Genomic DNA, 56,174 nt, shown 5'->3' with positions numbered 1-56,174 from the left:
ACCTGCCGGAGGCGGCGGCGCTGGGCGCGGTCCCGTGCGAGCACGTGCTGCTCACCGGCGGCCATGGGGAAGGCGACATGGTCGTCAACCGCTGGCTGCGCGGCGGCGTGGAGCAGCGCGCCTGGCGCCTGCCGCGCCTGCCGCACGCTTACCACGGCAGCGGCTGCACGCTGGCCGCCGCCATCGCGGCGCGCCTGGCCCTGGGCGACCCGATGGCGCAGGCGCTCGGGCGTGCCCAGGATTACTGCCACCAAACGCTGGCGCAGGCCTTCCGGATCGCGCCCGGACAGCGCATCCCGCGCCGCATCCTGCAAGCCCACCGAAACCATTGAAAGGATGACCCTTGGACAAGCATTTCATGCGGGGACTCTACCTCGTCACCCCGGACTGGGACGACACCGAACGCCTGCTCGCGGTCACCGACATCGCCTTGAGCGCCGGCGCTTCCCTGGTGCAGTACCGCCACAAGAACGCCAGCCCCGCCCTGCGCGAAGAGCAGGGCGCGGCCTTGCTGGCGCTGTGCCGCAGCCATGGCCGGCCGCTGGTGATCAACGATCACGTCGACCTGTGCCGCGAGCTCGACGCCGACGGCGTGCACGTCGGCGGCACGGATGTGTCGGTGGCGCAGGCGCGCGCCCTGCTGGGACCGGGCAAGATCGTCGGCGCCTCCTGCTACGGCGAGCTGAAGCTGGCCGAGGCGGCCGGGCAGGCCGGCGCCAGTTACGTGGCCTTCGGCGGCTTCTACCCTTCGCCGGTCAAGAAATACAGCTTCGTCACCCCGCCCGAACTGGTCGAGGTCTGGCGTGACCGCGTGTCCCTGCCGATGGTGGTGATCGGCGGCATGACCCCGTCGAACGCGGCGCCGCTGGTGCGGCGCGGCGCGTCGATGGTGGCGGCGATCACGAGCGTGTACGGGGCGGCCGACCCGGCGGCGGCGGTACGCGATTTCTGCGCGCTGTTCCGGCAGGCCTGAACTTACAATAGCAGCGTTGCCACTCACGTCGCCCCGACCATGCGAGCGCTGCGCCTGCTCATCCATACCCGCCGCCACCCGTCGGCCGTCCTGCTGCTGGTGCAGTTGCTCGGCATGCTGCTGTATCCCTTCATCGAGAAGGAGCCGGCCGGGCACACGGCCTTCAACGTGTTCGGCATCATCGTGCTGTCGCTGACGATCCGCATGGTGCGGCGCACCCCGGGCGAGACGCGGATCAGCGTGGCACTGGCGGTGCCGATCGTGATCCTGCTGGCGCTGCAGACCTTCTACGACCTGCGCAGCACGTTGCTGCCCTGGTCCTCGGCGCTGGAAGCGTTGTTCTACTTCTATGCCGCCGGCAGCCTGATCGCCTACATGATGGAAGACCGCCGGGCGACCACCGACGAACTGTTCGCCGCGGCCGCCACCTTCACGCTGCTGGCCTGGGCGTTCACGCACCTCTTCCTCATGGTGCAGGAGCTGCAGCCAGGCACCTTTGCCGCTGCCGTCAACGGCGACGGGCCGCGTTCCTGGAGCGAACTGAATTACCTGAGCTTCGCGCTGCTGTCGAGCACCGGCATCGGCGACGTGATTCCGCTTACCGTCCATGCGCGCGCCCTGTGCAGCGTCGAGATGCTGGTCGGCCTGATGTACCTCGCGGCCGTGGTGGCGCGCCTGATCGGCTTCACTACCCAGGGCAGGATCAGCCGGCGCGGTCAGGATTCACAGCGCGAACCCTGGGACGAGGACTAGCTCCCTGCTTTCTCCTCAGCTGCTCCGCGGCCGGTGTCGATAGCGACGGCGAAGACGCTGGCTGGCCCTGCCTGCTGGATTTCAATGCCAGTAGTCGGCATGCCGCCGCCGTAGTCGCGTGAGGTCCGGCGGGAAATCCAGTGCGCGCTCGGACCGGGCCATGGCGAGGGCGGCTTGATGCAGGGCCGCGGCACGCATGTGCGCACTGCCGCAACGACCAAGTTCGCCCAGCACGCGCTGCAGGCGCACCGCTACCTCGACGAGACCCGCGCCGTCGCGTGCGATGGCCGGGAAGGCATCCTCGAACATGTCGTCGACGGGGAGCACAGGTGCGGCGACCCGGTCGTACTCGGGATCGGCCGGCTCGGCAGCTCGGTCCCACTCGGCAAACAGCCGGTGCAGCGAACCCAGGATACCGATGGCCGTGCCCGGATCATTGATGCCGGGGGACAAGGCGCGGCAGGCGATCTCGGACAGCACGACCAGGCCGAAACGCGGGTCGTCGTCGAACTGGCGCAGGGGGCCGATGATGAAGGCTTCGCGCAGGCGCGCCGCCTCGATCGGTCCGCTGTCGGGCCCGTCGGGCAGCACATAGCCGAGCGGACGCGAAGGAACGATCATTGCGCCGGGAAGGACGGCCAGCGTGATGTTCAGCTTGCATTTGGCGGCGTAGCGCTGCAAGGCGTTCATGTGGATGCGTTGCAGGTAGCCGCTTTGGTCGGCGTGAAAGGCCAGGCCGCGGGGCGGACCAGCAGCGGCGATGCCGCCCAGGCAAGGGCGGCGCTTGCGCTCTGCCAGGGCCGTTGCGGTGGCCTGCTCGACCTTGTCGATGACGGCGCCCAGCCGGCCGAGCCGCGCGATACTGTCGACCCAGCGCACGAAGACCACGATGACCACGACCAGGGCCGACAAGGTCAGCACGAACAGGGTAAAGCGGCCGGCCTTGCCGAAATAGTCGTTGGTCGTCGCGCTGAGCGCCACGATGGCGAAAATGAAGGCGCCGACGAACATCGACAGCGCATTCTGGGAAACTTCGTCCGCCACCACCAATGGAAAGGCGCGCGCAGTGGCCGATTGCCCGGTCGAGGCGTAGGCCGACACCATCGAGGCAACCGCGAAGGTGGCCACCCCGAGCATGCTTGCGGCAATGATCTTGAGCAGGTCGACGATGGACCCCTGCGCGATTTCAGGCACCTTCCAATCGATCGGAATGGCGTCGGCGACATGCGCCAGCAGCACGCCGGCAATCGACAGGACACAGGCGATCAGCGGCTTGACCCACAAGCGCTCGCGCAGGCGGTTCAACAGGAATTGCAACTGTTCTCGCATAGGTCGGCAATCGGAGAGGACAGGACAAAGCGTAAACGGATTTGGCCCCGCGGTCGGTTCGCTCGGGAACATATTCCCGGACACGCTGCCAGACATATGCATCGAAAGCGCCTCCTGCGGATTGACCATATGCGGGCGAGCATGCGATATTGCTTTTCTTGCCACTTCCATGAAAGCACATTGCATGCGCCTTCACACGACCAAGCTCGTATCCGCTCTCGTATTCGCGTTCGCCGCAGCCGGCTGCGCCCAGATTTCCACCAACACCGCCACCATTTCGCCGGAAGCGCTACGCACCCACGTGCAATACCTTTCCTCGGACGAGCTGGAAGGCCGCGGCACGCCCTCGCGCGGACAGGACCTCGCCACCGACTACATCGCGGCCCAGTTCCGCAAGGCCGGCCTGCAGCCGGCCGGTGACGACGGCTACTTCCAGACCGCGACCTGGCAGTACGCCGAGCGCAAGGCGGACGACGTGAGCCTGACCGTGCTTGCCGGCGGCGGCAGCATCGCGGTCCCGCGCGGCGGCGCGACCGGCAACTTCCTCGACCCGGTTACGCTCGCGAACGCGCCGGCGGTGTTCATGAGCTGGAAGGATGCGCTGGAGAACAGCGAAGCCGCCAACGGCAAGGTGCTGGTGGTGCCGGCCGCGCCGGTGCCGCGCGCCGCGCGCCAGTTGCAGGAAAAACTCAAGAGCAAGCCGCTGCTCGTCGTCATGATCGACCGCGAGCGCCGTCATGGCGCCGGCACCGGCGGCTGGCTGATCGATCCGGAACAAGCCCCCCCGAAGGACGGTGTGCCTGTGCTGGTGCTGCATGCGGCCGATGCCGCGGCGGCGCTGGAGAAAGGCGGCGCAAGCGTGAGCGCGCGGGTCGCGGCCCCGAGCATCCGCCCGGTCAAGCTGCGCAACGTGGTCGGCGTGCTGCGCGGTTCCGATCCGGTGCTGAAGAACACCTACGTCCTGATGACGGCGCACCACGACCACGTCGGCATTCGCGACGGCGAGGTCTACAACGGCGCCAACGACGACGCCAGCGGCGTGGTATCGCTGATCGAAGCGGCCAAGGTGCTGGCCGCGCGCAAGGAACGTCCGCGCCGCAGCATCGTGTTCATGACCTTCTTCGGCGAGGAACTCGGCATGCTGGGCTCGAAGTACTATGCGCGCCACCCGGTGTTCCCGCTGAAGGACACGGTGGTGAACATCAACCTCGAGCAGACCGGCCGCACCGACGACAGCGAAGGCAGGCAGCTCAATTCGATCGCCATGACCGGCTACGATTTCTCGACCCTCGGCGACATGCTCAAGAAATCCGCCGAGCGCACCGGCATCCGCCTGTGGAAGCATGCGGCCTTCAGCGACGCCTTCTTCTCGCGCGCCGACAACCAGTCGCTGGCCGACGCCGGCGTGCCGGCGCACACCCTGTCGGTGGCCTACGGCTTCTCGGACTACCACGGCAAGGACGACACCTGGGACAAGCTCGACTACGACAACATGGCGCGCGTCACGCGCATGCTGACCGAAGGCGTGTACGACATCGCCAATGCGACCGAGCGCCCGACCTGGACGGCGGCGCCGAAGGCGGCCAACTACGCCGCCAAGGGACGCGCGCTCACTGCCGGCGAGCCGGCCGCCAAGTGAGCGGGGGCGCAGTCCTGGTGCGGCGCCTGCGGCCGCAGGAATGGCAGGCCTACCGCGCGATCCGCCTGCGCGCGCTGGCCGATGCGCCCGATGCCTTCGGCAGCACGCTGGCCAGGGAAGAGGGGTTGCCGGACGACACCTGGGCGGCGCGGGTGGCGAAATCCGCGGTCTCCGGCATCGACTGCGCGCTGGTGGCGGAGCAGGGCGGCGCGTTCGTGGGCCTGCTGTGGGCCAAGGTGGACGCCCAGGACGCCGGCCGGGTGAACCTGTTCCAGATGTGGGTGGCGCCGGAGTCGCGCGGTCGCGGCGTGGCGGCGGCCATGCTGGATGAGGCGCTCGGATGGGCGAGAAGGCGCGGGAGCCGGGTCGTGCACCTGGGCGTGAACAATGCGAACGCGGGCGCGCTCGGGTTGTACGAGCGCGCGGGTTTCAAGGCGATCGGCGAACCCTACCCGATGCGCGAAGGCGCGCCGCACATGGAACAGGAAATGCGCCTGCTTCTGGACGGCGCAGCATAAAAAATGGGACGCCCGCAGGCGTCCCATTTTCATTGCAGCGCCAGGGCTTAGTTACCGCAGCCCAGCGAAGCGATGCGGTCGCGGGCGGCCTTGGCCTGCACCAGGCCGAAGCCGTACTTGGTGTCGCGGCCGGCAGTGCCCAGGTCGAGCGCGCTCTTGGTCAGCGAGGCGCGCATCTGCGCGGCAGTGCAGGTCGGGAAGTAGCTCCACACCAGGGCGGCGACGGCCGACACGTGCGGGGTCGCCATCGAGGTGCCGTCGAAGTAGGCGTAGTTGCTGGTCTTGATGCCGACGGTCGCGCTCTGGCCCAGCTGCAGCTTCATCGCGGCGCCATCGGTATCGGTCGCGGTGACCGACGGGATGTTGGTCACGGTGGTGCCCAGCGTGCCGCCGAAGGCGCCCGCCGCGTTGTTGTACACCACGGCGCCGACGCCGCCGCTGTTCTGGCAGTTCGAGACCTTGGTGGCGAAGTCCACGGTGCCGCGCTGGATCAGGCAGACCTTGCCGGAGACGGCGGTGTTGACCTTGTCGCCGATGCCGAAGTCGGCCAGCGGTGCGGTGGCGGTCTTGACCGGCGAGCCTTCCATCGCCCCCGGCGCGTAGGCGGTGCCGCCGACGCTCAGGACGGCTTCCTGGCCGGTGCCCATCGGCACGGTCGACAGGACGCTCACGCCCGGGCCGGCCAGTTCGACGCTGCTGTTGTATTGCGAGAAGCTCGCCCATTGCTTGTTCTCGTCGACCGCGCCGACCATGATCACGCTCGAGTAGCCGGCCGGGTAGGACACCACGGTGTTGCCGTCGTTGCCGGCCGCGGCCAGGCTCAGCACACCTTTCGAATAGAGGCTGTCGAAGGCCTTCTGCTCGGTGGTGCTCTTGCGGCCGCCGCCCAGCGACATGCTGATGACGTTGGCGCCGGCGGCGCCGCACTTGTTGGCGGCCGAGGCCAGGGTCGAGGAATAGGCCCAGCCGCTGGCGCCGAACACCTTCACGATGTGCAGCTTGAGCTGCTTGTTGGCGGCCACGCCGACCACGCCGGTGCCGGCGTTGTTGATGGCGGCGATGGTGCCGGCCACGTGGGTGCCGTGGCTGTTCTCGTCGGTGTACCACCAGCCGGTGCCGGCGTCGTATTCGCCGGTAGCCGGATTGCCCGACAGGTCTTCGTGGCTGCGGTCGTAGCCCGAATCGATGATGCAGACCTTGCGGTTGGCGGCATTCGCGTCGCTCAGCAGGTCGGCCTGCACCTGCTTGATGCCGTACGGTACCAGTTGGCCCGACGCATACGGAGTGCCGGTCGACGGCGAGGTGAGCGCGAACGGCTTGCGGATCACGTCTTCTTCGATGTATTCGACGTTGGGGTTGTTCTCCAGTCCTTTCAGCGCGACTGCCGGGACCTCGATGGCCATGGCGTTCATGCCGAAGATGTCGTGCTTGACCGAACCCTTGGCTGCGGCGACTGCCGACTTCACCTTGGCGGCGGCGCCCGGCTTGAAGGCGACGATGACGCGGGTGGTGTCGGGAGCCGCGGCCTGTGCGTTGCCGAGCACGCCAGCAGCGACCAGGGCTGCCAGGCAAACGCGAAGGGAGGATGCGCGAGTGTTTTTGTCTACCATGAATCTTCTCCGTTTGAAAACAAGTTATGTCGCCTTGGCTCTGTAGGCCTCGTGCGCTTTTTGTGCCACCTCATGGGCGGTAAAAATAGTGTATTTCAAAAACTTGTATATATGCATACCGAATTCAACTGTGCGCAGGAAACACTTGATCAGGCACAGCACGCTACCGATTGTCCATACACGCCGTCTGTACAGCGTGTTATCGTTGTTCCCAAATACCTGCAAAAAGCGCATCGTCCGATCCTCTGTCCGTGCAAACGCAGAGGCGCGCCACACGCCTGCCGACTCCTTGTTATCATTTCAAACTTTACGGCGTTGCAATCCGGCGGCGTCCACGCTCGGTTAGGAAGGAAAACATGAAGACCAAGGCTGCAGTTGCATGGAAGGCGGGCCACCCGCTCACGATCGAAGAAGTCGAACTCGAAGGCCCGAAGGCCGGCGAGGTGCTGGTCGAGGTCAAGGCGACCGGCATCTGCCACACCGACTACTACACGCTGTCCGGCGCCGATCCGGAAGGCCTGTTCCCGGCCATCCTCGGCCATGAAGGCGCGGGCGTGGTGGTCGACGTCGGCCCGGGCGTCACGAGCCTGCGCAAGGACGACCACGTCATTCCGCTGTACACCCCGGAATGCCGCCAGTGCAAGTTCTGCCTGTCGCAGAAAACCAACCTGTGCCAGGCGATCCGCTCCACCCAGGGCCGCGGCCTGATGCCCGACGCGACCTCGCGCTTCTCGCTCGACGGCAAGCCGCTGTACCACTACATGGGCACCTCGACCTTCTCGAACTACATCGTGGTGCCGGAGATCGCGCTGGCCAAGGTACGTTCGGACGCGCCCTTCGACAAGATCTGCTACATCGGCTGCGGCGTCACCACCGGCATCGGCGCCGTGATCTTCACCGCCAAGGTGGAGGCGGGCGCGAACGTGGTCGTGTTCGGCCTGGGCGGCATCGGCCTGAACGTGATCCAGGCGGCCAAGATGGTCGGCGCCGACAAGATCATCGGTGTGGACCTGAACCCGGAACGCGAAGCCATGGCGCGCAAGTTCGGCATGACCCACTTCATCAATCCGACCAAGGTCGAGAACGTGGTCGACGCCATCGTCCAGCTGACGGATGGCGGCGCCGACTACAGCTTCGAGTGCGTGGGCAACGTCACCACCATGCGCCAGGCGCTGGAGTGCTGCCACAAGGGCTGGGGCCAGTCGATCATCATCGGCGTGGCGGCGGCCGGCCAGGAGATCTCGACCCGTCCGTTCCAGCTGGTCACGGGCCGCGTGTGGAAGGGCTCCGCCTTCGGCGGCGCGCGCGGCCGCACCGACGTGCCGAAGATCGTCGACTGGTACATGGAAAACAAGATCAACATCGACGACCTGATCACCCACCACCTGCCGCTCGAACGCATCAACGAAGGCTTCGACCTGATGAAGTCGGGCGAGTCGATCCGCTCCGTCGTGGTCTACTGATCCTCTCCGCACAGCGGCCTCCGGGCCGCTTTTTTCATCCTGTCCCGCCATTCCGGCCGCCTGTCGCAGCAGGCTGGCCCTCGTCCCAACCCACACTTAATCTAACCGGGGTCAGGTCTGACATTCGGACACGAACTCGAGCATGACTTGGTTGTATTGCTCAGGCCGTGTCCAAATGTCAGACCTGACCCCCAAGAGGATTGATCGAAGTAGAAAAAAAGTTCTAGACAATTTTATCTAGAACTTTTAATCTAGTTGTTAACGATGAGGGAGCACACCCGATGAACGAGTTGTTCGGTACGGCGGCAAGCAGCCTGGCCTGGGCGCTGATCGATTTCCTGTGGCAGGGACTGCTGGTCGGCTGGGTGGCGGCCTTGCTGCTGGCGCTGATGCGCAAGGCGCGGCCGCAGGCGCGCTACCTGGTGGCTTGCGGCGCGCTGCTGCTGTGCGCGGCATTGCCGCTGGCCGGGATGCTCATGCGCATGGCCGAGGCGGATGCCGGGGCGGCCAGTTCCGCGCTGCCCGTGGCGGCCGCGAATACGGTGGCCGCCGCCGTGTCGGCGTTGCCAATGACCGCCATCGATGCCGGCAGGTTCGCCGGATGGGAGCCCGCCCTGCAGGAACGACTGCCCCTGGTGCTGCTGTTCTGGGCGCTGGGCGCCGGCCTGCTGGCCCTGCGCATGGCGCTCGGGCTGGCCTGGGTGCGGCGGCGGACCCGGGCGGGGCAGTACCGGCCGGACCCCGCATGGCAGGCGCGGCTCGACGAGTTGGCGCGCCGGATGGGCATTGCCCGCCGCGTCACGCTCGGCCTGGTCCATGACCTGGCCAGCCCGGTGACGGCCGGCTGGTGGCGCCCGGTGGTGCTGGTGCCGGCGTCGCTGGTGTCGGGCATGCCGCCGCAGCTGCTGGAAGCGCTGCTGGCGCACGAACTGGCCCACGTGCGCCGTTGCGATTACGTAGTGAACTTGATCCAGAGCGCGATCGAGATCCTGCTGTTCTACCACCCGGCCGTGTGGTGGCTGTCGAAGCGGATCCGTGAAGAGCGTGAACAGATTGCAGATGATGTAGCCGCAAGCACGCTCGGCGAACCGCGGCGCCTGGCACTTGCATTGTCCGAGCTGGACCTGTTCCAGTCCACCCCGCAACTTGCCCCAGCAGCACATGGAGGAAAGCTTATGTCCCGCATCAAACGCCTGGTTCGTCCCGAAGCCGAACCGCTGAACTGGAAGCTGGCGCTTCCGATCCTGGGCCTGGCCGCCTGCGCCGCCTTCTATTCCTGGTCCGCGCCGGTGCATGCCGCCGCCGCATCCGCGCCTGAACCGGCGGCGCGCCGCGTCGTCAAGCCCGGCGCCGAGCCGCCCTACGCCGTGGTGCGCGCCGGCGACAGGGGCATGAGCATGAGCGGCAGCAGCGACGACTGGGATGAGGTCAAGCAGGCCAGGGAGCGCATCGGCGGGAACTTCCTGTGGTTCCGCGAAGGCGGCCAGGCCTTCTACATCCAGGACCCCGGCATGCTGGCCCGGGTCGATGCCGCCTGGGCGCCGGTCGACAAGCTGAGCGCGCGGATGGACGAGTACGGCAAGGAGATGGATGTGCACAGCAAGAAGATGGATGCGCTCGGCAAGGAAATGGACATTGCGGCGCGCGGCTTCAAGCCGGACGAGGACAAGCTGCGCCCCGTCGAGAAGCGCATGGAAGCGCTGGGCGAAGAGATGGAGAAGCTCGGCAAGCAGCTGGGCGCGACCGACAGCGTCAAGGAGCGCGATCGCATCCAGAAGCGCATGAGCGAAGTCGGCAGGGAGCTCGGGGCCGCCGGCAACGAGATCGGCCAGTTGCACGACGGACCGGGCATGCGCCAGGCGCAGGAATCGATGGAGGCGATCGGCCGCCGCATGAGCGAGGCCGGCAAGCCGATGGAGGCGATCGGCAAGAAGATGGGCGCGCTTGGCAAGGAAATGGAGCGCGAGAGCAAGGCGGCGGACAAGACGGTGCGCGCGCTGATCCGCGAGGCGCGCGAGAAAGGTCTGGCGAAGCCGGTGCCGCAGGCGGGCTGAGCCCGCTTGCGGGGCAGCCGGGCTGGCCGCGCAAAAGCAAAACGGCCTGCCGCGTCGCGCGGCAGGCCGTTTTTTACCAACTGGTCAAAAGCTGGCAGGGCGTGATCTTACTGTTGCGCGATCTTGCCGCGCCATGCGCCGGTTTCCGAGCCGCGCTTCTCCAGCAGTTCCTTGAAGTTCTGCAGGTTGCCGCGCAGTTCCATGCGCACGGCGCCCATGGCGTCGCCGACGGACTCGATGGCGTTTTCCGGCTCGTAGTCCATCTGGACCATGACGCGGCAGCAGTTATCCGAGATCTTGTGGAAAGTGGCGACACCACCGTTCTTCACGCCGGTGACGCTGCGCCATGCGATGCGCTTGTCCGGGATCTGCTCGGTGATTTCGACATCCCACTCCTTCTCTTCGCCGGCCACGTTGGCGCGCCAGTGCAGGTGCTTGTCGTCGAGTTGGCGGATTTCCTTGACGCTCTTCATGAACTGCGGGAAGTCCTCGAACTGGGTCCACTGGTTGTATGCAGTCTTGACCGGGACGTTGATCTCGATCGACTCCGACACCGACGAACTGGCGCCATAGCCGCTGCGGTTCTGTTTCAGTTTTTTGGACAGCATCATGCCACCGACGGCAAGTGCGGCAACGGTAACTACGCGGTTCAGCATAAGAATTCTCCTTTGAGCTGGAAGCTGCTCGCACCCATGACATGTTGGCCCGAAACGGGGTGCGAGACTCGGGGCTTCGTGAACGACATGGTCTGACGGGCCACGCGATTTGTCGCGAATCTCTATTTAAAATAAGCGAAAAGACAATTGGGCGGCGCGCGAAACGATGGGCCGCTTATACTGATGAGCCGGTTGTTGGCTGCCAGAAAGGAGACCAGATGACTTTGCAAGGAGGATGTTTCTGCGGTGCAGTTCGCTACACGGTGAGCGGCGAAGTGTTCAACAGCACGCTGTGCCACTGCAGCGACTGCCGCCGGATTTCCGGGGCGCCGGCACTGGCCTGGTTCAGCGCGCGCCGGGCCGACTTCCGCTTCACCAAAGGCGAGCCGCAGCGCTTCGCCTCGAGCGAGCACGTCCTGCGCGGCTTTTGCCCGCAATGCGGCACGACGCTCACTTTCGAAGACGCCCGCTGGCCGGAAGAACTGGACATCGCCAGCGCCAGCCTCACCGATCCTGAACAGGTGCCGCCAGGCGACCACACCTTCGTGCGCAGTCGCCTGAGCTGGATGCAACTGCGCGACGGCCTGCCCGAATACCCGAGCACGCGTTCGGCCGGGAAATAGCCTGCCGCGCTAGCGCCGCCGGATGCTGCCGTCGCTGATCTGGGCCTGCGTGTGCACCAGGTTGGCCTCGAAGGACTGCATCTGCAATCCGATCGCCGTCATGTCGATTCCCGCCCCTTCGATGCGTGGGAACAGCGCGCTTTCCTCTTCCTGGATGTGGGCCGAGACGGCGCTGATCAGTTCGCGCATCAAGTCGTCGCTGTGGGCGTCGTCGAGCGACATGCCGTCCAGGGTCGCCAGCAGGTCGTCCACGTGCAGGTGGTCCTGCTCGAAGCGGCCGACCAGGGACGGGTCGATGCTGCGCACCGCCGGATAGAAGATCGATTCCTCCAGCCGCGAGTGCATGTGCAGGGCCTGCAGGATCTGCGTCCCGGCCTGCTTCTTGACCTCCGGGCTGTCGCTGTCGAGATACCTGTCGGCCAGCGCGCGCACCATGTCGTGGTCGCGTATCAGGGCCTTGACCGGTTGGTCGACCGGAAACGCGCCTGCTTCTTTGTCGGTTGCCATACCATCCTCCTGTCGTGTTCGCTCATTGGCGACGGCGTCCTGCCGCCGCCGTGGCCTTTCAGGCTAGTACAGGCAAGAGATAAAACAAGGATGGCGTGGCTGCCGCGGCACGACTGGATGGGCATACAGTAATCACGGCGTTATAATGGCCGGATGCAGAATCTCCTCCATAACCTCAATCCTGAACAGCTCGCCGCCGTCACCCTGCCGTCGCAGAGCGCGCTGATCCTGGCCGGCGCCGGTTCCGGCAAGACGCGCGTGCTGACGACCCGCATCGCCTGGCTGATCCAGACCGGGCAGGTGTCGCCCGCCGGCATCATGGCGGTGACTTTCACCAACAAGGCGGCCAAGGAGATGCTGACCCGCCTGTCCTCCATGCTGCCGATTAATACGCGCGGCATGTGGATCGGCACCTTCCACGGCCTGTGCAACCGCCTGCTGCGCACCCACTACAAGGATGCCGCGCTGCCGCAAGCCTTCCAGATCCTCGATTCGCAAGACCAGCTCTCGCTCATCAAGCGCATGCTGAAGGCGGCCAACGTGGACGATGAAAAATACCCGGCCAAGGCGCTGATGTACTTCATCAACAATGCCAAGGAGCAGGGCCTGCGCGCCAATCGCCTGGAACCGAACGACCCGATCGAGCGCCGCATGATCGAGCTCTACGAACTGTACGAGGGCCAGTGCCAGCGCGAGGGCGTGGTCGATTTCGCCGAGCTGCTGCTGCGCTCGTACGAGCTGCTGGCCAGGAACGGCCCGCTGCGCCACCACTACCAGATGCGCTTCCGCCACATCCTGGTCGACGAGTTCCAGGATACCAACGACCTGCAGTACAACCTGCTCAAACTGCTGGCAGGACACGACGAGGAGGGCGGCGGCGCCATCTTCGCCGTAGGCGACGACGACCAGAGCATCTATGCCTTCCGCGGCGCCAACGTCGGCAACATGCAGGCCTTCGAGCGCGAATTCCGCGTCAAGAACCTGATCAAGCTGGAGCAGAACTACCGCTCCTTCGGCCACATCCTCGACAGCGCCAACTACCTGATCGCCAACAACACCAAGCGCTTAGGTAAAAACCTGCGCACCGACGCGGGGCAGGGCGAGCAGGTGCGCGTGTACGAAGCGTCCAGCGACCTCGAGGAAGCCCAGTGGATCATCGAGGAAGCCAAGAGCCTCATGAACGAGGGCATGCCGCGCAGCGAGATCGCGATCCTGTACCGCTCCAACGCGCAGAGCCGCGTGATCGAGCACGCGCTGTTCGCGGCCGGCCTGCCCTACACCGTGTACGGCGGCCTGCGCTACTTCCAGCGCGCCGAGGTCAAGCACGCCATCGCCTACCTGCAGCTGATGGACAACCCGCACAACGATTCGGCTTTCCTGCGCGTGGTGAACTTCCCCACGCGCGGCATCGGCGCGCGCTCGATCGAGCAGCTGCAGATGGCGGCCGACACCTACGGCATCTCGCTGTACGCGGCGGTGCCCTACATGACGGGCAAGGCCGGCAGCGCGCTCGGCGCTTTTGTGAAGCTGGTCGAGTCTGCGCGTTTCGAGACCCAGCAGCTGCCGCTGCCGGAACTGGTGAGCGTGGTGCTGGAGCGCAGCGGCCTGTTGCTGCACTACCAGAACGAAAAAGAGGGCGCCGACCGCATCGAGAACCTGGAGCAGATGGTCAACGCCGCCACCCAGTTCGTGCAGGAAGAAGGCTTCGGCCAGGGCGCCCCGGCCCACCTCGGCCCGCAGGCGCTGCCCCAGATCGGCGAAGCCATCGTCAACCAGGACGGCATCGAGATCCTCGATTCGGATGCCCCGCTGGCCAGCGTGATGTCGCCGCTATCGGCCTTCCTCACCCACGCCTCGCTGGAAGCGGGCGACGCCCAGGCCCAGGCCGGGCAGGACGCGCTGCAGCTCATGACCGTGCACTCGGCCAAGGGCCTGGAATTCGACGCCGTGTTCATCACCGGTCTGGAAGAAGGCCTGTTCCCGCACGAGAGCAGCGCGCGCGAACTCGATGGCGTCGACGAGGAACGGCGCCTGATGTACGTGGCGATCACGCGCGCGCGCAAGCGTTTGTACATGAGCTTCACCCAGCAGCGCATGCTGCACGGCCAGACGCGCTTCAACATGAAGTCGCGCTTCTTCGACGAACTGCCGGAAGAATCGATCAAGTGGCTGTCGCCGCGCGTCCAAACGAATTGGTTCGCCGGGCGTAAATCGACCACGGCCTGGGACGATGCGGCTTTCCGCGACGGCTCCGACAACAAGATCGCGCAGCAGATCACCCAGAAGTCCGGCAACGGCTCGGGCTGGCGCGTGGGGGAAAGCGTTTCCCACGCCAAGTTCGGCGAGGGGGTGATCGTGAACATCGAGGGCGGGGCGGGCGCGGCGCGCGCCCAGATCAACTTTGGCGCGGCGGGGATGAAGGTGCTGGACCTGTCGATTGCGAAGCTGGAGCGGGTCGGCCGCTAAACGCTCGATTGCATCATTCTCTGCGTTTGCCTATAAACCGTCATTCCCGCGAAGGCGGGAATCCAGGTTTGCCAGCGTTTTGATAACTCACACAGAAATTGGGTTCCCGCCTGCGCGGGAACGACGTGCTGGGGCTATTTGCTCAGATTGACGCCGCCGGTCGGGGCTGCACCATCCACCGGCTTGCCGAAAATCTGCCTGAATCCCACGTACATCGCGCACTGCAGCAGCAGGATGAACAGGAAGATCAGCCACATGATCACCACGCGCGTCATGTTCGAGGCGCCCAGCAGCAGGGTGATCACCATGCAGATGCCGAAGAAAATCGCGAACCAGGCCAGCAGCAGCACGATGAACACGCGCGCGCTGCGCACCACGGCGAAGAAGCTGTAGAACACCGCTTTACCGGCCGTCATCTTCTGCCAGTAGGTGAGCGGGGCGGCGAAGCACAGCGACATCAAGACCGCCACGTCCAGCCCGAAAATCATGAACATCGCCAGCACGTCCGAGCCCGCCACCTGCGGCTGGCCGCCCTCGCGTCCCTGGCGCGCCACCTGTTCCCAGAAGCCCGGATCGACAGCGAAGCGCGTGATCACGGCCATCAGGAGCGACACCGCCAGGTAGATCAGGCCGACCTTGCACAAATCCTTCACCACCGGCTGGCGGAAGCCCGTCAGCAGCACGCCGGGCGTGACCCGCTCGCCGTTCTCGATCATCAGGCAGGCCTTCATGAAGGCCATCGAGAACGAAGGGATCAGGACCACCGCGATCATGGGCCCCAGCAGGGGCACGGCGCTGATGCCGATGCTGATCAGGATGTTCGCGAACAGCAGCGTGGTCAGCGCGGCCGGTTGTTGGCGGAACAGGCCGGCGCCTTGCTTGAGCCAGTGCCAGCCGGTGATTGCAGGAAGTGAGTTCATGTGGGCAGGTCGGGCGCGCCGCGTTCGATGCGGGCACGCAGGATGCGTTCGAAGTGGGTGGGGTCGTGGGGCGTGAGCAGTTCTGCCGCACGCGGAATATGCAGGTCGTACAGGCGCGACAGCCAGAAGCGCAGGGCGCCGGCGCGCAGCATCGGCAGCCACGCAGCCTGTTCTTCGGGCGTGAACGGGCGTACGGCGTGGTAGGCGTCCAGCAGGGCGCGCACGCGTGCTTCGTCCAGCACGCCCGTGGCGAGGTCGACGCACCAGTCGTTGACGGTCACGGCGACGTCGAACAGCCAGGTGTCGACGCCGGCAAAGTAGAAGTCGAAGCAGCCGGTCAGGCGCTCGCCTTCGAACATCACGTTATTGCGGAACAGGTCGGCGTGCACCGGGCCGCGGGTCAATGCCGCGTAGGTGCCGGTCGCGGCGAAGTCGGCTTGGTATCGCACTTCATTGCGCAGCAGTTCGGCCTCAAGCGTTGACACCAGCGGCAGTACGGTGGGCGCGGTCGCCGTGATCCAGTCCAGGCCGCGCAGGTTGGGCTGGTGCAGGGCGAAGTCGCGCCCGGCCAGGTGCATGCGCGCCAGCATGGCGCCGACCTCGGCGCAATGCGCCGGCTGCGGATCGAGCTGCGAGGCGCCGCTCAGGCGGCTGACGATGATGGCCGGCTTGCCCTGCAGGGCGACCACCAGTTCGCCGTCGATGGTCGGCACCGGCGCCGGCACTGGAATGCCGCGCTCGGCAAGGTGGCGCATCAGCTGCACGTAGAAGGGCAGTTGCGCGAAGCTGAGGTTTTCGAAAATGGTCAGCACGAATTCCCCACGCTCGGTGGTGAGGAAGAAATTGCTGTTTTCGATGCCGGAGGAAATGCCCTGGAGCGCGAGGGCGTCGCCGAGGGGGAACTGCTTGATCCACTGGGAAAGGTCGTCCAGCGAGACCGCGGTAAAAACTGCCATGAGCTAGCAACAAAGGTGAGGGTCGGCTGCAGCCGTCGAAGCCGGCTGCGGCGTCAGGATTATTTTTTCTCGACGGGTTCCAGTGGCGGCGGCGGCGGCGCATCGGCGCGTGCGGGCACGCCCGCCTTGGCCGGCGCCGGCGAGGGGGCCGCGTTGGCCGGATTGGCCTCCTGCTTCTTCGGATTGCCAAAGTCGAATTCCATGACCTGCCATTGTGGGGCGCGGATCGCGCCGCTCTGGGCGTCGCCGGGTTGGGCGTTGCCGGGCGGGTTGTGCGGCTTCATGATGTAACGGCTCTTGCCGCTTTGCACTTCCACTTCGGTGACCTGCCCGCTGTTGTCCCGCTTTTCGGTAATGCGGGTACGTTCTTTCGGCGGAATGGTGGTGGCCGGCACATCGCTGCCCGGTTCGATGCGCTCGAGCTGCGGCGGCGTCTGGGCCGGGCGCTGTTGGGCGGGAGCCTGCTGCTGCGATTGCGCCGCGGCCAGGCCGGCGTGCGCGATGAGGCACAGCGTCAGGAGTTTCAGGCGGGAAGATGTGCGCAACATGATGGTCACCTTGTATCGTTTGGTTCATTGTAACAAACAGACACGCTTCCCTGTGAAAAGTGTGCAGAGACCGTTCCGCCGTGCCCGCCATCTCTTGTGCGGCGGCCCAGCCGATTCTGCGATAATGCCGGACACTTTGGCGCGGTCGCGCCGGCCTTATTTTGAGATGTCGCCCTATGGAAAATACCCTGCTGCTCGTTGACGGCTCCAGCTACCTCTACCGCGCCTACCACGCGCTGCCCGACCTGCGCAGCCCGGACGGTTTCCCGACCGGCGCCATGCACGGGATGGTCAACATGCTGCGCCGCCTGCGCGCCGACTACCCGGCGGCCTACATCGCCTGCGTGTTCGACGCCAAGGGCAAGACCTTCCGCGACGAGCTCTACCCGGAATACAAGGCCACCCGCGCCTCGATGCCGGAAGACCTGGGCAAGCAGATCGAACCGATCCACGAGGTGGTGCGCCACCTCGGCTGGCCGATCCTGACGGTCGAGGGCGTCGAGGCCGACGACGTGATCGGCACCCTGGCCGTGCAGGCCGCCGCGCGCGGCATGAAGACCATCATCTCGACCGGCGACAAGGACCTGGCCCAGCTGGTCAACGACAAGGTCATGCTCGTCAATACGATGAGCAACGAGAAGCTCGACGAGGCCGGCGTGCTGGCGAAATTCGGCGTGGCGCCGAACCGCATCATCGACTACCTGACCCTGATCGGCGACACCGTCGACAACGTGCCGGGCGTGAACAAGTGCGGTCCCAAGACGGCGCTGAAGTGGCTGACCCTGCACGGCTCGCTCGACGGCGTGATCGAGAACGCCCATGCCATCGGCGGCGCGGTCGGCGAGAACCTGCGCGCCGCCCTCGAGTGGCTGCCGAAGGGCCGTGAGCTGATCACCGTGAAGACCGACTGCGACCTGGTCAAGCACGTGGTCTCCTTCGAGGAAACCCTGGTCGGCCGTCCCGAGGACGCCGAAGCCCTGCGCGACTTCTTCCAGCGCTACGGATTCAAGACCATGCTGCGCGACCTGGGCGGGGCGCCCCGTGCCGACGGCGCGGTGGCGCCGGCGCGTGGCGCGGGCCCGGGCGGCGCCGCGCTCAATTCGCCCGAGGGGGCCACCGGCAGCTTGCCGGGCATGGCCATCATCAAGGGCGAATACGAGACCGTGCTCACCGACGAGCAGCTGGACAAATGGCTGGCGCTGATCGACGCCGCCGAGCTGACCTCGGTCGACACCGAGACCACCTCGCTCGACCCGATGAGCGCGCAGATGGTCGGCATCTCGCTCTCGGTCGAAGCGGGCAAGGGCGCCTACATCCCGGTGGCGCACCGCTATGCCGGCGCGCCCGATCAGCTGAATCGCGAGCACGTGCTCGAACGCATGCGTTCCTGGCTGGAGGATCCGGCCAAGCCCAAGCTGGGCCAGAACCTGAAGTACGACATGCACATCTTCGAGAACCACGGCATCAAGCTCAAGGGGATCGTGCACGACACCCTGCTGCAGTCCTACGTGTTCGAATCGCACAAGCCGCACGACATGGACACCATGGCGATGCGCCACCTCGGCTACACCACCATTCCTTTCGTCGATGTGTGCGGCAAGGGCGCCAACATGATCTGCTTCGACCAGGTCGAGTTGGGCCGCGCCACCGAATACGCGGGCGAGGATTCCGACATCACGCTGCGCCTGCACCAGACCATGCTGCCCCACGTCGAGAGCGACGCGGGATTGACGCGCATCTACCGCGAGATCGAGATGCCGACCATGGAGGTGCTGCAGAAGATCGAGCGCAACGGCGTGCTGATCGACGCCGAGCTGCTGGCGGTGCAGTCGGGCGAGCTGGGCGCACGCATGATGGAGCTGGAGCAGCAGGCCTATGAGCTGGCCGGCGGCCCCTTCAACCTCGGCTCGCCCAAGCAGATCGGCGAGATCTTCTTCGGCAAGCTCGGCCTGCCGGTGATCAAGAAGACCGCCACCGGCGCGCCGTCCACCGACGAAGAGGTGCTGCAGAAGCTGGCGGAGGACTACCCGCTGCCGAAGATCCTGCTGGAACACCGCGGCATGTCCAAGCTCAAGTCGACCTATACCGACAAGCTGCCCAAGATGGTCAACCCGCAGACCGGCCGCGTGCACACCAATTACGCGCAGGCGGTGGCCATCACCGGCCGCCTGTCCTCGAACGAGCCGAACCTGCAGAACATCCCGGTGCGCAACGCGGAAGGGCGCCGCATCCGCGAAGCCTTCATCGCACCACAGGGGAGCGTGATCGTCTCGGCCGACTATTCGCAGATCGAGTTGCGCATCATGGCGCACATCTCGGGCGACCCGGCCATGCTGAAGGCCTTCGCGGAAGGCGAGGACATCCACCGCGCCACCGCCGCCGAGATCTTCGGCATCGCCCCTGGCGACGTGCAGAGCGAACAACGCCGCTACGCCAAGGTGATCAACTTCGGCTTGATCTACGGCATGAGCGCCTTCGGCCTGGCCCAGAACCTGGGCATCGAGCGCGGCGCGGCCTCCAACTACATCGAGCGCTATTTCGCGCGCTTCGCCGGCGTGAAGCAGTACATGGACGAAACCCGCCTGCAGGCCAAGGCGCGCGGGTATGTGGAGACCGTGTTCGGGCGCCGCCTGTGGCTCCCCGAGATCAACTCGCCGAACGGCCCGCGCCGCGCCGGCGCCGAACGCGCGGCGATCAACGCGCCGATGCAGGGCACGGCGGCCGACCTGATCAAGCTGGCCATGATCGCGGTGCAGGGCTGGCTGGAAGCCGAGAAGCTGGGCACCCGCATGATCATGCAGGTGCACGACGAACTGGTGCTCGAGGTGCCGGAAGCCGAGCTGGAACTGGTGCGCGTGAAACTGCCCGAGCTGATGGCGGGCGTGGCCACGCTGAAGGTGCCGCTGGTGGCGGAGACCGGCGTGGGACCGAACTGGGAGCGAGCTCACTGAGCTTGCGCTAACCAAGGATCGACATATGCAAGAACGAAAACTGGGCCGTACCGGCGCAAGCGTCTCTGAAATCGGTTTCGGCGCCTGGGCCATCGGCGGCGCCTGGGGCGACGTCAGCATGGAAGACGCCAAGGCGGCATTGCATGCGGCCCTGGACCAAGGGTGCAACTTCATCGACACCGCCGACGTGTACGGCGATGGCCGCTCGGAACAGATCATCGCGGAGGTGCTGGCTGAGCGCGGCGGCGAACGCCCGTTCGTCGCGACCAAGGCCGGCCGCCGCCTGGCTCCCCATGTCGCCGAAGGCTATACCAAGGCGAACCTGAACGACTTCGTGGAGCGCTCGCTGCGCAATCTGCGGGTGGATTGCCTGGACCTGGTGCAGCTGCATTGCCCGCCGCCTGCCGTCTACTACCGGCCCGAAGTCTTCGGGGCGATGGACGAGCTGGTTGCCGAGGGCAAGATCCGGCATTACGGCGTCTCCGTCGAAAAGGTGGAAGAGGCGCTGAAGGCCATCGAATACCCGAACGTGGCGACCGTCCAGATCATCTACAACATCTTCCGCCAGCGTCCCGCCACGCTGTTCTTCGAGCAAGCGAAGAAGCGGGATATCGGCGTGATCGTGCGGGTGCCGCTGGCATCGGGACTCCTGACCGGCAAGATGAGCGCCGACACCCCATTCGCCGCCGACGACCACCGCGCCTTCAACCGCAATGGCGAGGCATTCGACAAGGGGGAGACCTTCGCCGGCGTTCCCTACCCGTTGGCGTTGGAAGCGGTGGAACACATCCGCAAGCTGGTCCCCGGCGGCGCGTCGATGGCGCAGTTCGCCCTGCGCTGGATCCTGATGGAAGAGGGCGTCAGCACCGTGATCCCGGGCGCCAGGAACGCCACGCAGGCAAGGTCGAACACCGAAGCGGCCGCGCTTGCGCCGCTCGCGCCGGAAGTCATGTCTGAACTGCGTGCACTCTACCGCGAGATGATCGCGCCGCATATCCACCATCTCTGGTAGCGCACATCGGACCGGCCGGCTGCTGGCGCTGTCCGTGGCGCTCCTGCTCGCTGCGAGTCCCCGAGCGACGTGTTGCCGCCTCCGTTGATCGAATACAAGCCCTGAGCGAAGCCGACGTCGAGCAATTCATCAGTTATTCTCAATGAAGCTTTACTCCTACTATTTTGAAGAGGTCGTTTTCAAGTTCTCCCTCGATAGGAGCCAGGAAACATATAGCACTCAATGGTTGCCGGGCGAGGACTTTCCTCCTTTGCCACCCCGTCAGGCAATTGCTCAGTCAAAGATCACGCTCGCCAGGATGTTAGCGTCTTACCCGTGGGCGGAACCTGCGTTCGACGCTTGTGCTTTGAAGAAAGCACGTGATGGCGATGGAGAGTGGTGGTATTACCTGATCAGTTGGATGGTCTGGCCGCCTGAATGTGATGGCGGCGACCGTGGCCAGATCACCGTGCCCGTCTTGCTGAGTGGAGAAAGTCCCCCGTACCAGGTCTTCAGTTGGGATGAGCGCATGGCTGCCTGGAAGTCGTGACACTTCCTTTTAGGTCAAGCGCCCCTGTCGGCGCGCCCGCCGCTCCGGTATCATGCGGGGATGAATCAGATTTCCTTCCAACCGTTCGTGATTGGCGTTGCCGGCGGCAGCGGCAGCGGCAAGTCGACGGTGACCCAACAAGTACTGGCCTCGTTCGGCGCCGAGGTGGTGTCGGTGGTGATGCAGGACGATTACTACCGCGACCAGTCCGACCTCACCCCCGAAGTGCGCCGCAAGCAGAATTACGACCACCCGGACGCCTTCGACTGGCCGCTGCTGGTCGAGCACGTCCGCGCCTTGCGCAATGGCGAAACGATCGAGATGCCGGTCTACGACTTCACGATCGACAACCGCTCCAACCAGACCATCACCGTCAAGCCGGCCCCGGTCATCGTGATCGAAGGCCTGTTCGCCCTGTACGACGCCGACCTGCGCGACATGATGTCGCTGAAGATCTTCGTCGATACCGCGGCCGACGTGCGCTTCATCCGCCGCATGCAGCGGGATATCGCCGAACGCGGCCGCACGACGGAAAGCATCGTCAACCAGTACCTGGAAACGGTGCGCCCGATGCACAAGCAGTTCATCGAGCCGACCAAACGCAACGCCGACGTCATCCTGCCCCACGGCGCCAATGGCCCGGCGGTCGACGTGATCACCACCAAGGTGGCGAGCGTCATCGGCCAGCTCAAGCGCCGTTCGACCGACCGCTGACAGGCCTCGGCCGTGGCGTGCCGGCCACCCAAGTCCTGCACATCTGTAAAGACTGTAAGCAACTGTTTCAAACCACGTAACAGTTACTTTTTGGAATGCTAGGATTCTTTCAAGCCTGCTGTCGGCAGATCAAGAAAGGTAATCCATGTTCCCCACTTCATCCCGCCTCGTCCTCGCCGGCGCCACCGCCTTGAGCGCCGCCGTCCTGTCCGCCTGTGGCGGCGGTGGCGGCAGCGATGCTCCGCCTGCCACCCCGGTCAGCACCCTCGGCACCCTGGCGGTGTCGATGACCGACGCCCCGGCCTGCGGCTTCGACGCCGTCAACGTCACCGTCAGCAAAGTGCGCGTGCACCGCAGCGAAGGCGCGTCGGAGCTGGATACTGGCTGGACCGACATCACCCTGAACCCGGCGAAGAGAATCAACCTGCTGAACCTGACCAACGGCGTGCTCGAAGCGCTTGGCCAGACCTCGCTCGAAGCGGGGCGCTACACCCAGTTGCGCCTGGTCCTGGACGGCAATGGCAACACCGTGGTGCCGAGCGCCGGCAAGACCGAGCAGCCGCTCGAGACCCCGAGCGCCATCCAGGGTGGCATCAAATTGGTCGGGAACTTCGAGGTGACGGCCGGCCAGAAGACCGACGTCGTGCTCGACTTCGACGCCTGCAAGTCGGTGCTCAGCCGCGGCAAGGGCGGCTATGCGCTCAAACCGGTGGTGAAAGTGGTGCCGGCGACCCTGAACGGCATCACCGGCTATGTCAGCACCGCGCTGCTGGGCCGCAGCGTACAGGTGTCGGCGCAGCAGAACGGCCAGATCGTCAGCGCCACCACGCCGAACCCGGCGACCGGCGAGTTCTTCCTCTCGCGCCTGGCGCCGGGCAGCTACGAGGTGGTCATCACCGCCGACGACAGCGCGGCCAGCGTGGTGGCCGGCGTGCCGGTGGCATCGAGCAGCAGCACCACGGTCCTGAGCACATCGAGCGCGCCGATCCTGCTCGCACCAAGCGTCACCGGTTCGATCGGCGGCACCGTGACCACGACGCCGGCCAGCCTTGATGCCGCCTACGTCTCGGCCAAGCAGCGCTTCGCGGCCGGTCCCGCCGTCACGATCAAGTACCAGGGGGCCGACCTGGCCAGCGGCGCCTACACGATCGCCAGGCTGCCGGTAGCGGCGCCGCAGTTCGCGGCCTATACCAGCACGCTGCCGCTGGCCTTCAGCGCCAGCAGCGCCGCGCCAGCCGGCAAGTACCGCGTGGAGGCGGCCGCCGCCGGCTACGCGACGAAGTCGGTCGACGACGTCGATATCGGCAGCGCCAACCGCTCGAACGTGAACTTCCTGCTCACCCGCTGACTGCTCATCAGTGAAACGTGCGCCCCTCCGGACTTTGCTAAGATAGCAAGCCTGTCCAACACAACCGGAGGGGCCACATGAAAGATCTCATTCGCGATGCCGAAAGCCTGCTGTCCGCCAGTTCGTTCAGCGAGGGTGTCGACCGCCGCGTCTTCCTGAAAGCCGCCGCGGGCGGCGGATTCGCCGTCGCCGCGCTGCCGGTGGTGGCGCAGACCCAGATCCAGACCGATACCTCCGGCCTGGACGCGGCCGACCACATCATCGTCATCGATGGCCAGGACGTGCCGGTCTACCGCGCCCAGCCCAAGGACCGCAGCAACCTGCCGGTGGTGCTGGTCATCTCCGAGATCTTCGGCGTCCACGAGCACATCAAGGACGTGGTGCGCCGCTTCGCCAAGGCCGGCTACCTGGCCGTGGCCCCGGACCTGTTCGTGCGCCAGGGCGACGCCACCAAGACCCCGATGCCCGACCTGATGAAGAACATCATCGGCAAGGTCCCGGACGCGCAGGTCATGAGCGACCTCGACACCATCGTCCGCTGGACCAGGCAGCGCGGCGGGAACACCGACAAGCTGGGCATCACCGGGTTCTGCTGGGGCGGGCGCATCACCTGGCTGTACGCGGCGCACAACCCGAACGTCAAGGCCGGCGTGGCCTGGTATGGCCGCCTGGTGGGCGATACCAATCCGCTGCAGCCGAAGCACCCGATCGACGTCGCCCAGAACCTGAAGGTGCCGGTGCTCGGCCTGTACGGCGCCAAGGACAACGGCATCCCGCTGGACTCGGTGGAACGCATGCGCAAGGCGCTCGACGCCGGCAACAGCCGCTCGATGATCCACGTGTACCCGAACTCGGGCCACGCCTTCCACGCCGACTACCGCCCCAGCTACAACGCCGCCGACGCCAGGGACGGCTGGGCCAAGGCGCTGGACTGGTTCTCGAAACACGGCGTGGCCTGATCTGCACGGAGCGCGGCCGGGCAGGGTAAAATGCCCGGCTTGCCGCTCCGCACCAGAACAAGAGGCTTTAAATCGACCCCGTCCTGACTTCCATCCTGCTGGCGACCGTGATCGCCGGCGTCGCCAGCATCACCGGCGCTGCCGTGTTTTCGTTCGCGCTGCTGTCGAAGGTGGTAGAGCGGATGGTCAGCCTATCGGTCGGCATCATGCTGGCCACCTCCCTGCTGCACGCGCTGCCGGAAGCCTTCGAGTCCGGCGCCGATGCGCGCAGCCTGTTCGCCACGCTGCTGGGCGGCCTGCTGGCCTTCTTCGTGCTGGAAAAGCTGGCGATCCTGCGCCACTCGCACCACCACGAAGGCGACGGCCACCACCACGCCCACGGCCATGACGCCCACCAGGCCGGCAAGTCCGGCTGGATGATCCTGCTGGGCGACGCGATGCACAACTTCACCGACGGCATCCTGATCGCCGCGGCCTTCCTCGCCAACCCGGAACTGGGCATCGTCACCGCGCTGGCCATCGTCGCCCACGAGATCCCGCAGGAGATCGGCGACTTCATCGTGCTGCTCAACGCCGGCTTCTCGCGCCTGCGCGCCTACGTCTTCAACCTGCTGTGCAGCCTGATGGCGGTGGCGGGCGGCCTGATCGGCTACTTCACGCTGGACCAGGCCAGCGGCCTGATTCCCTACGTGCTGGTGTTCGCGTCCTCGGGCTTCATCTACATCGCGGTGAGCGACCTGATGCCGCAAATGCAGCGCCGCGCCACGGTGCGCGAGTCGGTGCCGCAGGTGACGCTGATCGCGCTCGGCGTGGCGATCGTGGTGATGCTCAACCACGGTTCCTGAGCGGACTCCCTTCCGAAACGCTTCCACCCGCCGCGCGCGCCGGCCGGACAGGGTATGCGTTCGCCTATTGCGTCGCTAATGATAATGACTTATCATTACCGCAGAATTCAACGGAGGAATCCCTGTATGCCCACTTCGACCTTCCCACGCACGCCGCTCGCGCTGGCAATCCTGTTCGCCTTCGGCGCCCCGCTGGCCCAAGCCCAGACCGACAGCCGCCTGCAGGCCGACCCCGATACCGTGCCAACCGTGGTGGTCTCCGCCAGCGCCCTCGGCGTGGTGAGCGACGACATGATCACGCCGGCGACTTCGCTCGGCGGCGGTGAACTGGTGCGCGTGCGCGAGTCGACCCTGGGCGAGACCCTGGCCAACCAGCCGGGCATCAACTCGAGCCACTTCGGCGCCGGCGCCAGCCGTCCGGTCATCCGCGGCATGGACGGCCCGCGCGTGAAGATCCTGTCGGACGGCGCGGAAGTGCAGGACGCCTCCACCATCAGCCCCGACCACGCGGTCGGTTTCGAACCCGTCCTGGCCGAGCGCATCGAAGTGCTGCGCGGCCCGTCGGCGCTGGCCTACGGTGGCGGCGCGGTGGGCGGCGTGGTCAACATCCTGGACCGCAAGATCCCGACCCGGGTGCCCGAGAAGGGCGTCGAAGGCAGCCTTGAAGTGCGCGCCAACTCCATGGCGCGCGAGAAGACCGGCGCTTTCGAGGTCACCGGCGGCAGCGGCAACTTCGCCGTCCATGCCGAAGGCGTCAAGCGCGACGCCGGCGAATACCGCGTCGGCAAGGGCTGGGAAGGCGGCAAGCGCGTGCCCGGCAGCTACAAGGACACCGAGAGCGGCACCGTGGGCCTGTCCTGGGTGGGTGAGCGCGGCTACCTGGGCGCGGCCTACACCAAGGAGCGCACCGAGTACGGCATCCCCGGCCACAACCACGAATTCGAAAGCTGCCATCCGCACGGCGACCACCTGCACTGCGGCGGCCACGACGGCCACGATGATCACGATGATCACGCGGACCACGACCACGAGCATGGCCACGAGGAGGTGCCGGTCGTGAAGCTGGACAGCGACCGCTGGGACCTGCGCGGCGAATACCGCAACCCGCTGCCGGGCTTCGCCAAGGCGCGCCTGCGCGCTTCGTTCACCGACTACCGCCACGACGAGCTCGAAGAGGGCGTGGTCGCCACCAGCTTCATGAACCGCGCGCACGACGCCCGCGTCGAGCTGGAACACAAGCCGGTCGCGGGCTGGCGCGGCGTCGTCGGCCTGCAAACCACGCGCCGCGACTTCAAAACCGAAGGCGACGAGGCCTACGTGCCGCCGACCGTCACGAAGAAGCACGCCGTGTTCGTCACCGAGGAATACAAGCTGGACAACTGGCGCTTCGAGGCCGGCGCCCGCCACGAGTGGCAGGACATCCGCGTCGACAGCGCCCGGTTCGACAATGCGCGCGATACCGACGCACGGGGCACCTCGGTGGCGCTGGGCGCGGTCTGGAAGTTCCAGCCCCAGTATTCGCTGCGCGCCGGCATTGCACGCAGCCACCGCCTGCCGACCTCGGAAGAACTGTATGCGGGCGGCGTGCACCTGGCCACCGCGACCTACGAGATCGGCAACCAGAACCTGGGCAAGGAAACCTCGAACAACATCGACCTCACCCTGCGCAAGTTCGAGGGAAATACGACCTTCTCGCTGAGCGCCTTCCGCAACCGCGTCGACAACTACATCTACGCGCACACGCTGGACAACCACGAAGGCTTCCAGCTGGTCGAGTATGCCCAGCGCGACGCCATCTTCACCGGCCTGGAAGGGGAACTGCGCCACAAGTTCTCGAAGATCGTGGAGGGCACGCTGTTCGGCGACTATGTGCGTGCCCGCTTCGACGCTAGCAGCGAGGGAAGTCGCAACATCCCGCGCATCCCGGCGCACCGCATCGGCGTGCGCCTGAATGCGGACTGGCAGGCCTGGCACGGCATGGCCGAACTGGTGCGCGTCGGCAAGCAGGACAAGGTCGCGCAATTCGAAGGGACGACCGGCGGCCATACCATGCTGAACCTCGGCACCCACTACACCACGCGCATCGGCGGCGTGCCGGCCCAGCTCTACGCCCGCATCAACAACCTGACGAACGAACTGGCCTTCAGCCATACCTCTTTCATCAAGGAAGCGGCGCCGCTGCCTGGCCGTAACATCACCGCCGGACTGCGCTTTATTTTCTAAATGAGCTTCTGATGAAGACCCTGATGAGGTATGCCGACTACGCCGGCATGGCGGCGTCGGCCCTGTGCCTGGCGCATTGCCTGGCGATGCCGCTCCTGATCGCCGCGTTTCCGCTGCTGGGCCTGGGTGGGGCGCACCATGCGCTGCACGATGCCTTGCTGCTGGCGGTGACGGCGCCGGTGCTGCTGGCGTTGGTGCCGGGCTACCTCAAGCACCGCGATCCGGTCGCCTTGATGCTGGGACTGGTGGGGCTGGGCGCCTTCCTGCTGGCGGTGTTCGTGGTCGGGCCGCGCTTGGGCGAGGTGGCGGAGACGGTGGCGGCGGTGCTGAGCAGCGTGCTGCTGCTGGGGGCGCACTGGCGCAACCACCGCTATTGCAAGGATTGCCGTTCGTAGGGTGGGCAGGTTTCCTGCCCACGCGGTGATAGTTAGCAGCAAGATCGCCGAGCACGAGAGCGGAGCCGATAGCAATCACCGCGTGGGGTGATCTGGTCCAGTGGACCAGATCACGAGCCGCCCACCCTACGAACGGCAAGAACTGCAAAGGCCGTACAGCGTCAGCTCGTGCGACTCCAGCACGAAGCCCTCCGGCGTCAGTTTCTGCATGTCCCCCGGGCAGGCGTGCACCTCGTACACCTTGTCGCACGAACGGCAATGGAAGTGGTGATGGTGCCCGTGCCCGGCGATCTCGTAGCGGTCGCCCCCGCCCGGCAATGACACCGTGGTGATCTCGCCCGCTTCCAGCATCGACTTGATGTTGCGGTAGATGGTCGCCATGCCGATGCCCGGCACCACGGCCTGGGCCTGCTCGAGGATTTCCTGCGGCGCGAGCGGACGTCCGGCATCCTCCATGCACTGGTGGATGGCCTTGCGCTGGCGCGTATTGCGTTGTTCCATGGCGACGTACTCTTACTTCTTCGCGCGCAGCGATTCGAGTTCGGCGCGCAGGGCGCTGCGCTCGGCATAGGACTTGTCCAGCTGCGCGCGCAGGGTCTTCACTTCGTTCTCGAAGTTGTCGCGCGCGGTGGTGGCGCCCACCAGCTCCATCTCGGCGGCCAGGCGCGCGTCCGATTCGCTGGCCTGGGCCGCGACGTTGCGCTCGAGTTGGGCGCGCAGGTCGGCCAGCTGGCGGTCCTTGCCGTCGATCGCCAGCTGGTCCTTGGCCTTGCTCACCAGCGCCTCGGTGGCGACCTGGCGCGCATCGCGCAGCTCCGCGCTCAAGCGCTCGATCTCGGCCTGGTGTTCGCTGGAGGCCGCCAATGCCTGGTCGCGCGCGGCTTCCAGGCTGGCGCCCGTCTCGCGCAGGGCGGTCGCGTCGGCTTCTGCTGCGGCCAGCGCCTCGCGCACCGGCGCGGCGGTCTGTTCGGCGACCTGCTGCACCCAGCCGCTCAGGGCGGCGGCGACCGCTTCGGGAATCTCCAGCGCCGGAGCGCCTGCGTTCATCTTGTCTTCGTTCGACATTGCTGCGTGATCTTTCGTTGATGCTTTTATCATCAGGATGGCTCCTGGCTCCTGGCTCAAGCCTCGCCTTTGGCAACAGGGCGGCCGGTATCGTTCTTGCCGTCGCCCACCCATTCGCTCCACGACCCCGGATACAGCGCCGCCCCCGGCATGCCGGCCACTTCCAGCGCCAGCAGGTTGTGGCAGGCGGTAACGCCCGAGCCGCACTGCATGATGGCCCGCGCCGGATCCTCGACCAGCGGCGCGAATTCACCCCGCAGCGTCTCGGCGTCCTTGAAGCGGCCATCGGGCTGCAGGTTGTCCTTGAAGAAGCGGTTGCGGGCGCCGGGGATGTGACCGCCGACCGGGTCGATGGTCTCGTTCTCGCCGCGGAAGCGGTCGCTTGCTCGTGCGTCGATGACGATGCGTTCGCCTTTGTCGACGTTTTCCATGACGTCGGCCACGGTCACGGTCGGCACGAAAGGCGCGCGTACCGTGATGGAGCCGCGCGGCTTCGATACCGCCCCGGTCGTGAGCGGCTGCCCGAGCGACTGCCATGCCGCCATGCCGCCGTCCAGCACCGCCACCGCTTCGTGGCCGAGCCAGCGCAGCAGCCACCACAGGCGCGCGGCGAACATGCCGCCGTGGGCGTCGTAGGCCACGACTTGGGAGTCGTCATTGATACCCCAGCCGCGCAGGGTGTCGATCAGCGCTTCTTTTTCCGGCAGCGGATGGCGGCCGCGGAACACGCCGTCCGGGCCGCGCTTGGCGCCCGACAGCTGGGTTTCGATGTCGCCGAAGACCGCGCCCGGCAGGTGTCCGATGCCATAGCCCTCGCGGCCGGCGGACAGGTTCATCAGGTCATGGCGGCAATCGACCACCACCCAGCCGGGACTGTCGATGTGCGCGGCCAGGTCTTGCGCGGAAATCAAGGTATTGTACATGGTGCTCCTCAGCTCAGTTCTCAGCTCGGCTCTCAGGTTTCGCTGGCGATCGGATCGGTGTCCTTGACCACGGCGCCCTTGGCCGTGCTGCGTGTATTGTAGAACGTCGCGGCGATGCCGGATGCAAGGATCACGCCGATGCCCAGCCAGACATGCCAGTCGAAGGTGTCGCTCCACAGGGCCAGGCCCCACAGGCTGGAAAACACGATGCCGGTGTACTGCAGGTTGGCCACCACCAGCACCTTGCCGACGCGGTAGGCGCGCGTCATCGCGATCTGGGCCAGCAGGCCGAACAGGCCGACCGCCAGCAGCAGGGCGCCGCTGTACAGGGTGTGGCTCTGGAACACGGCGCCGGGTCCGGCCCCGCTGTCGCCCGCCAGCGTGCCCAGCAGCCCGGCCACGGTGGTGCTGAGCGAAAAGTAGAACACCACGCGGTATTCCGGTTCGCCCATCTGGCCGAGCCTGCGCACCTGCATGTAGGCCGCCGCCGAGATCAGCGACGACGCGATGCCGGCCAGGCCGCCGATCCACTGGTTGGTCTCGATCGCCGGCTGCAGCACCAGGGTCACGCCGAAGAAGCTCATGGCGATCGCCAGCACCAGCGGCCACTCGGGCAGCTTGGTGCCGTGCCACCAGCCGTGCGCGAACATCCAGGCCGCGATCCAGATCGGCGCCATGTAGTTGAGGGTGACGGCCGTGGCCAGCGGCAGGCGGGAAATGGCGAAGAACCACAGCCACAGCGAGACGACGCCGACGACGCTGCGCCAGACGTGGGCTGCTACGAAGGGAGTCTTGAAGGTGCCGCCCTGGTGGCGCACCGCCACCAGCAGCACCAGCGTGCCGATGAGGCCGCGGTACATCAGGAGTTCGGAGGTGGAGTAGAACTCGGAAGCCAGCTTCACGCCCGCGCCCATGGCGGCGAACGCGAAGCTGGCGAACAGCATCCAGAGTGAAGCCATCAGAGATCGAGCTTACTTCGGTACCATTCGTGGAAGTGCTGCATCCCGTCTTCCATCGGCGACTGGTAGGGGCCCACCTCGTTGACGCCGCGCTCCATCAGGATCTTGCGGCCGGCATCCATGCGCAGCGCGATCTCGTCGTCCTCGACCGCGGTTTCCATGTAGGCGGCGCGCTCGGCTTCCACGAACTCGCGCTCGAACAGCACGAACTCTTCCGGGTAGTAGAACTCGACCACGTTGCGGGTCTTCTGCGGGCCGATCGGCCACAGCGTCGACACCACCAGCACGTTCGGATACCACTCGACCATGATGTTCGGGTACAGGGTCAGCCAGATGGCGCCGTACTTCGGCGGCTGGCCGTTGTTGAACTTCAGGACCTGCTCCTGCCATTTCTTGTAGGCCGGCGAACCCGCCTTCTGCAGCGCGCGGTTCACGCCCACGGTCTGGACGCTGTAGTCGCGGCCGAATTCCCACTTCAGGTCGTCGCAAGACACGAAATTGCCCAGGCCCGGGTGGAAGGGCTCGACGTGGTAATCCTCCAGGTAGACCTCGATGAAAGTCTTCCAGTTGTAGTCGCACTCGTGGATCTCGACGTGGTCGAACATGTAGCCGCTGAAGTCGAGGTCCTTGGTAACCTCCATGTTCTTCAGCTTGTCCATGACGTCATAGCCGTTCTGCTCGAACAGCAGGCCGTTCCAGTTCTGCAGCGGCGTCTTCGACAGGTTCAGGCAGGGCGTCTCCGGGAAGTGCGGAGCACCGATCAGCTGACCCTTCAGGTCGTAGGTCCAGCGGTGCAGCGGGCACACGATGGTGTTCGCATTGCCGCGGCCATTGAACATCAGCGCCTGGCGGTGGCGGCAGACGTTGGACAGCACTTCGATGCCGCCCGCGTTGCGGACCAGCATGCGGCCTTCGTTTTCGGATGCAAGTGTCGCGAAATCGCCTACCTCAGGCACCATCAATTCGTGGCCGACGTAGCGTGGGCCCTTGTGAAACAGCGCTTGCAGCTCGCGCTGCATCAGCGTATTGTCAAAGTAGACATTTACCGGAAGCTGAGCGCACGAGCGCGCCAGCTTGGCGTGGGTAGCCAGATCGGACATCCCAACCCCCCTTTAATCAAGTACCACCAAAGAAGAGAAAGAATCCAAAGACCAGTATCTTGGAATGAGGATTACGGTATTTCGGACAGAACCGAAGATTATACCTCGGAAACAGACTCAGGAGTCAGGGCCCATCGCGTGGCAGAGGCGAAACCGCGCAAATAAGTTGTTGAATAATCACGGGTTTCATAGGAAGGAAGCGCCAGGGTAGTAAAATGTTACAAATAGACAAGTTGCGCTCGATGCAATGTGCGCCCCTTGAGGGGAAGGATTGGACTAAAATACGCGATTAGACTGTCCCATGGCGCACCCTTGCGCCGTCCCCCTACAGAATAGCTATGGCAAATATGACAAACGGCGCGCCGCCGGAATCCTTCGAAGGCGCGATGGCCGAGCTGGCCCAGCTCGTGTCGCAGATGGAGTCCGGCCAGCTTCCGCTGGAAGCCTCGGTGGCCGCCTATGCGCGCGGTTCCGAGCTGGTGAAGTATTGCGCGGCCCAGCTGGAAAAGGTCGAGTCCCAGGTCAAGGTGCTCGAAGGCGACATGCTCAAGCCATTCTCGGCCGAAGGCGAGGGCGAGCAATGACGCAGCCGTTCCAGGACTGGATGCAGCAGGTGCAGCAGGACGTCGAGCATGCGCTCGAAGCCTTCCTGCCCGCCGCCACCGCCATCCCGCACAAGCTGCACGAAGCGATGCGCTACACCACGCTGGGCGGCGGCAAGCGGATCCGCCCGCTGCTGGCCTACGGCAGCGGCGCCCTGTTCGGGGGCGACCCGGACGCGCTGGCGCGCGTGGCCAGTGCCGTCGAGATGATCCACGTGTACTCGCTGGTGCACGATGACATGCCATGCATGGACGACGACGACCTGCGCCGCGGCAAGCCGACGGTGCACGTCGCCTACGACGAAGCGACCGCGCTGCTGGTCGGCGACACGCTGCAGGCCCAGGCCTTCGAGACCCTGGCCGGCATCGATACCTTGCCGCCTGCGCGCCTGGTCACCATGCTGCGCCTGCTGGCCGAAGCGGCCGGCTCCGCCGGCATGTGCGGCGGCCAGGCGATCGACCTTGACAGCGTCGGCCTGGCGCTTCAGCGCGAGGAACTGGAGCGCATGCACCAGCTCAAAACCGGGGCCATGCTGCGCGTCTCGGTGATCCTGGGCGCACTGTGCGGCAAGGATTTGTCGGCCACCGAACTGGAAGCACTGAAAGCCTATTCCAAGGCGATCGGCCTGGCCTTCCAGGTGGTGGACGACGTGCTGGATGCAACGGCCGATTCGGCCACGCTGGGCAAGACCGCGGGCAAGGACGCGGCCGACAACAAGCCGACCTATGTGTCGATCCTTGGGCTGGACCAATCGAAGGAACTGGCCGAGCAACTGCGGCGTGAAGCGCACGATGCGCTGGCGCCATTCGGAGAACAAGCACTGCGGCTGCGCGAACTCGCGGACCTCATCGTGCAGCGGAAGGCATAAATGAACCTGCTAGAGACCATCAACGACCCCGCGGACCTGCGCAAGCTGCCGCGCACGCAACTGACCCCGCTTGCCACCGAACTGCGCCAGTTCCTGCTCGACTCGGTGTCCAAGACCGGCGGCCACCTGTCCTCGAACCTGGGCACGGTGGAACTGACCATCGCGCTGCACTACGTCTACAACACCCCGCACGACCGCATCGTGTGGGACGTGGGCCACCAGACCTATTCGCACAAGATCCTCACCGGGCGTCGCGGGCGCATGTCCAGCCTGCGCCAGCTGAACGGCCTGTCGGGCTTCCCGAAGCGCGACGAGAGCATCTACGACACCTTCGGCACCGCGCATTCGTCGACCTCGATCTCGGCCGCGCTTGGCATGGCCCAGGCGGCCAAGCTGAAGGGCGAAGACCGCCACGCGATCGCGGTGATCGGCGACGGCTCCATGACCGCCGGCATGGCCTTCGAGGCCCTGAACAACGCGGGCGTCGAGGAAGACTGCAACCTGCTGGTGGTCCTGAACGACAACGACATGTCGATCTCGCCGCCGGTGGGCGCGCTCAACCGCTACCTGGCGCGTTTGATGTCCGGCCAGTTCTACGCCGCCGCCAAGAACGTGGGCAAGAGCGTGCTGCCGGGCCCGGTGCTGGACCTGGCGCGCAAGCTCGAGGAACATGCCAAGGGCATGGTGGTTCCAGCCACCATGTTCGAAGAGTTCGGCTTCAACTACATCGGCCCGATCGACGGCCACGACCTGGATTCCCTGATCCCGACCCTGGAGAACATCAAGAAGCTCAAGGGCCCGCAGTTCCTGCACGTGGTGACGAAAAAAGGGCAGGGCTACAAGCTGGCCGAGGCCGAGCCGATCCTGTACCACGGCACCGGCAAGTTCAATCCGCTGGAGGGCATCAAGCCGGCCGGCGCGCCGAGCAAGATCACCTATACCGAAGTGTTCGGCAACTGGCTGTGCGACATGGCGGCGGCCGACACGCGCCTGGTCGGCATCACGCCGGCGATGCGCGAAGGCTCGGGCATGGTGCGCTTCCACCAGCAGTACCCGGAGCGCTACTTCGACGTCGGCATCGCCGAGCAGCATTCGGTGACCTTCGGCGCCGGCATGGCCACGGAAGGCTTGAAGCCGGTGGTGGCGATCTACTCGACCTTCCTGCAGCGCGGCTACGACCAGCTGATCCACGACGTGGCCCTGCAGAACCTGGACGTGACCTTCGCGCTCGACCGCGCGGGCCTGGTGGGCGCCGACGGCGCCACCCACGCCGGCAACTACGACCTGGCCTACCTGCGCTGCATCCCGAACATGGTCGTGATGGCCGCATCGGACGAGAACGAATGCCGCCAGATGCTGACCACCGCCTACCACTACCCGGGCCCGGCCGCGGTGCGCTATCCGCGCGGCGCCGGCGTCGGCGCGGCAATCCAGGAAGAACTGACTTCGATCGAGATCGGCAAGGGTATAGTGCGCCGCGAAGGCAAGGGCATCGCGATCCTGGCCTTCGGTTCGATGGTGGCGCCGAGTATCGCCGCCGGCGAAGAGCTGAACGCCACGGTGGCCAACATGCGCTTCGTCAAGCCGCTCGACGTGGAACTGCTCAAGCGCCTGGCCAAGGAGCACGACTACCTGGTGACGGTGGAAGAGGGCTGCGTGATGGGCGGCGCGGGCAGCGCGGTGATGGAAGCGCTGGCGGCGGAAGGGATCGCCAAGCCGGTGCTGAACCTGGGCTTGCCGGACAAGTTCATCGACCAGGGCGATCCTGCTGCGCTGCTGGCTTCCGTTGGGCTGGATGCCAAGGGCATTGCGGCGTCGATTCGCCAGCGTTTCGCTGCCGGCGAACCGCGCCTGGTCGTCAACAACACCTGATTCACGTAGGGTGGGCGGCTATGCCGCCCACGCGGTCAACTAGCACTTATTCTGCCGCTAGGGCTGCTTTACTGTTAACTATCACCGCGTGGGCGGGAAACCCGCCCACCCTACGAACCCCCAAACAGTGCCTCCGCCCTCTGGAACAAAATCCACGAGGTCGCAATGTACTTGTCCCCGCTCCGCGACACATGCCCCTTGTGGGTATGCGTGAATCCCGCCGGCGCGATGATCAGGCGCCCCTTGCGCGCCTCGACCTTGCGCCCCTGGTACAGGAACTCCGTCTCCCCGCCATCGGCGACCTCGTTGAGATAAAACTGCCACAGCAGCACCCGGTGCAGGGTCTCGCAGCTGGCGTTTTGCGGATAGATCTCGGAATGCCAGTGGTGGTAGCCCCCGGTTCCTTGCAGGTATTTTTGCAGGTTGATGTTCCCGACCCGGTAGATCGACTGCATCAGCGCCACCACGTTCGGCGTGCCGAGTTCGTCGAAATTCTCCAGCGACAGCGTCACCGGCTCGCCGGTCTGCGGATGCGCCACCTGCGGCGACAGCGCGCCGATCAGGAGCATGCGGTATTGAATCATGTACTGCGCCAGGTGACGCGCCATGGTCTGGGTGAGCAGGGCGCCGACGTCGTCCCATTCCGCGTGCCCGTTGATGGTGAGGTCGTAGCTGTCCTTCTTGCTGACGTCCACGCCATTGCCGGTGCGCCCGCGCGCCACCTTCCTGGAGTCGTCGAAGCGCGCGCGGATCGCGTCGCACTGCTCGGCGGTCAGGGCGTCGTCGTAGATGCCGATGAAGTCGTCCATGGGCCGGTTCCCTGCCTCAGCCGCGCTTGCGCTCGTGCTGCCACAGCACGTCGCTGCCGCCGGCGAAGCGGTTCAGCACGCGCGCCAGCACGAACATCAGGTCCGACAGGCGGTTCACGTACTGGCGTGGATGCGGGCGGATCTGCTCGGCATGCGACAGCGCCACGATGCTGCGCTCGGCGCGGCGGCACACGGTGCGGCACACGTGGGCGAGGGAAGCGGCGCGCGAGCCGGCCGGCAGGATGAATTCCTTCAGCACCGGCAGGTCGGCGTTGTACTTCTCGAGCAGGCCGTCCAGGCGCGCCACGTGCTCGTCCTTGATCATCTCGTAGCCGGGGATGCACAGCTCGCCGCCCAGGTCGAACAGGTCGTGCTGGATCGAGATGAGTTCCTCGCGCAGGTCCGGCGGCATGTCTTCGCACAGCAACAGGCCGACGAAGGAGTTCAGCTCGTCCACCTCGCCGAGCGAATGGATGCGCGCGCTGTCCTTGCCGGTGCGGCTGCCGTCGCCCAGTCCGGTGGTGCCGTCGTCCCCAGTGCGGGTGGCGATTTTCGAGAGTCGATTACCCATGATGCAGCCTTATGCAATATATTGAAAAAACGATAGGGCGAGCATACGACAAAACGCAGCAATTGTGCCTACAATTCAAGAATGACCATTCCCACTTCCGTTCCGGCCGAGCGGCGCAACAAGGTCGCGGACGCGCTGCGCGCGCGGCTGCCGGCGCATGTGGCCAATTCGGTCGTCCTGTCCGACCCCGAAGACACCCGTCCCTACGAATGCGACGGCCTGGCCGCCTACCGCCAGCTGCCCATGATCGTCACCCTGCCCACCAGCGAGGAGCAGGTGCTGGCGATCCTGAACACCTGCCGCGAATTGCAAGTGCCGATCGTGCCGCGCGGCGCCGGCACCGGTCTCTCGGGCGGGGCGCTGCCGATCGCCGACGGCGTGGTGATCTCGACCGCGCGCCTGAACCGCATCGTGCGCGTGGACGCATATGCGCGCACCGCCGTGGTCCAGCCGGGCGTGCGCAACCTCGCCATCTCGGAGGCGGCGGCCCAGTACGGCCTGTACTACGCGCCCGATCCGTCGTCGCAGATCGCCTGCACCATCGGCGGCAACGTGGCCGAGAACTCGGGCGGCGTGCATTGCCTGAAATACGGCCTGACGGTGCACAACGTGCTGCGCGTGCGCGTGGCCACCATCGAAGGCGAGATCATCGAGCTCGGCAGCGAGGCGCTGGACGCGCCGGGCCTGGACCTGCTGGCCGTGTTCATCGGCTCGGAAGGCATGCTCGGCATCGTGACGGAAGTCACCGTGAAACTGGTGCCCAAGCCCGCGGTGGCCCAGGTCGTCATGGCTTCCTTTGACGACGTCATCACCGCCGGCAATGCGGTGGCCAGCATCATCGCCGCCGGCATCATCCCGGCCGGGCTGGAGATGATGGACCGCACGTCGGTGCGCATGGTCGAGCCTTTCGTGCGCGCCGGCTACGACCTCGACGCCGCCGCCATCCTGCTGTGCGAGGCCGACGGCACCGCGCTGGAAGTGGCGGAGGAAATCGAACGCATGAAGGCCGTGTTCGAAGGCGCCGGCGCTACCGCAATCGCCGTATCGCAGAGCGAGCTTGAACGCATGCGCTTCTGGTCCGGCCGCAAGAACGCCTTCCCGGCGGCGGGCCGTATTTCTCCCGACTACTACTGCATGGACGGCACCATCCCGCGCAAGCAGCTGGCGCGCGTACTGCAGGGCATCGAGGACATGGAGAAGACCTTCGGCCTGCGCTGCTCGAACGTGTTCCACGCGGGCGACGGCAACATGCACCCCCTGATCCTGTTCGATGCCAACCAGCCGGGCGAGTTCGAGCGCGCCGAGGCTTTCGGGGCGGCGATCCTGGCGCTGTGCGTCGAGGTGGGCGGCACCATCACGGGCGAGCACGGCGTGGGCATGGAGAAGATCAATTCGATGTGCGTGCAGTTCGGCCGCAAGGAGCTCGACGCCTTTTTCGAAGTCAAGCGCGCTTTTGATGCGCCCATGCTGCTCAACCCGGACAAGGCGATTCCGACCCCGCACCGCTGCGCCGAATTCGGCAAGATGCACGTGCACGGCGGCGAGCTGCCCTTCCCCGACCTTCCGCGCTTTTAAACCATGCAGTCCATCGAACAATTCCAGGAACGGGTGCGCGCCGCCGCAGCCGACCAGACGCCCCTGCGCATCCGCGGCGGCGGCACCAAGGACTGGTACGGCCAGCGCCTCGAGGGCGAGATCCTCGACACGCGCGGCTACGCCGGCATCATCGATTACGAGCCGACCGAACTGGTGATCACGGCGCGCTGCGGCACGCCGCTCGCCGAGATCGAGGCGGTGCTCGCCGACCGCAACCAGATGCTGGCTTTCGAGCCGCCGCATTTCGGCGCCGGGGCCACCCTGGGCGGCGCCATCGCCGCCGGCCTGGCCGGCCCGCGCCGCGCCGCCAGCGGCGGCGTGCGCGACTTCGTGCTGGGCGCAAAGCTGCTGGACGGGAAGGGCGACGTGCTCGGCTTCGGCGGCCAGGTGATGAAGAACGTGGCCGGCTACGACGTCTCGCGCCTGCTGGCCGGCTCGCTCGGCACGCTCGGTCTGCTGCTGGAAGTGTCGGTCAAGGTCTTGCCGAAGCCGTTCGCCGAAACGACGCTGTGCCTGGAGCTGGGGCAAGCCGAGGCGATCCGCAGGCTGAACGAGTGGGGCGGCCAGCCGCTGCCGGTGTCGAGCAGCTGCTGGCACAACGGCAGGCTGTGGCTGCGCCTGTCGGGCGCGCAGGCCGCGGTGGATGCGGCCGTGCATCTGATCGGCGGCGAAGTCGTGGCCAGTCCCGCCTGCTTCTGGGAAGAGCTGCGCGAGCAGCGCCTGCCCTTCTTCGGCGGCGACGACGCCTTGTGGCGCCTGTCGCTGCCGTCCACGACGGGGGTGCTCCAGCTCGGCGGCGTGCAGCTGATCGAATGGGGCGGCGCACAGCGCTGGCTGCGCAGCGATGCCGATGCCGCAAGCATCCGCCGTAGCGTCGCAGCCGCCGGCGGCCACGCGACCCTGTTCCGCGGCGGCGACAAATCGGTGGGCGTGTTCCAGCCGCTTGCCCCCGGCATCGCGCGCATCCACGAACGCCTGAAGCAGTCCTTCGATCCGGCGCACATCTTCAATCCTGGACGAATGTTCTGACATGCAAACCAACCTGGCCGATTTCATCAAGGACACCGCGGACGGCAAGGAAGCGGAAAGCATCCTGCGCGCCTGCGTGCACTGCGGCTTCTGCACCGCCACCTGCCCGACCTACCAGCTGCTGGGCGACGAGCTCGATGGCCCGCGCGGCCGCATCTACCTGATCAAGCAGGTGCTGGAAGGGGCCGAGCCGACCCGCAAGACCCAACTGCACCTGGACCGCTGCCTCACCTGCCGCAACTGCGAAACCACCTGCCCGTCGGGCGTCAAGTACGGCCGCCTGGTGGACATCGGCCGCCGCGTGGTCGAGGAGCGGGTGCCGCGTCCGCTGAAGGACCGCATCAAGCGCACCACGCTCAAGGAATTCCTGCCGCGCACGGCGCTGTTCAAGCCGGCATTCGGGGCAGGGCAGATCGCCCGTCCGCTGCTGTCCAAAGCGCTGCGGGACAAGCTGCAACCCGCACGCAATGCCGGCGCCTGGCCCACGCGCAGCCATGCGCGCAAGATGCTGGTATTGGAAGGCTGCGTGCAGCCGGCGATGGCCCCCGGCATCAACGCCGCCACCGCGCGCGTGCTCGACGCCTTCGGCGTGCAACTGCTCGCGGCGCCGAAAGCCGGCTGCTGCGGCGCCGTGCGCTACCACCTGAACGACCAGGCAGCGGGTCTCGACGACATGCGCCGCAACATCGACGCCTGGTGGCCCTTGGTCGAGCGCGGAGAGATCGAGGCGATCGTCATGACCGCTTCCGGCTGCGGCGTCACCGTCAAGGAATACGGCCACCTGCTGGCGCACGACGAGGCCTATGCGGCCAAGGCCGGACGCATCGCGATGCTCACCCGCGACCTGTCCGAGATCATGCCGGAGTTCGAGGAGCAGATCGCGGCCAGGCTGAAGGGGAAGATCGCGAAGCGCGTCGCCTATCACCCGCCCTGCACGCTGCAGCACGGCCAGCAGATCCGCGGCAAGGTGGAAGGCGTGCTGCGCGCCGCCGGCGTCGACGTCACGCTGTGCGCCGAGAGTCACCTGTGCTGCGGCTCGGCCGGCACCTATTCGGTGCTGCACCCCGAGATCGCGCACGCACTGCGCGACCGCAAGCTGGCCAATCTGCAGGCCTGCGAACCGGACGAGATCGTATCCGCCAACATCGGCTGCATGACGCACCTGCAGTCGGGCACGCAGACGCCGGTCACGCACTGGATCGAATTGCTCGACCGCGCACTGGCCTGATCGCTGCCTCCCGGCGGATGCGCTAGCGTGCGCGAGGTTTCTACAGTTTCTCTACAGTGTGCATACATGGCTGACCAGTCATCGACATACCAACCAGGAGAACAGGATGGAAGCGATCCGGATGCTGCAAATTGCGACATATGTCTTTGCCCTGACCGCGCTCGGGGGCATCATCATGGGATGGATTCGGTTTTCCACCGGCCGCAATCCCCCGTCCTGGCTCGCAATGGGTCACGGTTTTCTCGCGGCTGCCGGCGTGACCCTGCTTGCGTATGCGGTGTTCGCCCTGGAGGCGCCCGCCATGGCGCTCGTGTCGCTGCTGCTGTTCCTGGGCGGCTCGCTTGGCGGCGTGATCCTGAACCTCCACTATCACCTGAACGACAAGCCCTTGCCGAAAGGAATCGTTGTCATGCATGCGGTGATTTCCGTGATCGCTTTCATCCTGCTGTATATGGCTGCATTCACGGGCGGATGAGCCGGCGCGGCAGGCAAGGAGCGCTCGGCCACAGTCGCGCGGCAGACCGATCAGAATTCTTCCCAATCGCCTGCCGTGGCGGCCACGCTCGGCTCCTTGCGTGCCGGCTTCGCCGGCGCCGCGACTTGCCTCACGACTGCCTTCGCCGGTGCTTTGGGTGAAGCCGGGCGCGGCAGGGGAGCCGCCGCGGCGGCAGGCATGGCGGCCTGCAGATCGATGTCGCGGGCATCGATGCGGAACACGCCCACCGCCGAGGCCAGCATGCCGGCCTGCTCCTGCATCGAGGCGGACGCCGCCGCGGCTTCCTCCACCAGGGCGGCGTTCTGCTGAGTCACCTGGTCCATCTGGGCCACGGCCTCGTTGATCTGCTCGATGCCGGCGGTCTGCTCGGCACTGGCGGCCGTGATCTCGCTCATGATGTTGGTCACGCGGCGCACGCTCTCGACGATCTCGTGCATCGTCGAACCGGCTTCGCCCACCAGCTTGCTGCCGGCTTCCACGGCCTGGGTCGAGTCGCCGATCAGCGACTTGATTTCCTTGGCGGCGGCGGCCGAGCGCTGGGCCAGGTTGCGCACTTCCGACGCCACCACCGCGAAGCCGCGGCCCTGTTCGCCGGCCCGTGCCGCCTCCACGGCTGCGTTCAGCGCCAGGATATTGGTCTGGAAGGCGATGCCGTCGATCACGCCGATGATGTCGACGATCTTGCCGGCGGACGCATTGATCTGCTCCATGGTGCCGACCACGTCGCCGATCACCTGGCCGCCGCGTTCGGCCACCCGCGATGCCGCCTCGGCCAGGGAATTGGCTTGGCGGGCATTGTCGGCGTTTTGCTTGACGGTCGAGGTCAGCTCTTCCATCGACGAAGCGGTTTCTTCCAGCGAACTGGCCTGCTGTTCGGTGCGCGCCGACAGGTCGAGGTTGCCGGCGGCGACTTCGGCGGCCGCGGTGCCGATGGTGTCGGTACCGCTGCGCACCGCGTTCACCGTGCGCGCCAGGTTCTCGTTCATGGTCTTCAGGGCTTGCAGCAACTGGCCGGCCTCGTCGCGGCGGTCGACTTCGATGCGGCTAGTCAAGTCGCCGGACGCCACCGTGTTGGCCAGGTCGAGGGCACGGCCCAGCGGTACCGTGATCGAGCGGGTCAGGTACCAGGCGATGGCTACCGTCAGCGCCAGCACGACGCCGGTCAGGACCATCACCAGCGTGCGCGTCGAGGCTTCGATGGCGCGCACTTCCGCGGAAGCCTGTTCCGCCAGTTCGTGCTGAATCGTCATCTGTTCGCCAATGGCGCCTTTCAGCGTGGCCAGGTAGGGCCGCAGCGTCGTATTCAGGTAGTCGCGCGCGCCGGCGTCGTCGCCGCCATTGGCGCGCTGCAGGAATTCCGTCAGACCCTTGTCATAATTCGCGTGGGCCGATTTCATGCGTTCGAGCACGGCCTGGGCGCGCGGCACGGTCAGCTGGCGTCCGAGCATGTCCAGTTCCTGTTGCAAGGACTTGCGCGAAGCGGCGATCAGTTCGTTCTGCCTGGCGCGGCCGGCCGGATCGGCGTCCAGGAGGATGTTGCGCAGTGCGACCGCGATGTCGTTGACACCGTCCAGCACGCCATTGGTGCTCTTGATGTTCGGGATACGGGCGTCGGCGAGTTCGGTGGCGCCGGCGCCGATCCGGGACAGCATCTGCATGCCCATGACCTGGCTGAGGATGAGGAAGGCGAGAATGACGCCGAAGCCGAGCGCGAGGCGCTTGGCGATCTTGATGTCGGAGATGTTCATGTGTTTCTCGTTTAATGTTGCTTGTTGCTTCAGGCAGCCGCCGGCAGCGCGTCGGCCAGGCCCATGTCGGGTGCGGCCATGACGCGTTCGATGTCGAGCAGGATCAGGGTGCGTTCGCCCACCGTGCCCAGGCCCAGTAATTGATCGGTGTCGATGGCGCTGCCCATGTCCGGAGCAGGGCGCACCTGCTCCGGGGTGAGGGTGCTGACGTCCGAGACGCCGTCGACCACCATGCCGATCACGTGGCGCCCGATGTTCAGGACGATGACGACGGTGAAGGCGTCGTACTCCGCCGGCAGGCCGAAACGGATGCGCATGTCCACGATGGGCACGATCCTGCCGCGCAGATTGATCACGCCTTTCAGGAAGGCCGGCGCGTTGGCGATCCGGGTCACCGCCTCATAACCGCGGATCTCCTGTACCGCCAGGATGCTGATGCCATATTCTTCCTTGCCAAGCCGAAACGACAGTATTTCCAGGTCGCCCGCAGCCGATGCTGATTTGTCCATGCGATTCCAGCCTTTCTTCAATACAAATTTGATTTCCGTATGGAAATTATTTTACTATGATGTTAGTGAGTTGGCGTGATTTTTGGTGAGAATTCGATGCTTTTCTCTAGAATATGCGGCAAATACGCATCAATAAATGATGGATTTGGTAATGCCCCTGAGGCTTTGCAGCGCCGCTGCGCGCTCGGCCAATCGCCCGCGGCGCTATACTGGCGTTTTCGTTCGTTCATCGGGCACTATGCGATTTCGCCGATCCCTTCCTGCCACCGTCCCGGCATCCCTGACCGCCTCGATGCGAGGCACGCCATGAGCTTCGTGTTCCAGTTGGTGCGCGAAGACGAAGGCCTGCCGCCCATGGTCGTTTTCGAGGATTCCACCACGCCCGGCCTCGTGCCCGTATGGGAGGAAGCCGGCGTCTATGACGCGCTGTACAACAGCGACGGCAGAGTGGGACGCGATGTATCGCGCGCCATTTCCTACGGCCTCGACCGCGTCACCGAAGACGCCTCGCTCGCCCAGCTGATGCCGCCGGGCGTCTCGCAAGGAGAGGCCATCCGCTTCCTCGAGAACGTCAACCGCGCGTGCATCACCCACGGCGCCGCCTGGATCCGGACACGTTGATTTGGTAGTGGAGTTACACCTTTTTGTCGTACTATCTGATGATTGGTCGTAGTAGAAGTAGTTTTCCTACGGCGCATGACACGACAAGGAGACCTGATGCACTTCCACCGCACATTTGCCACCGCCGCTGCCGTGGCAGCATCCTGCCTGCTGGCCCTGCCGGCCTGGGCCCAGAAACTGATCGCCAGCGCCGCCTCCCCGGGCAATGTCATCAGCGTGGAAGTGCAGATCGACGGCATGGGCAAGCTGGCCTACGGCGTCAAGCGCAAGGGAATAGAGCTCATCGCCCCCTCGCGCCTGGGCTTCAACCTGGCCAATGCGCACAAGCTCGACGGCGGCTTCAGCCTGCGCAAGCAAAACGTCAGCGACCATGACGGCACCTGGGAACAGCCATGGGGCGAGCGCCGCTTCGTGCGCAACCGCTATCGCGAGCTGCGCGTCGACCTGGAACAGAAGAACCGCGCCGGCCGCCAGTTGGCGGTGGTATTCCGCATCTACGACGACGGCATCGGTTTCCGCTACGAATTCCCGGCACAGCCCCAGCTGAAGGAAGCCGAGATCATCGACGAGCTGACCGAGTTCACGGTGGCCCGGCCGGCCACCGCCTGGTGGATTCCGGCCGGCGAACTGCCTGGCCTGGAAGAAGAAATCCGCAAGGCGCCGCTGAAGGAAATCGGCATCGCCAACACGCCGCTCACCGTGCGCCTTGACGATGGCACCCACATCGCCTTCCATGAGGCGGCGCTGGTCGACTACGCCACCATGTGGCTGCGCAAGGTCGACGGCCAGAAGCTGCGCGCCATGCTGGCGCCCTCGCCGAGCGGCCCGGCGGTGGTGCGCAAGGGCGCCTTCCACACGCCGTGGCGCACGATGCAGATCGCGGATGACGCGGCCGGCCTGTACATGTCGGATCTGGTGCTCAACCTGAACGAACCGAACAAGCTCGGCGACGTGAGCTGGGTGAAGCCCTCGAAGTTCGTCGGCGTCTGGTGGCAGATGCACCTGAACAGCGGCACGTGGAACGCGGGCCCGAAGCACGCGGCCACCACCGCCAACACCAGGAAATACATCGACTTCGCGGCACAGAACGGTTTCCGCGGCGTGCTGGTCGAAGGCTGGAACAAGGGCTGGGAAAGCGACTGGGGCCACGGCGGCGCCGACTTCAGCTTCACCGAATCCTATCCGGACTTCGACCTGCCGGGCCTGGCCGCCTACGCCCGATCGAAAGGCGTGCGCCTGATCGGTCACCACGAAACCGGCGCCAACATCGTCGCCTACGAAAAGCAGATGGATGCGGCGTACAAGCTGTATGCGAAGCTGGGCGTGGACAGCATCAAGTCGGGCTACGTGCACGAGGCGGGCAGCGCGCTGTTGACTAGCCGCGACGGCAAGCCGCGCTACGGCCACTACGATTCGCAGGAGGGCGTGAACCACTTCCTGAAGGCCGTCACCGAAGCGGCGAAATACAAGCTCTCGATCGACACCCACGAACCGGTCAAGGACACCGGCCTGCGCCGCACCTACCCGAACTGGCTCACCCGCGAAGGCGCGCGCGGCGTCGAATACAACGCCTGGGGCAACCCGCCGAACGGCGCGGACCACGAGGCCAAGCTGGTGTTCACCCGCATGCTGAGCGGCCCGATGGACTACACCCCGGGCGTGCTGAGCCTGGTGGGCGCGGACGGCAAGGCCTTCAACTCGACCCAGGCCAAGCAACTGGCGAACTTCGTCGTGATCTATTCCCCGATCCAGATGGCGGCCGACCTGCCGGAGAACTACGAGAAATACCCGGCCGCCTTCAAGTTCATCAGGGACGTGCCGACCGACTGGCATGACACCCGCGTGATCAATGGCGAAGTAGGGGAGTACGCGACCATCGCGCGCAAGGACCGCGCCGGCGAGGACTGGTACGTGGGCGCGGTGACCGACGGCGCAGCGCGCGTTCTTCCGCTGCCGCTCGGCTTCCTCGACAAGGGCAAGCGTTATACCGCCGAGATCTACCGCGACGGCGACGCGGCCGACTACCGCAGCGAGCGCCGCTTCGACCTGGTCACGGAGACGAAGACGGTCACCGCGGCCGACACGCTGCAGCTGCGCCTCGCGCCGGGTGGCGGCCAGGCGATCCGCTTCACGCCGCAACTCTGATGTTCGTAGGGTGGACGGCGGAGCCGTCCACCCTACGATGCCAGCAGCTTCTCGATGTCGCCGGCGATTTCCGCCGGAGCCGTCTGCGGCGCATAGCGTTTCACGACCTCGCCGTCGCGCCCGACCAGGAACTTGGTGAAGTTCCACTTGATCGCTTCGGTGCCGAGCACGCCCGGCTTCTCGCCCTTCAGGTGCCTGAACAGCGGGTGGGCCTCATCGCCGTTGACGTCGACCTTGGCGAACATCGGGAAGCTCACGCCGTAGTTTTTTTCGCAGAAGGCGCCGATCTCGGCTTCCGTGCCCGGCTCCTGCTTGCCGAACTGGTTGCAGGGAAAACCCATCACCGCCAGCCCGCGTTCGCCGTACTGGCGGTGCAGCTCTTCGAGTCCCTTGTACTGCGGCGTGAAGCCGCAGGCGCTGGCGGTGTTGACGATCAGGAGCACCTTGCCGCGCCAGGCGCCCAGCTCCACCGGCTTGCCGTCGAGCGTGGTGGCGCTGAAATCGAATACGTTCATGTTTGAGCCCTCGTCTGGAAAACCAGAAGTGTATGTGAAAGCGGCACAACACGTATGCATGCTCCAGGCGCTCGGGCCGGTTCCTGTTATCTTTTGTTACAAACCTTGAGAAGTTTGCATGAGACAATCCCGCTCGCCCAAACTGTCGAGCTGTATCCATGCCTATCACACCCCATTTCGCATCCCGCTCCCGTCATCCACGTCCATCCCTGATCGCGCACCTCGTCGCCGGCACGCTGCTCGCCCCGTTCGCAGCCAGCGCGCAGCAGGCGCCTGCCGTGCAGGAGCAGGCCAAGCAGGAAGCCGCGAAGCCCGCGCCGGCGCCGCTGCAGGCGCAGCCGGCCCAGCCGGTCGTCGCGCCGCCGGCGCAGACGCCCGTCGAGTCCACCGTGACCGTCAGCGCGACCCGCACCCAGAACCGCATCGACCGCCAGAGCTACGACGTCAAGGCCGATCCGGCGACCTCGAACGACACCGTGGCCGACACCCTGAACAAGGTGCCCGCGGTTGCCGTCGACGCCGACGGCAACGTCACGCTGCGCGGCCGCGGCAACGTGCAGATCCTGGTGGACGGCAAGCCGTCCGCGATGATGCAGGGCGAGAACCGCGCCGCGGCGATCAACGCGCTGCCGGCGGCCGACCTGGAATCGGTGGAAGTCATCAACAATCCCGGCGCGCAGTTCGGCAACGAAGGCGGCGGCGGCCCGGTCATCAACCTGGTGATGCGGCGCGAACGCAGCCCGGGCGGCTTCGCCGTGGTCAACGGCAACGTCGGCAGCGAAGGGCGCTACAACACCTCCGCCTTCGGCAGCTGGACGCAAGGCCGCTACAGCGTGCAGGGCGCCCTGTTCCGCCGCGAGACCAAGAACGATTCGAGCGGCGAGACCCGGCGCGAGCGCATCGACCCGGCCACCGGCGCGATCGCGCGCAGCAGCCAGGATTCGGACAGCGTCAACCGCGGCCGCGCCACCGGCGCCAACGCGGGCCTGACCTACAACCTCGGCGACAAGGACGTGCTCGGCCTCAGCGCCAACTACTCCCAATCCGACAACGCATCCGAGTTCGTCGAACGCTATCGCAGCACCAACGCGGCGGGCATCGTCGACAACCAGTACCTGCGCACCAGCCAGGGCGAGAACAGGAACCGCAACTACGGCCTCGGCGCGCGCCTCGACCACAAGGGCGATGCGCCCGGCGAGAACTTCAAGATGGACCTGCGCCTGTCCGGCAGCGATGGCGAGGGCGGCTCGCGCGCCACCAACGCCTACACGGTGCGCCCGCCGAGCGCCAGCGCGCCGGACACCCGCCTGGGACGCGACAACGAGACCCGCATCGCCGACTTCACCGGCGACTACGAGCTGCCGGGCGAGCACGGCGTGTTCAAGATGGGCTACAAGGTGGCGCGCAACCACAACGTGTTCGACAACGGCTTCTTCGACATCGATCCGTCCACCGGCGCCGAGCGCGTCAACACCACGCGCACCAACCGCTTCGAACTGACGGACATGACCTACGCGCTGTACGGCAGCTACCAGTGGCGCGTCAACGAGAAGTGGGGGGTGCTGGGCGGCCTGCGCGCCGAGTATGCGGACCTCGACATGAACCAGGTCACCACCGGCCAGCGCGCCAGCAACCACTATTTCGACGCGATCCCGAGCGCCTTCGTCACCTACGGCCTGTCGGACGACACCACGCTGCGCCTGAGCTACGCGCACCGCATCCGCCGTCCGGGGGCCGGCGACCTCAACCCCTTCGTGATCTACCGCGACGAGCTGAACCTCTCCTCGGGCAATCCGAACCTGCAGCCGACCGATACCGACTCGCTGGAGCTGGGCATCGAGACCAAGCTGGGCAAGGTCGACACCAACGTGCGCCTGTACATGCGCCACGAGAGCGACCTGATCAACGAGCGCCGCATCCTGCTGGCCAACGACGTCCTGCTCACCACGCGCGAAAATGGCGGCACCGCACGTTCGGGCGGCATCGAATTCAACTTCAGCGGCCGCGCCACGCAGAAGCTGATGGTCAACGTGAACGGCAACGTCGGCTACTCCGAGCAGACCGTGCTGGGCAGCGCGAACGACGACAAGCGCAGCGCCACCTCGATCAGCGGCCGCGCGCGCGTCCATTACCAGATGGACCCGAAGAACAGCTTCATGCTGATGCTGAACGCACAGGGCAAGACCCTGTTCGGCCAGGGCTACCGCGAGCCGCAGCGCACGGCCGACCTGAACTACCGCCACAACCTCACGCCGGCGCTGACCCTGACCGTCAACATCAACGACTTGTTCGATTCGCAGAAGATGGAGATGATCACCGAGACCGACCGCCTGCGCGAATACAGCATCCGCCGCTTCGGCGGCCGCATGGCCTACATCGGCCTGTCCTACCGCTTCGGCAGCTTCGGCGGTGCCGGCGGCCAGCGCCGGCCGATGATGTTCGGCGGTCCCGGCGGTCCGGGCCACGGCGGCATGATGGGCGGCCCCGGGCGTTAGAGCGCCGCTTCAAAGGGGATGCGGCGGCGCGGCGGGGAAGGTATCCTGTCCGGCCGAACCACCGCATCCCTTTGCCATGCCCCGCAACACCATCACCTATAGCGGCGACGCCCCCGACCGCGCCGCCATCGCATCCTCCCTCGCTTCCGGCAGCCTCCTCGTGTTCGAGGACTGCGACTTATCAAGCCTCGACCTGTCGCGCCTGGATCTGCAGGACTGCGTGTTCCGCTCCTGCCTGCTGGCGCAGACCTCGTTCTACGCGGCCAGGCTGGCGCGCACACGCTGGCAGCGCTGCCGCGCCGGGCACGCCGATTTCGAGTCGAGCGAGCTGGTCGACGCGCTGTTCGAATCCTCCGACCTGAACAACAGCGGTTGGCGCCGCGCGCGCCTGGCTTCCGCTTCGTTCCGCAGCTGCAAGCTGACCGGCGCGCAGTTCGAAGAGACCAGCCACCTGGCCTTGACGTTCGAAGACACGCTGCTGGTCGGCGCCGACCTGCGCCGCATGTCCTTCCGCAAGGCGCGCTTGAAAGGGCTGGATTTCGCCGAGGCTGACCTGGAGGGCTGCGACTTTCGCGAGGCGGTGTTCGAAGGCGGCAGCCTGCGCGATGCCCACGTCAAGGACACGCGCTTCGAGGGCGCCGACCTGCGCGAAGCCGATATCGGCGGCTTGAAGCTGGCGAACGCGAAGCAGTTTCTTGGTGCGACCATCTCGGTGCGCCAGGCGGCCGAGATGGTGCGGGAGATGGGCTTGAACGTGGCTTGAGCCAGGCCGGATTACGACTTGTAGTTCGGCTGGAACGGCACGGCCGGCGGCGTGCATTGGTCGACCGGCTCCGGCTTCCTTTCGTCCCTGTCACGGACGTAGCATTCGTCGAAGACCGAGCAGTAGCAGGCCGTTACCTTGATGTCGTCCATGCTGCGGTGGAGCGCGTCGAAGACGGGGTTGGGCGAGGCAGGCTCGTCGGCAGTGAACATCGGCACCATGTTGCCCGGACGGACCAGGGTGCCGACCACGTTGCCGCGCCGGTGCATCGGGAAGTCCACCTTCCGCGTCATCGCACAGCAGGCGGCCAGCAGCGCGTCGATGTCCGCCATTGGTTGGCCCTGGTAGGTGAGCTGGACCCATTCGACCCGGGCCGGACCGATGCCATTATTGGCCAGCAGGTATTCGACGCGCCTGTGCGACAGGCCGGTGGTGGGGTCCTTTTCGGCACTGCCCATGCTGCGCATCAGTTCCAGGTAGGGATAGCTGTTGGCGGCAACCAGCTTTTCCATCGAATGCGCCGAGTGCAGCGCCAGCCACAGCGAGACCAGCGAGACGATACCGGCCGCCACGGCAAGCGAGATGTCGAGCCAGCGGATGCCGGTGCCGTGGGGATGGTGATGTTGATGACTTTCGTGTTCCAAGTTCCGCTCCCAGCCGTTGCCAAAAAATGAATTCTAGCAATCTTGGCAAGGCAGCAGCACTGGCGAAACAAAAGAATGCGGCCGGCATAGCGGCCGCATTCGCCTTTGCTTAGAAGCTTTCCCACTCCGCCTCGCGCTCGGCGGCCGCGCGCGGCGCCGGACGTGGGCCTGGACGGGCCGGCGTCACGACAGGAGCGGCCAGGCGGGTCGCAGGCCGGGCCTGCGCGGCCTGCACGGCCGGCGCGGCAGGGGCGGGCGCCGCCGAGCGCGCATCCACCTTGAACACCGACACCAGTCCGGCCAGCTTGCCGGCCTGGTCCTGCAGCGACTCGGCCGCCGCCGCCGCTTCTTCCACCAGCGAGGCGTTCTGCTGGGTCACCTGGTCCATCTGGCTGATCGCCATGTTGATCTGCTCGATGCCCGAGGTCTGTTCCAGGCTGGCCGACGAGATCTCGCCCATGATGTCGGTCACGCGGCGCACGCTGGCGACGATCTCGTCCATCGTGGCGCCGGCCTGATCGACCAGCTTGGCGCCCGCGTCCACCTTGCCCACCGAATCGTCGATGAGGAGCTTGATCTCCTTGGCCGCCGCGGCCGAGCGCTGGGCCAGGGTGCGCACTTCCGAGGCAACCACCGCGAAGCCGCGGCCCTGTTCGCCGGCGCGCGCCGCTTCCACGGCGGCATTCAAGGCCAGGATGTTGGTCTGGAAGGCGATGCCGTCGATGACACCGATGATGTCGACGATCTTCTTCGAGGAGTCGTTGATCGAGGCCATCGTGTCGACCACCTGCGAGACCACCATGCCGCCGCGTTCGGCCACTTCCGAGGCCGAGGTCGCCAAGCCGTTGGCCTGGCGCGCATTGTCGGCGTTCTGCTGGACGGTCGAGGTCAGTTCTTCCATCGAAGAAGCGGTTTCTTCCAGCGAGCTGGCCTGTTCCTCGGTGCGGGCGGACAGGTCCAGGTTGCCGCTGGCGATCTGGTGCGAAGCCGAGGCCATGGCGTCGGTGCCGCTGCGCACCTCGCCGACGATCTGCGCCAGGCTGTCGCGCATGCTCTTCATGGCGAACAGCAGGCTGGTCTTGTCGCCCTGGCGCAGCGCCACGTCGACCGTCAGGTCGCCCGCGGCGATGCGGCCGGCGATCTCGCTCGCATACGCCGGTTCGCCGCCCAGCTGGCGGGTCAGGCTACGGGTGATCAGGACGCCCAGGCCGATACCGGCGAGCGCGCTGCCCAGCACCAGCAGCAGCATCATGACGCGGCTCGATTCGTACTGCATGCTTGCCTCGTCCGCGGTGGCGCGGGCGTACTCCTCCTTGAGGCGGGTGAGTTCGGTCAGCTGCTTGTCGGCGTCGTTGGCGGCCGGCGCGACGCTGGCGAACAGGTAGTCGACCGAGCTGCGCGTTTGCTGCAGGCTGTCGGCGCGGGCCAGCCGGGACGCCTCCGCGACGTGGGTTTCGTAGTTGCGGAGCCGCTCCTCGAGCTCGACGAACATGGCCTTGCCGCGCTCGGTCACGAACAGCGGACGCGCCTTGTCGAGGTTGGCCTTGAGCTGGGTGCGCGCGGTCTCGACGTTGGCCAGCGCCGCCTCGCGGTCCTTGTCGGTGGAAGCCAGCAGGACGTTGCGCAGGGCCCGGGCGATATACATCAGGTTGATGTTGGCTTCCTTGACGTACGAGATGCCGAGCAGCTCGCGTTTGTACAGGATATCGTTGGCGGCGTTGATGCGGGACATGTTGAAGATCCCGATGCCTGCCACGGTGGCACCGAGCAGGGTGAGTGCGAGAAAACCCGCGATCAGACGTGTGCCGACCTTCATGCGATTGAACATGGTTGATTCCGGTTGCAGTTGATGAAGCCAGGAGGCGTCTCGTGGCAGCTGTACAGCTGAACGATATCAGCGCATACCGTATAGTTCCAAGAGGCAATATTTATGCTTCAGGTATAAGTCATTGTTTGAATCTAATGCTTGTGCTGCACAAAACCGGGGTGCCAATAGCTTCCCGGCAATTCCGACAAATGGTGGGGTTTTTGTGCAGGACAGGTTTGGCTGGCTCAACTGCGCAGTTTGGCCAGAACTGTTTGATTTACGCAACAGCCGCTCATCAAGGTGGCGGTATCAGGGGCGGTACCAACGCACGCTGTCCGCGTTCGGATGCGCCTTGCGCCACGCTTGCAAGGCAATCTCGATGCCCTCGAGCGCTAGGAAGCGCTCGATGCCTGCCTCGGGGGCGGTGCCACGCACGCCTTCGCCGCCGATCCACAACATGGTTGCCGGGGGCAGGGATGTGCGCAAGGAGGCGGTCAGGCGGAGCATGCTTCGTCGCGGGAAATAGGCGCTGAACGACAATGCGACGATGTCGGCCCCGGTTTCCCTTGCTGCCGCCGCCACTTCCACCGAAGGCACGTCGGCGCCGAGCGGGATGCAGTTCATCCCCAGGGAAGTCATGACCGCTTCGGCCATCAGGATGCCGAGTGCATGGGGCTCTCCGCTCAATGTCGCCAGTATGGCCTTCGGGCGGCCGTCGCCCGCCGCGCGCACCGCCGCCTGCTTCGCGTGCAGGGCCGACGTGGACGCCTGGGCAAACAGATGTTCGCAGCGCACCGGCAGTTCGCCGCGGTTCCATGCCAGACCGACTTCGGTGACCAGCGGGGCGAGGTATTCGATGACGAAACGGCGCAGTCCGAGGTCCAGCAGGCGGTGCTGGAACAGCCCATGCAGCTCCGCGATCCGATAGTCGCGCAGCAAGGCGAACACATGGCGGTACTGTCCGGGAACGCTGGCGGGAAGAGGAAAGACTGCATCGACGCCGCTTACCCCCGAGGCCAGGACGCTGGTGAAAATCTTGCCGGGGCGCAGGCCCTGGTCCATGAGACGCCGTGCGGCATGCAGGCGCTCGACCTGGACAGGCGGGTAAACGCGGTCGCCATGGCGGTCGCGCAAGGGTTGCGGAAAACCATAACGTTTTTCCCACATCCGCAAGGTGGCCTGGCGGATGCCGGTCAGTCGTTCGACCTCGGTAATGGGAATCAGCTCGTCGATATCGGGCGGATCGCCACGGATACTCATACTGGCAACCTCCACATCAATGAGTGTATCTTAACGTCTTAACGGAAACGGGGCGGTAGCGGCGCACGGCCGCTCCGTCCCGTCGCCGCCGACCCTTTCAGGCGAGCGGAAGCGGGTACGGCTCAGACGATGCCGAGGTGGTCCATCCCGGTCGAGAAATCGCGGTTTTTCGCGTGCTTGCTGTTGAGCTTGATGTTCAGGCGCAGGTCGTTCACCGAATCGGCGTTGCGCAACGCGTCTTCATACGAGATCTTGTCCGCCTCATAGAGGTCGAACAGGGCCTGGTCGAAGGTCTGCATGCCCAGTTCGCGCGACTTCTTCATGATCTCCTTGATCTCGTGCACGTCGCCCTTGAAGATCAGGTCGGAGATGAGCGGGGAGTTCAGCAGGATCTCCATCGCCACCACACGGCCCTTGGTTTCCTTCTTCGGGATCAGGCGCTGCGAGATCAGGCCTTTCAGGTTGAGCGAGAGGTCCATCAAGAGCTGCTGGCGGCGCTCTTCCGGGAAGAAGTTGATGATCCGGTCCAGGGCCTGGTTGGCGCTGTTGGCGTGCAGGGTGGCCAGGCACAGGTGGCCGGTTTCGGCGAACGCGATCGCGTGTTCCATGGTTTCGCGGTCGCGGATCTCGCCGATCTGGATCACGTCCGGCGCCTGGCGCAGCGAATTCTTCAGCGCCGCCTCGAAGCTGTCGGTATCGACGCCCACTTCGCGCTGGGTGATCACGCAGTTCTTGTGCGGGTGGACGAACTCGACCGGGTCTTCGATGGTGATGATGTGGCCGTAGCTGTTCTCGTTGCGGTAGCCGACCATCGCCGCCAGCGTGGTCGACTTGCCCGAGCCGGTGGCGCCGACCATGATGACCAGGCCGCGCTTGGTCATGATCACGTCCTTCAGGGTCTCCGGCAGTTCGAGGTCTTCGAATTTCGGGATGGTGGTGGTGATCACGCGCAGCACCATGCCCACGCAGCCCATCTGCATGAAGGCCGAGACGCGGAAGCGCCCCAGGTCGCCCGGGCTGATCGCGAAGTTCGCTTCCTTGGTCAGCTCGAAGCCGGCGGCCTGCTTGTCGTTCATGATGGCGCGCGCCAGGTCGGCCGTATGGGTGCCGGACAGGGCCTGGCTGGACACCGGCGTCATCTTGCCGTCGATCTTGATCGCCGGCGGGAAGCCGGCCGTGATGAACAGGTCCGACCCGCCCTTGCTGGTCATCAGGCGCAGCAGGTCGAACATGAACTTGGATGCCTGGTCGCGTTCCATGGTGTTGTCCTTTGAAGATTAACCTGGGAAGTTTTCGGGAATCTTCGCGGCGGCGCGGGCAGCGGCGCTGGAAATCACGTTGCGGCGCACCAGGTCGGTCAGGTTCTGGTCGAGCGTCTGCATGCCGACGCTGCTGCCGGTCTGGATGCTCGAGTACATCTGCGCGATCTTGGCTTCGCGGATCAGGTTGCGGATCGCCGGGGTGCCGATCATGATCTCGTGCGCGGCCACGCGGCCCGAGCCGTCCTTGGTCTTGAGCAGGGTCTGCGAGATGACGGCCTGGAGCGACTCCGACAGCATCGCACGCACCATCTCCTTTTCTTCGGCCGGAAACACGTCGACGATACGGTCGATGGTCTTGGCGGCCGAGGAGGTGTGCAGGGTGCCGAACACCAGGTGGCCGGTCTCGGCCGCCGACAGGGCCAGGCGGATGGTCTCCAGGTCACGCAGCTCGCCCACCAGGATGCAGTCCGGGTCTTCGCGCAGCGCCGAGCGCAGCGCATTGTTGAAGGACAGGGTGTGCGGGCCGACTTCGCGCTGGTTGATCAGGCACTTCTTGGAGTCGTGCACGAATTCGATCGGGTCTTCGATGGTGAGGATGTGGCCGTACTCGTTCTCGTTGAGGTGGTTGACCATGGCAGCCAGCGTGGTCGACTTGCCCGAGCCGGTGGGACCGGTCACCAGCACCAGGCCGCGCGGCCTCAATGCCAGCTCGCTGAAGATTTTCGGCGCGTTCAGTTCTTCCAGCGACAGGATCTTGGACGGAATGGTACGCAGCACCGCGGACGCGCCGCGTTCCTGGTTGAAGGCATTCACGCGGAAGCGCGCCAGGCCGGGAATCGCGAACGAGAAGTCGCACTCCAGCACTTCCTCGTACTGCTTGCGCTGGCCGTCGTTCATGATGTCATAGATCATGCCGTGCACGTCCTTGTGCTCCAGCGGCGGCAGGTTGATGCGGCGCACGTCGCCATGCACGCGGATCATCGGCGGCAGGCCGGCCGAGAGGTGCAGGTCCGAGGCCTTGTTCTTCACCGAGAACGCGAGCAGTTCCGAAATGTCCATTTATAATCCCTGTGCCTTGAGTGGAGCCTGGACCACAGACCTCGCTCCACTTGAAAATATTTCCTATAGAAAATCATTATGTCCATAATCGCTGCGAACTTGCAAGCTGTCGAAGCGACAATCCAGACTGCCTGCCGCTCTGCCGGAAGGGACAGGAACGAGGTCCGGTTACTGGCCGTTTCCAAGACCTTCCCTGCGCAAGCCGTGGTCGAAGCGATGGCCGTGGGCCAGCGCGC

General features: G+C 65.7%; 52 protein-coding genes (2 of these 52 only partly in view). 30 read left to right on the top strand and 22 right to left on the bottom strand.

Annotation, left to right across the window (positions count from 1 at the left end; translation table 11 throughout):
* The 3 genes in view from ACK4S9_RS01030 to ACK4S9_RS01020 are tightly spaced (at most 39 nt apart) and all read left to right on the top strand, a layout consistent with a single transcriptional unit that may run on beyond the window.
* Nucleotides 1–332 carry the 3' end of a hydroxymethylpyrimidine/phosphomethylpyrimidine kinase gene (locus tag ACK4S9_RS01030; RefSeq protein WP_409720398.1) on the top strand. 421 nt of this gene lie to the left of the window's left edge, so only the last 332 of its 753 coding nucleotides appear in the window; its start codon lies beyond the left edge, outside the window; its stop codon occupies nt 330–332.
* Nucleotides 333–358: 26 nt separating this feature from the next.
* Nucleotides 359–973, top strand: a complete 615-nt coding sequence (thiE, locus tag ACK4S9_RS01025) for a thiamine phosphate synthase (RefSeq protein WP_409720521.1) — start codon at nt 359–361, stop codon at nt 971–973.
* A 39-nt stretch (nt 974–1,012) separates the two neighbouring features.
* Nucleotides 1,013–1,726: an ion channel gene (locus ACK4S9_RS01020; RefSeq protein WP_409720396.1), complete on the top strand. Its 714-nt coding sequence runs from the start codon at nt 1,013–1,015 to the stop codon at nt 1,724–1,726.
* 81 nt (nt 1,727–1,807) lie between these two features.
* Here ACK4S9_RS01020 and ACK4S9_RS01015 read toward each other — a convergent pair whose 3' ends face one another.
* Entirely contained in the window at nt 1,808–3,043 is a 1,236-nt protein-coding gene (locus tag ACK4S9_RS01015) for a DUF2254 domain-containing protein (RefSeq protein ID WP_409720394.1), read from the bottom strand.
* 196 nt (nt 3,044–3,239) lie between these two features.
* On the opposite strand from ACK4S9_RS01015, the gene ACK4S9_RS01010 reads away from it, so the two are divergent.
* Together ACK4S9_RS01010 and ACK4S9_RS01005 are read left to right on the top strand one after the other, a co-directional pair.
* Nucleotides 3,240–4,694, top strand: coding sequence for a M28 family metallopeptidase (locus ACK4S9_RS01010; RefSeq protein ID WP_409720392.1), 1,455 nt, complete (start codon nt 3,240–3,242; stop codon nt 4,692–4,694).
* A complete protein-coding gene (locus ACK4S9_RS01005) occupies nt 4,691–5,212 on the top strand; it encodes a GNAT family N-acetyltransferase (RefSeq protein WP_409720390.1) in 522 nt (173 codons plus the stop codon). Before ACK4S9_RS01010 ends, ACK4S9_RS01005 begins: the two co-directional genes overlap by 4 nt.
* Before the next feature lie 47 nt (nt 5,213–5,259).
* Here the strand turns inward: ACK4S9_RS01005 and ACK4S9_RS01000 are convergent, their stop codons facing one another.
* Nucleotides 5,260–6,822 carry a S8 family serine peptidase gene (locus ACK4S9_RS01000; RefSeq protein ID WP_409720388.1) on the bottom strand — a complete coding sequence of 521 codons (1,563 nt, stop codon included), beginning with the start codon at nt 6,820–6,822 and terminating at the stop codon, nt 5,260–5,262.
* Nucleotides 6,823–7,178: 356 nt separating this feature from the next.
* Here ACK4S9_RS01000 and ACK4S9_RS00995 point away from each other — a divergent pair, with 356 nt between their 5' ends.
* Both ACK4S9_RS00995 and ACK4S9_RS00990 read left to right on the top strand, forming a co-directional pair.
* Complete coding sequence (locus tag ACK4S9_RS00995) at nt 7,179–8,285, top strand: S-(hydroxymethyl)glutathione dehydrogenase/class III alcohol dehydrogenase (RefSeq protein WP_409720386.1); 1,107 nt, start codon at nt 7,179–7,181, stop codon at nt 8,283–8,285.
* 281 nt (nt 8,286–8,566) lie between these two features.
* Nucleotides 8,567–10,339 (top strand): M56 family metallopeptidase, encoded by a 1,773-nt coding sequence (locus ACK4S9_RS00990; RefSeq protein ID WP_409720384.1) that lies wholly within the window; start codon nt 8,567–8,569, stop codon nt 10,337–10,339.
* 107 nt (nt 10,340–10,446) lie between these two features.
* On the opposite strand, the gene ACK4S9_RS00985 is transcribed toward ACK4S9_RS00990, so the two are convergent.
* Nucleotides 10,447–10,995 (bottom strand): SRPBCC family protein, encoded by a 549-nt coding sequence (locus ACK4S9_RS00985; protein WP_313035192.1) that lies wholly within the window; start codon nt 10,993–10,995, stop codon nt 10,447–10,449.
* A 218-nt stretch (nt 10,996–11,213) separates the two neighbouring features.
* On the opposite strand from ACK4S9_RS00985, the gene ACK4S9_RS00980 reads away from it, so the two are divergent.
* Nucleotides 11,214–11,618, top strand: coding sequence for a GFA family protein (locus ACK4S9_RS00980; protein ID WP_409720382.1), 405 nt, complete (start codon nt 11,214–11,216; stop codon nt 11,616–11,618).
* A gap of 9 nt (nt 11,619–11,627) precedes the next feature.
* Here ACK4S9_RS00980 and ACK4S9_RS00975 read toward each other — a convergent pair whose 3' ends face one another.
* Nucleotides 11,628–12,125 (bottom strand): hemerythrin domain-containing protein, encoded by a 498-nt coding sequence (locus tag ACK4S9_RS00975; protein WP_409720380.1) that lies wholly within the window; start codon nt 12,123–12,125, stop codon nt 11,628–11,630.
* A gap of 153 nt (nt 12,126–12,278) precedes the next feature.
* On the opposite strand from ACK4S9_RS00975, the gene ACK4S9_RS00970 reads away from it, so the two are divergent.
* Nucleotides 12,279–14,591, top strand: coding sequence for a UvrD-helicase domain-containing protein (locus ACK4S9_RS00970; RefSeq protein WP_409720378.1), 2,313 nt, complete (start codon nt 12,279–12,281; stop codon nt 14,589–14,591).
* Between the two features lie 134 nt (nt 14,592–14,725).
* On the opposite strand, the gene ACK4S9_RS00965 is transcribed toward ACK4S9_RS00970, so the two are convergent.
* Genes ACK4S9_RS00965 through ACK4S9_RS00955 form a run of 3 tightly spaced genes read right to left on the bottom strand, consistent with a single transcriptional unit; the run spans nt 14,726 to nt 17,015 of the window.
* Entirely contained in the window at nt 14,726–15,511 is a 786-nt protein-coding gene (locus ACK4S9_RS00965) for a BPSS1780 family membrane protein (protein ID WP_409720376.1), read from the bottom strand.
* Nucleotides 15,508–16,467, bottom strand: coding sequence for a homoserine kinase (locus ACK4S9_RS00960; protein ID WP_409720374.1), 960 nt, complete (start codon nt 16,465–16,467; stop codon nt 15,508–15,510). Before ACK4S9_RS00960 ends, ACK4S9_RS00965 begins: the two co-directional genes overlap by 4 nt.
* Nucleotides 16,468–16,526: 59 nt before the next feature.
* Nucleotides 16,527–17,015, bottom strand: a complete 489-nt coding sequence (locus tag ACK4S9_RS00955; RefSeq protein ID WP_409720372.1) for a hypothetical protein — start codon at nt 17,013–17,015, stop codon at nt 16,527–16,529.
* Nucleotides 17,016–17,191: 176 nt separating this feature from the next.
* Here ACK4S9_RS00955 and polA point away from each other — a divergent pair, with 176 nt between their 5' ends.
* From polA to ACK4S9_RS00910, 9 genes are all read left to right on the top strand, one after another.
* Nucleotides 17,192–19,966: a DNA polymerase I gene (polA, locus tag ACK4S9_RS00950; RefSeq protein ID WP_409720370.1), complete on the top strand. Its 2,775-nt coding sequence runs from the start codon at nt 17,192–17,194 to the stop codon at nt 19,964–19,966.
* A gap of 25 nt (nt 19,967–19,991) precedes the next feature.
* Nucleotides 19,992–20,978, top strand: a complete 987-nt coding sequence (locus tag ACK4S9_RS00945) for an aldo/keto reductase (protein WP_409720368.1) — start codon at nt 19,992–19,994, stop codon at nt 20,976–20,978.
* Nucleotides 20,979–21,120: 142 nt separating this feature from the next.
* On the top strand, nt 21,121–21,507 hold the full coding sequence (locus ACK4S9_RS00940; protein WP_409720365.1) for a hypothetical protein: 387 nt from the start codon (nt 21,121–21,123) through the stop codon (nt 21,505–21,507).
* Between the two features lie 60 nt (nt 21,508–21,567).
* Nucleotides 21,568–22,221 carry a uridine kinase gene (udk, locus tag ACK4S9_RS00935; protein ID WP_409720363.1) on the top strand — a complete coding sequence of 218 codons (654 nt, stop codon included), beginning with the start codon at nt 21,568–21,570 and terminating at the stop codon, nt 22,219–22,221.
* A gap of 145 nt (nt 22,222–22,366) precedes the next feature.
* Nucleotides 22,367–23,569: a DUF4382 domain-containing protein gene (locus tag ACK4S9_RS00930; RefSeq protein WP_409720361.1), complete on the top strand. Its 1,203-nt coding sequence runs from the start codon at nt 22,367–22,369 to the stop codon at nt 23,567–23,569.
* A 77-nt stretch (nt 23,570–23,646) separates the two neighbouring features.
* A complete protein-coding gene (locus ACK4S9_RS00925; RefSeq protein WP_409720359.1) occupies nt 23,647–24,528 on the top strand; it encodes a dienelactone hydrolase family protein in 882 nt (293 codons plus the stop codon).
* Between the two features lie 107 nt (nt 24,529–24,635).
* Nucleotides 24,636–25,373 (top strand): ZIP family metal transporter, encoded by a 738-nt coding sequence (locus ACK4S9_RS00920; protein ID WP_409720357.1) that lies wholly within the window; start codon nt 24,636–24,638, stop codon nt 25,371–25,373.
* A gap of 126 nt (nt 25,374–25,499) precedes the next feature.
* Nucleotides 25,500–27,596 carry a TonB-dependent receptor domain-containing protein gene (locus ACK4S9_RS00915; protein WP_409720355.1) on the top strand — a complete coding sequence of 699 codons (2,097 nt, stop codon included), beginning with the start codon at nt 25,500–25,502 and terminating at the stop codon, nt 27,594–27,596.
* Between the two features lie 11 nt (nt 27,597–27,607).
* The gene (locus ACK4S9_RS00910) at nt 27,608–27,991 is read left to right on the top strand and encodes a MerC domain-containing protein (RefSeq protein WP_409720353.1); all 384 of its coding nucleotides are present in this window, start codon (nt 27,608–27,610) and stop codon (nt 27,989–27,991) included.
* 126 nt (nt 27,992–28,117) lie between these two features.
* Here ACK4S9_RS00910 and ACK4S9_RS00905 read toward each other — a convergent pair whose 3' ends face one another.
* From ACK4S9_RS00905 to ACK4S9_RS00885, 5 genes are all read right to left on the bottom strand, one after another.
* Entirely contained in the window at nt 28,118–28,492 is a 375-nt protein-coding gene (locus ACK4S9_RS00905) for a Fur family transcriptional regulator (protein ID WP_036210592.1), read from the bottom strand.
* 12 nt (nt 28,493–28,504) lie between these two features.
* Nucleotides 28,505–29,038 (bottom strand): hypothetical protein, encoded by a 534-nt coding sequence (locus tag ACK4S9_RS00900; protein WP_409720351.1) that lies wholly within the window; start codon nt 29,036–29,038, stop codon nt 28,505–28,507.
* A gap of 74 nt (nt 29,039–29,112) precedes the next feature.
* Complete coding sequence (locus tag ACK4S9_RS00895) at nt 29,113–29,979, bottom strand: sulfurtransferase (RefSeq protein ID WP_409720349.1); 867 nt, start codon at nt 29,977–29,979, stop codon at nt 29,113–29,115.
* Nucleotides 29,980–30,011: 32 nt separating this feature from the next.
* Nucleotides 30,012–30,938 (bottom strand): DMT family transporter, encoded by a 927-nt coding sequence (locus ACK4S9_RS00890; protein WP_409720347.1) that lies wholly within the window; start codon nt 30,936–30,938, stop codon nt 30,012–30,014.
* Nucleotides 30,938–32,038, bottom strand: coding sequence for an aromatic ring-hydroxylating oxygenase subunit alpha (locus ACK4S9_RS00885; RefSeq protein ID WP_409720344.1), 1,101 nt, complete (start codon nt 32,036–32,038; stop codon nt 30,938–30,940). Before ACK4S9_RS00885 ends, ACK4S9_RS00890 begins: the two co-directional genes overlap by 1 nt.
* A 338-nt stretch (nt 32,039–32,376) precedes the next feature.
* Between ACK4S9_RS00885 and ACK4S9_RS00880 the strand changes: the two genes are divergently transcribed.
* From ACK4S9_RS00880 to dxs, 3 genes are read left to right on the top strand one after another with little or no spacing between them, the layout of a single operon-like run.
* Nucleotides 32,377–32,622 (top strand): exodeoxyribonuclease VII small subunit, encoded by a 246-nt coding sequence (locus ACK4S9_RS00880; RefSeq protein WP_027865751.1) that lies wholly within the window; start codon nt 32,377–32,379, stop codon nt 32,620–32,622.
* Nucleotides 32,619–33,509, top strand: a complete 891-nt coding sequence (locus tag ACK4S9_RS00875) for a polyprenyl synthetase family protein (RefSeq protein ID WP_409720342.1) — start codon at nt 32,619–32,621, stop codon at nt 33,507–33,509. The genes ACK4S9_RS00880 and ACK4S9_RS00875 overlap by 4 nt, the downstream gene beginning before the upstream one ends.
* On the top strand, nt 33,510–35,381 hold the full coding sequence (dxs, locus tag ACK4S9_RS00870) for a 1-deoxy-D-xylulose-5-phosphate synthase (protein WP_409720340.1): 1,872 nt from the start codon (nt 33,510–33,512) through the stop codon (nt 35,379–35,381). It abuts the gene before it with no gap.
* Nucleotides 35,382–35,491: 110 nt separating this feature from the next.
* Here dxs and ACK4S9_RS00865 read toward each other — a convergent pair whose 3' ends face one another.
* On the bottom strand, nt 35,492–36,190 hold the full coding sequence (locus ACK4S9_RS00865) for a 2OG-Fe(II) oxygenase (RefSeq protein WP_409720338.1): 699 nt from the start codon (nt 36,188–36,190) through the stop codon (nt 35,492–35,494).
* Nucleotides 36,191–36,206: 16 nt separating this feature from the next.
* The gene (locus tag ACK4S9_RS00860) at nt 36,207–36,761 is read right to left on the bottom strand and encodes a cob(I)yrinic acid a,c-diamide adenosyltransferase (protein WP_409720336.1); all 555 of its coding nucleotides are present in this window, start codon (nt 36,759–36,761) and stop codon (nt 36,207–36,209) included.
* 81 nt (nt 36,762–36,842) lie between these two features.
* On the opposite strand from ACK4S9_RS00860, the gene ACK4S9_RS00855 reads away from it, so the two are divergent.
* From ACK4S9_RS00855 to ACK4S9_RS00840, 4 genes are all read left to right on the top strand, one after another.
* Nucleotides 36,843–38,336, top strand: a complete 1,494-nt coding sequence (locus tag ACK4S9_RS00855) for an FAD-linked oxidase C-terminal domain-containing protein (RefSeq protein ID WP_409720334.1) — start codon at nt 36,843–36,845, stop codon at nt 38,334–38,336.
* Between the two features lie 3 nt (nt 38,337–38,339).
* Nucleotides 38,340–39,386: a glycolate oxidase subunit GlcE gene (gene glcE, locus ACK4S9_RS00850; RefSeq protein WP_409720332.1), complete on the top strand. Its 1,047-nt coding sequence runs from the start codon at nt 38,340–38,342 to the stop codon at nt 39,384–39,386.
* A 1-nt stretch (nt 39,387) separates the two neighbouring features.
* Entirely contained in the window at nt 39,388–40,614 is a 1,227-nt protein-coding gene (glcF, locus tag ACK4S9_RS00845) for a glycolate oxidase subunit GlcF (protein ID WP_409720330.1), read from the top strand.
* Between the two features lie 106 nt (nt 40,615–40,720).
* Entirely contained in the window at nt 40,721–41,089 is a 369-nt protein-coding gene (locus ACK4S9_RS00840) for a hypothetical protein (protein WP_409720328.1), read from the top strand.
* Between the two features lie 50 nt (nt 41,090–41,139).
* On the opposite strand, the gene ACK4S9_RS00835 is transcribed toward ACK4S9_RS00840, so the two are convergent.
* Together ACK4S9_RS00835 and ACK4S9_RS00830 are read right to left on the bottom strand one after the other, a co-directional pair.
* Nucleotides 41,140–42,858, bottom strand: a complete 1,719-nt coding sequence (locus ACK4S9_RS00835; RefSeq protein ID WP_409720326.1) for a methyl-accepting chemotaxis protein — start codon at nt 42,856–42,858, stop codon at nt 41,140–41,142.
* A gap of 29 nt (nt 42,859–42,887) precedes the next feature.
* Nucleotides 42,888–43,367 (bottom strand): chemotaxis protein CheW, encoded by a 480-nt coding sequence (locus ACK4S9_RS00830; RefSeq protein ID WP_409720324.1) that lies wholly within the window; start codon nt 43,365–43,367, stop codon nt 42,888–42,890.
* A 306-nt stretch (nt 43,368–43,673) separates the two neighbouring features.
* Between ACK4S9_RS00830 and ACK4S9_RS00825 the strand changes: the two genes are divergently transcribed.
* On the top strand, nt 43,674–43,988 hold the full coding sequence (locus ACK4S9_RS00825; RefSeq protein WP_409720322.1) for a hypothetical protein: 315 nt from the start codon (nt 43,674–43,676) through the stop codon (nt 43,986–43,988).
* Between the two features lie 96 nt (nt 43,989–44,084).
* Nucleotides 44,085–46,133: a glycoside hydrolase family 97 protein gene (locus ACK4S9_RS00820; RefSeq protein ID WP_409720320.1), complete on the top strand. Its 2,049-nt coding sequence runs from the start codon at nt 44,085–44,087 to the stop codon at nt 46,131–46,133.
* Nucleotides 46,134–46,165: 32 nt separating this feature from the next.
* Here the strand turns inward: ACK4S9_RS00820 and ACK4S9_RS00815 are convergent, their stop codons facing one another.
* Complete coding sequence (locus ACK4S9_RS00815; RefSeq protein WP_409720318.1) at nt 46,166–46,648, bottom strand: glutathione peroxidase; 483 nt, start codon at nt 46,646–46,648, stop codon at nt 46,166–46,168.
* A gap of 158 nt (nt 46,649–46,806) precedes the next feature.
* Between ACK4S9_RS00815 and ACK4S9_RS00810 the strand changes: the two genes are divergently transcribed.
* Complete coding sequence (locus ACK4S9_RS00810) at nt 46,807–49,143, top strand: TonB-dependent receptor domain-containing protein (protein ID WP_409720316.1); 2,337 nt, start codon at nt 46,807–46,809, stop codon at nt 49,141–49,143.
* Between the two features lie 76 nt (nt 49,144–49,219).
* A complete protein-coding gene (locus ACK4S9_RS00805; protein WP_409720314.1) occupies nt 49,220–49,906 on the top strand; it encodes a pentapeptide repeat-containing protein in 687 nt (228 codons plus the stop codon).
* Between the two features lie 11 nt (nt 49,907–49,917).
* Here the strand turns inward: ACK4S9_RS00805 and ACK4S9_RS00800 are convergent, their stop codons facing one another.
* The 5 genes from ACK4S9_RS00800 to ACK4S9_RS00780 all read right to left on the bottom strand — a co-directional run bounded on the left by ACK4S9_RS00800 (nt 49,918) and on the right by ACK4S9_RS00780 (nt 55,938).
* On the bottom strand, nt 49,918–50,550 hold the full coding sequence (locus tag ACK4S9_RS00800) for a hypothetical protein (protein ID WP_409720312.1): 633 nt from the start codon (nt 50,548–50,550) through the stop codon (nt 49,918–49,920).
* Nucleotides 50,551–50,659: 109 nt separating this feature from the next.
* The gene (locus ACK4S9_RS00795; RefSeq protein WP_409720310.1) at nt 50,660–52,378 is read right to left on the bottom strand and encodes a methyl-accepting chemotaxis protein; all 1,719 of its coding nucleotides are present in this window, start codon (nt 52,376–52,378) and stop codon (nt 50,660–50,662) included.
* A gap of 288 nt (nt 52,379–52,666) precedes the next feature.
* Nucleotides 52,667–53,617: a MerR family transcriptional regulator gene (locus tag ACK4S9_RS00790; RefSeq protein ID WP_409720308.1), complete on the bottom strand. Its 951-nt coding sequence runs from the start codon at nt 53,615–53,617 to the stop codon at nt 52,667–52,669.
* A gap of 122 nt (nt 53,618–53,739) precedes the next feature.
* The gene (locus ACK4S9_RS00785; RefSeq protein ID WP_409720306.1) at nt 53,740–54,876 is read right to left on the bottom strand and encodes a PilT/PilU family type 4a pilus ATPase; all 1,137 of its coding nucleotides are present in this window, start codon (nt 54,874–54,876) and stop codon (nt 53,740–53,742) included.
* Between the two features lie 18 nt (nt 54,877–54,894).
* Nucleotides 54,895–55,938, bottom strand: a complete 1,044-nt coding sequence (locus tag ACK4S9_RS00780) for a type IV pilus twitching motility protein PilT (RefSeq protein WP_292038057.1) — start codon at nt 55,936–55,938, stop codon at nt 54,895–54,897.
* Nucleotides 55,939–56,016: 78 nt separating this feature from the next.
* Here ACK4S9_RS00780 and ACK4S9_RS00775 point away from each other — a divergent pair, with 78 nt between their 5' ends.
* On the top strand, nt 56,017–56,174 hold the start of the coding sequence (locus ACK4S9_RS00775; RefSeq protein ID WP_409720303.1) for a YggS family pyridoxal phosphate-dependent enzyme. It continues 547 nt past the right edge of the window; only the first 158 of its 705 coding nucleotides appear in the window; the start codon lies at nt 56,017–56,019; its stop codon lies beyond the right edge, outside the window.

Source organism: Massilia sp., from assembly GCF_046293535.1.
Taxonomy (GTDB): domain Bacteria; phylum Pseudomonadota; class Gammaproteobacteria; order Burkholderiales; family Burkholderiaceae_D; genus Telluria.
The sequence above is the reverse complement of the archived record's forward strand: the minus strand, read 5'-3'. Positions and strand labels throughout refer to the sequence as shown.

Excerpts from the sequence above, each read along its gene's own strand:
- ACK4S9_RS00915 (WP_409720355.1), top strand. The coding sequence starts at position 25,500 with ATGCCCACTTCGACCTTCCCACGCACGCCGCTCGCGCTGGCAATCCTG.
- ACK4S9_RS00970 (WP_409720378.1), top strand. The coding sequence starts at position 12,279 with ATGCAGAATCTCCTCCATAACCTCAATCCTGAACAGCTCGCCGCCGTC.
- ACK4S9_RS00810 (WP_409720316.1), top strand. The coding sequence starts at position 46,807 with ATGCCTATCACACCCCATTTCGCATCCCGCTCCCGTCATCCACGTCCA.
- udk (WP_409720363.1), top strand. The coding sequence starts at position 21,568 with ATGAATCAGATTTCCTTCCAACCGTTCGTGATTGGCGTTGCCGGCGGC.
- ACK4S9_RS00930 (WP_409720361.1), top strand. The coding sequence starts at position 22,367 with ATGTTCCCCACTTCATCCCGCCTCGTCCTCGCCGGCGCCACCGCCTTG.
- ACK4S9_RS01010 (WP_409720392.1), top strand. The coding sequence starts at position 3,240 with ATGCGCCTTCACACGACCAAGCTCGTATCCGCTCTCGTATTCGCGTTC.
- ACK4S9_RS00855 (WP_409720334.1), top strand. The coding sequence starts at position 36,843 with ATGACCATTCCCACTTCCGTTCCGGCCGAGCGGCGCAACAAGGTCGCG.
- ACK4S9_RS00885 (WP_409720344.1), bottom strand. The coding sequence starts at position 32,038 with ATGTCCGATCTGGCTACCCACGCCAAGCTGGCGCGCTCGTGCGCTCAG.
- ACK4S9_RS00965 (WP_409720376.1), bottom strand. The coding sequence starts at position 15,511 with ATGAACTCACTTCCTGCAATCACCGGCTGGCACTGGCTCAAGCAAGGC.
- thiE (WP_409720521.1), top strand. The coding sequence starts at position 359 with ATGCGGGGACTCTACCTCGTCACCCCGGACTGGGACGACACCGAACGC.
- ACK4S9_RS00795 (WP_409720310.1), bottom strand. The coding sequence starts at position 52,378 with ATGTTCAATCGCATGAAGGTCGGCACACGTCTGATCGCGGGTTTTCTC.
- ACK4S9_RS00905 (WP_036210592.1), bottom strand. The coding sequence starts at position 28,492 with ATGGAACAACGCAATACGCGCCAGCGCAAGGCCATCCACCAGTGCATG.
- ACK4S9_RS00980 (WP_409720382.1), top strand. The coding sequence starts at position 11,214 with ATGACTTTGCAAGGAGGATGTTTCTGCGGTGCAGTTCGCTACACGGTG.
- ACK4S9_RS00900 (WP_409720351.1), bottom strand. The coding sequence starts at position 29,038 with ATGAACGCAGGCGCTCCGGCGCTGGAGATTCCCGAAGCGGTCGCCGCC.
- ACK4S9_RS00860 (WP_409720336.1), bottom strand. The coding sequence starts at position 36,761 with ATGGGTAATCGACTCTCGAAAATCGCCACCCGCACTGGGGACGACGGC.
- ACK4S9_RS00990 (WP_409720384.1), top strand. The coding sequence starts at position 8,567 with ATGAACGAGTTGTTCGGTACGGCGGCAAGCAGCCTGGCCTGGGCGCTG.
- ACK4S9_RS00835 (WP_409720326.1), bottom strand. The coding sequence starts at position 42,858 with ATGAACATCTCCGACATCAAGATCGCCAAGCGCCTCGCGCTCGGCTTC.
- polA (WP_409720370.1), top strand. The coding sequence starts at position 17,192 with ATGGAAAATACCCTGCTGCTCGTTGACGGCTCCAGCTACCTCTACCGC.
- glcE (WP_409720332.1), top strand. The coding sequence starts at position 38,340 with ATGCAGTCCATCGAACAATTCCAGGAACGGGTGCGCGCCGCCGCAGCC.
- ACK4S9_RS00820 (WP_409720320.1), top strand. The coding sequence starts at position 44,085 with ATGCACTTCCACCGCACATTTGCCACCGCCGCTGCCGTGGCAGCATCC.
- ACK4S9_RS00805 (WP_409720314.1), top strand. The coding sequence starts at position 49,220 with ATGCCCCGCAACACCATCACCTATAGCGGCGACGCCCCCGACCGCGCC.
- ACK4S9_RS00875 (WP_409720342.1), top strand. The coding sequence starts at position 32,619 with ATGACGCAGCCGTTCCAGGACTGGATGCAGCAGGTGCAGCAGGACGTC.
- ACK4S9_RS00940 (WP_409720365.1), top strand. The coding sequence starts at position 21,121 with ATGAAGCTTTACTCCTACTATTTTGAAGAGGTCGTTTTCAAGTTCTCC.
- ACK4S9_RS00945 (WP_409720368.1), top strand. The coding sequence starts at position 19,992 with ATGCAAGAACGAAAACTGGGCCGTACCGGCGCAAGCGTCTCTGAAATC.
- glcF (WP_409720330.1), top strand. The coding sequence starts at position 39,388 with ATGCAAACCAACCTGGCCGATTTCATCAAGGACACCGCGGACGGCAAG.
- ACK4S9_RS01020 (WP_409720396.1), top strand. The coding sequence starts at position 1,013 with ATGCGAGCGCTGCGCCTGCTCATCCATACCCGCCGCCACCCGTCGGCC.
- dxs (WP_409720340.1), top strand. The coding sequence starts at position 33,510 with ATGAACCTGCTAGAGACCATCAACGACCCCGCGGACCTGCGCAAGCTG.
- ACK4S9_RS00830 (WP_409720324.1), bottom strand. The coding sequence starts at position 43,367 with ATGGACAAATCAGCATCGGCTGCGGGCGACCTGGAAATACTGTCGTTT.
- ACK4S9_RS00880 (WP_027865751.1), top strand. The coding sequence starts at position 32,377 with ATGGCAAATATGACAAACGGCGCGCCGCCGGAATCCTTCGAAGGCGCG.
- ACK4S9_RS00785 (WP_409720306.1), bottom strand. The coding sequence starts at position 54,876 with ATGGAACGCGACCAGGCATCCAAGTTCATGTTCGACCTGCTGCGCCTG.
- ACK4S9_RS00960 (WP_409720374.1), bottom strand. The coding sequence starts at position 16,467 with ATGGCAGTTTTTACCGCGGTCTCGCTGGACGACCTTTCCCAGTGGATC.
- ACK4S9_RS00985 (WP_313035192.1), bottom strand. The coding sequence starts at position 10,995 with ATGCTGAACCGCGTAGTTACCGTTGCCGCACTTGCCGTCGGTGGCATG.
- ACK4S9_RS00865 (WP_409720338.1), bottom strand. The coding sequence starts at position 36,190 with ATGGACGACTTCATCGGCATCTACGACGACGCCCTGACCGCCGAGCAG.
- ACK4S9_RS00815 (WP_409720318.1), bottom strand. The coding sequence starts at position 46,648 with ATGAACGTATTCGATTTCAGCGCCACCACGCTCGACGGCAAGCCGGTG.
- ACK4S9_RS00780 (WP_292038057.1), bottom strand. The coding sequence starts at position 55,938 with ATGGACATTTCGGAACTGCTCGCGTTCTCGGTGAAGAACAAGGCCTCG.
- ACK4S9_RS00825 (WP_409720322.1), top strand. The coding sequence starts at position 43,674 with ATGAGCTTCGTGTTCCAGTTGGTGCGCGAAGACGAAGGCCTGCCGCCC.
- ACK4S9_RS00790 (WP_409720308.1), bottom strand. The coding sequence starts at position 53,617 with ATGAGTATCCGTGGCGATCCGCCCGATATCGACGAGCTGATTCCCATT.
- ACK4S9_RS00955 (WP_409720372.1), bottom strand. The coding sequence starts at position 17,015 with ATGTTGCGCACATCTTCCCGCCTGAAACTCCTGACGCTGTGCCTCATC.
- ACK4S9_RS00895 (WP_409720349.1), bottom strand. The coding sequence starts at position 29,979 with ATGTACAATACCTTGATTTCCGCGCAAGACCTGGCCGCGCACATCGAC.
- ACK4S9_RS00840 (WP_409720328.1), top strand. The coding sequence starts at position 40,721 with ATGGAAGCGATCCGGATGCTGCAAATTGCGACATATGTCTTTGCCCTG.
- ACK4S9_RS00995 (WP_409720386.1), top strand. The coding sequence starts at position 7,179 with ATGAAGACCAAGGCTGCAGTTGCATGGAAGGCGGGCCACCCGCTCACG.
- ACK4S9_RS00890 (WP_409720347.1), bottom strand. The coding sequence starts at position 30,938 with ATGGCTTCACTCTGGATGCTGTTCGCCAGCTTCGCGTTCGCCGCCATG.
- ACK4S9_RS01000 (WP_409720388.1), bottom strand. The coding sequence starts at position 6,822 with ATGGTAGACAAAAACACTCGCGCATCCTCCCTTCGCGTTTGCCTGGCA.
- ACK4S9_RS00925 (WP_409720359.1), top strand. The coding sequence starts at position 23,647 with ATGAAAGATCTCATTCGCGATGCCGAAAGCCTGCTGTCCGCCAGTTCG.
- ACK4S9_RS00910 (WP_409720353.1), top strand. The coding sequence starts at position 27,608 with ATGAAGACCCTGATGAGGTATGCCGACTACGCCGGCATGGCGGCGTCG.
- ACK4S9_RS00975 (WP_409720380.1), bottom strand. The coding sequence starts at position 12,125 with ATGGCAACCGACAAAGAAGCAGGCGCGTTTCCGGTCGACCAACCGGTC.